Source organism: Mycobacterium sp. RTGN4 (assembly GCF_033804635.1).
GTDB lineage: Bacteria > Actinomycetota > Actinomycetes > Mycobacteriales > Mycobacteriaceae > Mycobacterium.
Genome location: NZ_JAPZLB010000018.1, coordinates 110,874 through 152,304, shown reverse-complemented (window position 1 = coordinate 152,304; position 41,431 = coordinate 110,874). Strand labels below are relative to the sequence as shown.

Sequence of the window (41,431 nt, the reverse complement as noted above, 5' to 3'; positions counted from 1 at the left end):
CTAGCGCGCCAGTAGACAACACCAAACCCACCCGGTAGACCTACACCGAGGCCCACCGGGTGGCGGAATTACGTGACGGACACCCCGGGGGAATTACGCGACGGTCGACACATATCGGCGGCTGCGCTAACGGCCAATGCGATTACTACTACTTCCACACCGTGAATTCGTACCGCTTCGGGCACTTCGATTCCTACGACACCAACCCAAGCCATCTGCTGTTCCACTCGCCGTATCAAGTCTGCGCTGAGTTTGAGGGCGATCTCGCGGAGAACGCGAAACCGAATGTGCCAGTGATCGTTACACAGACCGCTCGGAACCTTGGTAACCAACGTCTGGCCCAGTGCTTCGCGAATGCCGTCGGTTATCGGATTGGCGACCCACGGCCCTTTTATGACAGCTGAGCCGCGCTAGCGCAGCTCGATGGCATTCAGATGGCAGGACGCCAGTGGCTCCCACGACAACAACAGCTCGGTTGGGTTAAAGCCAAGCCGATCCGGTGTGAAAGCGGTTTGCTGAGAATCAATTTCGGTTCGCCGGCGGCCATGGCCAGTACCGGAGCCGGCTAACCGAATCGATTGATCAGCGGGATCTTGTCGAAGATCCGGTCGCGCAGCCGCGGCTTTGGCGGCGGGGCCGGCGGCACGTACACCGGTGCTGGGGGCGGGACGTAAGCGGGCGCGGCCGGCGGAGCCGCTTCGGGGACGTAGGCCGGCGCTGGCGGAGCCGCTTCGGGAACCGGCGGCGCGGCCGTCGCGAAGGGTTCCCGGGCCAGGCGAAGCGCGGGCGCGTCAGGGGCGCTCCGCGGCGGGGCGGCGGGCGGTCGGACGATGGGGCCCGCCGCGCTGCTGCGGGGCGGTTGCGCCGTCGAATCCGGTGTCGGAGGTAGCCCCACCAAGAGCGCCACCGAGACGACGAAGACCACGACCGCGGCAGCAAGCACCGACGACAGCACGCGCACCCGGGAGAAGCGCGGGCTCGCGACTGGCGCGTCGGCAACGTTGACGGGCCGTGCCGAAGCAAGCGCCGCGCCCCGAGACATCGCGAAGTCCGCGTCGCTTCCGGTGAGGACGGGCTGCGGCGTCAGATCGGTGAGCGCGGCGACGAGCTCGTCGGTGTCGGCGGACCCGAGCACGAAGATTGCGTCAGGGCTGGGCCGCGCGCTGCGCACCACGGCGCGCGCACGGTCGATCAGCGTGGCGGAATCAACGCCCTCGATGCGCTCCACCGCTACGCGAAACCCGTCGACCGACGCGATGACTGCGGTATCGGGTTCGACGATGCACACGATCAGGAAGTCGTATTCGGTGAGCCCTGCGATGCCGCGGGCGAGGGCCTCGGCGGCCTCGATGTCAGGTACCGCGACGACGGGCGCCCCGGCGCTTTGGACTTCGAGCGCTTCGCGCACCTTGATGGCAGCGGGTTCGGCGTCACGCGACCAGGTCAGGCCGACGCTGTGCAGATCCTCATCCAGTGGCAACGACTCCAGGAAGGCCTCGGCGTCGAACGCGTCATCGTCGACCAAGTTCAGGACACTGCGGTCGACCTGCGCACCTTCGCCAGTGACGCCGTCGACCAACACGCCCCGGATGTCCTTTGATGACATCGAAAGCCCCAGTACGAGGCCCATTTTTGACCTCCCGATCCATCGTCCTTCGCGTCTGAGGTTACCGCTACTGCGTGAAGTCAGTGCGACGCGGTATCGGCCGGTAGGAGTAGTTGGAGGACGTCGAGTTGCTAGCTATGTCGATTATCAACCGAGCGCGATCCGGCCAATCAGTGCGAGTAGCCGTTCGTTCCGCGTGGTGTAATCGGATCGATTGGGGGTTACATGGCGGACCAGTTGAGGGTCGACACAGGCCGGTTGAGATCTGGAGCGGCCGAAAGCGCCAGGATTGCGGGGGCTCTTACCCGGAGTTCGACGAACAGCGCGCCGCAAAGCGGCCAACCGAGTAGCTCAGGGATCACGGCGATGGACGACGCAATCTCAGCCACCCGCGGACGCCAAGCCGCCCGCGTGGCGTTCCATGTCGACAAAATGGCCGCCGCCGCCAGCAGCTACGACGAAGCCGATGGCCAGACGGCCGAAGCAGTAGCGCAGACGCTCTAATTCGGCAGTGTTAGTTGTGTCCCTTCCCACTAGGTCGCAGATCCAGCAGTGGCAGAGCGATCACTTGGCAGTCGCAGCGGATCGTTGGCAGGCGGCAGCCGTCGAGTCCGAAGATCACTTCAAGCAACACCGCAACAACATCGCGCCATCAGATGTAGCGGCATGGACTGGTCAGGCGCGGGACGCCGCCTGGAATCGCGTGACAGACGATCTCGGTGTGGTTCGTAAGCAAGGCGACGTACAGCGCGAGGCGGCATTGATCGCCGAACGGGGAGCCACCGATATCCGTGCCGCCCAACGCGCAGCGTTGGAGGCCATCTCCGACGCCGAATCAGATGGATTTCGAGTTCGTGACGACCTGTCGGTACGAGATGCCACTCGTTGGGTCGACCCGACCAGCGCCGCTGTTAGACAAGCCGCGGCGGTCGAGCATGCCAAGTACATCCAGTGGAACGCCGAACGACTCGTACAGACTGACACGCTGGTCGGCGAACGGCTTGGCGCGAAGGCCGCAGACCTTCACGCGATCAAATTCGACGGCGACAGCTCGCCCGGCACTGTCGTCCAAGCAGTCGACTTCAAGCAAGCGCCGCCGCCACCTCCATACCCGGTCAACGAGATCATCGCCGAGGCGACCGACCTCGACGGGAATCACGTGGTGCTGCGCCGCGGCTACTACGACGAAACTACTCAGCAGGGCTTCGGCTGGGATAAGGCTTATTGGCGACACCACGTCGTCAACCCGAACGTATTCAAGGACTTGATCTCACACAGCCGACCCGTCAAGAACGAAGGAGGAACTCTGATATACGAGGTTCCAATCAATCGCGTGCACTGCACACAAGGGTCTTTCGGCACGGTCGATTGCGAGGACACTGGAGAAAGCGTGACGATGAGGATCGTTGCAAACACCAACGAGGGAAACCCCTCAGTGCCCGACGGCGGGCAGAAAGGGGTCATCACGATGTACCCCCTAGCAGGCGGCAGTGGCGTCGTCGAGGTGACACCAGGCTGGACGTTGACGCCACCATGGGTAAACAACAATGTGCCCATCAACTGAGGTGACGGAAGTCGAGCGCCAATTCGCCATCGAGGTATTGCAAAAATTGTTGCAGCGCATCGAATCTGCGAACAAGGAGTCGGGGCGCGGTCAGTACGCGGTTACCCACGCTTGGACCGACGGCCCGATGATGTTCGTGGTCTACACGGCTCCGCCGTCAGATCGAACCTGGGGTTTGGCGCGCGACACCAGACAATCGCTCGTCGACCCGGGCCCGTGGCAGAAGCACGATGATCCGGCCCAGTATTACTACTTGATCGACTTCGAAGAAAACCAGCCCTCGTCATCGATGCGGCAGCCGGGCGAATCCGACACGATCTGGTGGTTCGGATTTCCGCGCGACGCTCTCTCAAAGGATCCTTCCGAAATTCCTGCGGCGCATCGGTACTCACCACCAGATGCATCGGACGCACCCCAGCGTGAAGACCCTATTGAGCCAAGCATCGAGCCACGTCGCTACGGGAATCCGCTCTAGCGGAGTTGGTGCTAGTGCGCTCGAATGTGCCCCGGAGTGCCGATGTCGACGTTGGGGATACTGCGGACATGATGCGTGCGGCGGTTCGGTCGGGCTCGGTGGCGATGCTCGTCGGCATTGCGGTGGCCTGTGCGAGCCCTCCGGCGCCGTCGCGCCGTCCATCGCGACGCGGCCCCGTGACGACGTCGTGAACTCTTCCGCCGACTCGTCGAGCACCGCGGTTTCACAGATACGGGTAGTCGCTGCCGAAAACCAGGTAGCCCTGGTCGTAGCAACCCTCAAACACAGGTAGGGCAGCACGGGGCACGGAAACCTTCGCTGCGCCGAAGATTGCACGGGAACGACCCGAGCTGCAGTTCACCTGAAAACGAGCATGGGGCTGGCCGTGATTGGTCGCAGATCACACGTCAAGCAAAGGAAAGATCATGTCATTCGTCGGCTTTCGAGCACCCCTCGCCATCTCCGCAGCGGGTATCGCCGCGGTGGGCGCCGCCATCGTCGCCCTGAGCACCCCCATCGCACACGCCGACGGTCCATGGGGGGCGTGTGCGGCGCCGGCCAGTACCGAAGAGTGGGGGCACCCGGTCTGCTTGGGCGCTGACACGTATCCCGACCGGGTGACGGCCGAAAAATTTGCGCGGGAAGCATGCAACGACCCGAAACCACGGTACTGGGGATGCACCGTGATCGTCAGCTTCACGGGCTGCGGCGCGATCGCTCAAAACGGGAACCAGTCGGTGGGAGGCACGGGCCCCACGCCGATGGACGCGGCACGAGACGCCCTAAGCCGGCTGTCCAACGGCACGATCGCCAACGGCACGATCGCCAAGTCCGCGTGCGTCCCGCCCCCTCCGATGCCGGCGCCGCCGCCGGGCTGATCGCCCTCGGATTCGGCCTTGTGCACAGAACTGCCCCGAACCCATGAGCGTGTCGGCCCGCGACACCGATCATCCACTCAGACAGGACTGTTCACAGGTGAAGTTCACCAGCCGGTCGACCCGTCGGAAGGCCCGCAACACAGTCGGCGTCGGGACGGTCGTGATCGCGCTGACCGTGGCGCTGCTCGGCGCCTCCGCCACCGCGTCGGCAGACCCAGACCCAACACTCCTCAAGCTGATCAACCAGCAACGGGCACAAGCGAACCCCAGTTGTGCGGCCCTCAACCCGAACCCGCAACTGCAGGCCGCCGCCGACAGGCATGCGAAGGACTTCGCCACCAACGGCTGGCGCAATGACGACGACGACAGCGATGGAACGACGATGACACAGCGCGTCGTCCAGGCGGGTTACGCCTATGGCTCTCTTGCCGAGAATCAGGCGCTGAATTCTTCGGCGCAGGCAGCCGTCAACGGGTGGATGAACAACACATTCAGCCAAACCAACATGCTCAACTGCACACTGACAGAAGCGGGGACGGCAAGTTCCGGTTCGATATATGTCGCCGTGTTCGCCCGCCCGCGCTGAACACTAAGCGAAGCCGGCTGGCTGGCAACGTGCGCTCGGGGCAGCGGCCCCTGGTCACCGATCACCTCGAACGCGAAGCTGTAACAGTTGACTGCGGTACCAATTAAGCACGCCGAAACGCATCCCCCTTAGCCGACCTGTCAACAACACGGTCGACAATTCGGCCGACCACTCTTTCAGCTTTAGTCCATCTCATCGCGAGTCCGTCGTTGTTCATACTGTGCTCGGCGATTATGTCGCGCAGCTGCTCGAGCTCGAGTCGGCTTAGCTGTTCCCTCAAGCCCGCCTCTCCGACTTTCGCGTACACGTCGTACGGATCCCAGGGTCCCGGTACTCGACGGCCTCTTTTCGACCGGGGTTTCGCGGCAGGGGCCCGAGGCGCTGGCGACACCGTTGTAGTCCGGGCTTCAGTTGGACCGGCTGCCTTCTTCCGTCCGCGATCGACGACGAGCGCCTCATTCAATCGGGCTCCAAAACCTGCGTTCTGAACGGCTTCCTCGGCGACTACGGCAAGCAAGTTGGCTAGGACGTCGGCAAGCGCGCGATGCGCGACGGCTAACTGCTGAAAGGCTGTCAGCACCCGAGCTTGCGACATCTGCGCTTCGCCCGCGCTGTTCGATGTCACAGCTGCGACTCCGCTCGTTCGGTCAACTCGACTGTCAAATCTTTGAGTTGGCCGAAAAGGCTCGCCGGCCCCCAGCGCTGCCGCAAAGTGCTAACCGAGGCGAACTCTGCGGCTTCCTCCACCCGGCTGCCATACGGAATAAAAGCGCGAAACAGCTTGGGCACCTTGCCTTCTTCCACGTTCCGATTTAGCGCGCGAATGGTGTTCTCATGAATATTCGTACCTAGGCGGTACATGTTGATGATCGTGCCGAGAGGCACCACTCGGTGATCCAGGGTCTCGGCGAAGCCGGCGACACGATTCATTATTTGAGGGATTCCATACGTGCTAAGGATGTCCGGTTTAGTTGGGATGACGTATCCGTGGGACATCCGGATACCGTTCAAGGTGATGATTCCGAGATTCGGCGGGCAGTCAATCAGCACGTAGTCGTATTCGGTTGCCAGCGTTGAGGTCGCCTTGTGGAGCACATCCACCGGTCGATCCGTGTGATAGCGACCGCCCCGGACCGCGGCCAAGTCATCTTGGACGTCAATCAGATCCAAGCTACTTGGCAACAGATCGAGTGTCCTCACGGCGCTGATCGGTGATGCCTCTCGGTGCAGAGTCTTCTCGAGATCAAACTGTGCAGCGTCGCCGTCGCGGCGAAGCGAATCCTTGAACAAAGCTTCCAATGTGTGCCCTGCCGAGTTCGCGTCTTTCCAGGCTTGTTCCCCGATCAGCATCGTCGTCGAATTCGTTTGCGGATCGAGGTCAATCACCAGAACGCGCTTGTCGAATTCACCCGCGAGGATCTCCGCCATCGCGACAGTCGTCGTTGTCTTACCAACGCCGCCTTTTAGATTGATGACGCTGATGATGTAGGTCACGGTGCGCTCCTTCTACGAGATCGACGGTGACCCGACGTCTTCAGTCACGCTCTCCTGCAAGGGGACAAGTGTCATCGCTCGCGCTAGTACTGCCATTGCGCTTTCCGTAAGACGCTCAAGCCCGAGCCTATGCAGGACTCCGTGAAAGAGTTCTTCTTCTGGGCGAGCCTGATCCCCGAGCGAAAGCTCGATGAGGTGGTGCGCCAACTCTGCTGACGGGACCAGACTAAGCGATCGAGGACCAAGTTCGCGCGCGATAACGTTTGGTTGAGTCGCCAGCCTGAAGGTCCTTGGCTTCACACCGGCTTCGTTTAGCGGATTGTCCGCGACGATCATTCCGCGGTATTCAGCGCTTGTGATCGCTTGGTTTAGGGTGCGCGCAATTTGCTTACCCACCGTTTGACCGCCGGCCGCCTTCGCATACGCCTGGTGCAGACGCTCCCCGAGTACCGGCCCCTCGACTGCGACGATTTTCGCAATGTTCGGCGACGAGGACACACGGCAGCTGTCGCTGTTCTAGTCCACCGAGCCGACGCGATGAGCGTCGACGTGCCGATCTGCAACGCAGATGCGCGAAAATGGGCTGCGCTCAACCGCAGTACTTCCTATCGTTGTTCAGTGCCGCTACCGCCCGATGCCAGACAGCGCCTTGTCGCGCCGCTGAGAACGGAGACGTTCGGGAACGTTAGCTTTCGCGCAGCTCATACGTTGCCGGTTACAGCGCAATCATGGGAACTCCACAGCACGGCCCTGAGCACGGCAGTAGCCGGCTTGGCGACGACGACCCCATCACTCGCGAACGGATACGAGGACTGTCGGCGATCTGTAGCGCGGACCAAAGAGCTTGCGTACGAGGCGTTGTCGCAGCTGCTCGCGATTCAACCCTTCGTCCCCTTTGATCACACTGCTGCGGAACGTCTCGTAACGCTCATCGTCCGCCGCCTAGAGGTCGTTGCAGATTACGTTGAGCTAGATGTAGACGTCGCGATTGATGAAGAATTGCTCGCGGAGAGCCAGGAATGGGCCGCGCACGCACGCCATCTAAACGCTCGAAGCGCTGTCGGTGATGCATTTGCGATGTCTGATCCACCGATCGACGACTCGGGTCGATTTCGCCCCGAGTGGGTCCTTCAGCATTATGCCTACCGAACCAATGATCTGCTGCATCATCTGCTTCCCCACCTCGCATCACTCGGAGTTCCAGGGCTGCCCGACGTCCTAGCTGCCGTGATAGTGGTGGGCGAGATTTTGGCCTGCGACGATTCCGTCGGTGCATACGTCCACATGGATGAGATGATTGCCAGCCTTCTCACTGCCGACCCTGCGACGGGGGCCGAGGTCCGCGAGCACCTCAGTCAAATGGAACCTGCAATCCGTCGTGCCCGAGACGCCGCCGCACGATCTTGGCGGACGGTCAGGGACGTTGCAGCCGATACCGAAACGAGGGCGAACGCACTTGCGGACTGTTATAAACGCCTCGTAGAGGGTCCTTTTCGCCAGTTGGCCTGGGTGCACCACTGCCTCAACCTCTGCGCCTGGGAACGTCCTCCGACGCTAGGCGTACTCAGGGACCGTATGGTGGCCGCTGGCGGAAGATCCTCGGTGTTGGCCGCACAGGTAATAATCCCCGATCTCAGGAACAGCGAAGCGCACGAGACCCTGGTTTGGGATGGCTTCGACGAACAGTTTTCGGCTGAGGGCGTACTGGTCCTTCCGCAGAAGGTCGTAGAGAGCGCACAAGTAGCGCTTTCCTTCGTCGCGGGGTGCGAGGCAGCGATAGCAGCGGTCAGATTTCTTGAGCTTCCCGCCGACATCGCTTCGCTGCCCCACTTCGGTGAGCAGGGAAGGATGCCTGGATGGAAGCGCGTCCAATCTTTCTTCGGCACCAACGATCTACGGCTTCTGGACGCGATTCTAAACACGCGACATGCTTCGCTACGGGTCGGCGAATTGTTGCAGAAGGACGTGAACCCTTGCTTTCAGGCCCTCGTGCTTTCGCATCGACTAATGCCGAATATCGAGAGCTTCGCGGTGCGGGTCAACGACAATGAGCCGCTCATTGTCGTAACCGCGGGTGCTCTCGCCGCGAGTATGCCGGCATGGGAGTTCGCAGTGTCAAACCTCGATCAGATCCCGTTGGCGACCTTCCTTCCGACTAATCTCGACGCACGAATGCGACACGAACAAGACAGCACCGCCATTCGCTCGGCCGCATGGATCGCGGTCGACGATGCCGTCGGGGTCATCGATGGGAGCTCAGCGACCTGGAGCGACGCAGACCGCCGCCTTATCGGCGTACGACTACGCGTCGTCGAAATCTCCGTACAGAACACGGTGAGATGGCTGACGTCTGGTGCCGTGCGACTTACCAGCGTGGCCGCATCAGTTGCGTCTCTCCGTCAGTGGATTAGCGATGAGTCACCGAAGGCCGCGTACCTGGCGGAGCGCAGGCACGAAATGGCGCGGCTGCGTTCGCAATGGGAAACGTGGGGCCCAATACCACGCCATCCGCTTGTAGCCGATGATCAGGGACGCGATGTGCGCGACGAGAATGAGCACCAGCCACGGTTGCGCGATGTTCCCGAATCGTCGGCATTTCGAACGCTGTAATGTCCGTGGCCACCAACCGCGCTCACCGTGCGTCGGCGAGGACACGCGGGTTAGTCGGTCAGCCCCGTTATCGTTACCGGCGTGACTAAGGCACAAGAAGTCCGGAAGGGTGTGGGCTACGGTGTGCGATTGGTCCGTGGCCCGTTCATCAACCTTGAACCCCACCCTGACCACACCGAGGACGTTCCCCACTTCCTCCGCTACGCCAAAGACCTACGCGCCCGGGGCGCCCGGCTGGCTGCTGATTTCTTCAGCGGTGCTGGAGGTCTCAGCTTGGGTCTAGAGAGTGCTGGCTTCAAGGTCGTCCTCGGCGCCGACCATGAGCCATTCGCTAATCGCACCCACGCGCATCATTTTGGCGGTATGTCCGTTGATTGGGATCTATCTGACGCGAAGATGGTCACCAAGGTCGCGAAGTTATGTCGATCAGCCGGAGTCGAGCTCATTGCCGGTGGTCCTCCTTGCCAGCCATTCTCAAAGGCTGGGCAGTCGATGATCCGACATCAGGTCGAGTCAGGCCTCCGCGAATCGCGTGACGCGCGTCGGGATCTGTGGCGCTCATTCCTCGACATAGTTCAAATCGTTCAGCCGCAGGCGGTCGTCATGGAAAACGTTCCCGACATGGCGCTTGATCGGAACATGTTCATCCTGAGAAGCATCGTCGAGGAGCTTGAGCAACTCGGTTACGGCGTCGAGGAACGGGTCGTCGACGCCTGGCGGTACGGCGTGCCCCAAGTCAGGCAGCGCCTCATCCTGGTCGCACTCAGGAACAACGTGAAGTTCCATTGGCCGGCCGAGTCCAAACGGAAAGTTACCGTCTGGAATGCCATTGGCGACCTTCCAGAGGTCGAGGGAGGTTGGCGACCCGCGGGTGGAGCGGACGGATGGACCGAGTACGCCGGTCCCTCGAGCGCCTTCCAACGTGAGATGCGGTCGCAGGTTGCACCCGAGGACTTGTGCAAGGTGTTCGATCACATCACACGCCCCGTGAGAGAGGACGATCGTCTCGCATTCGACGGCATGACTCATGCGACGAAGTACACGGACCTCGACGCTGCGCACCAGCGATACCGCGGCGACATTTTTGACGACAAGTACAAGCGCCTCAACGAGAACGATCTGTCGCGAACCATTACCGCACACATCGCCAAGGACGGTTACTGGTACATCCACCCTCGCCAGAGTCGGACGCTCACGGTCCGTGAGTCCGCTCGGATACAGACATTCCCTGACCATTTCCGGTTCGATGGGCCTCCGTCGGCAGCATTCCGCCAGATCGGGAACGCCGTACCTCCGAGGTTGGGATTCGTGATCGGGCAAGCGGTAATCGCTTCGCTTGATCTGGACGATGACGCAGAACTCCCGACCCGTGACACGGGCCAACTCCTAGCAGAGTGGTTCCGAAGCAGGTCTGATTCGTTGGCACTGCCATGGCTCAACGCTCGCTCGCGCTGGGAAGTGATCGCAGGAGAGTTACTCCTTGACCGTGCGACGAAGACTGCGGCTCAACGACTCTGGCCGGTTCTGCAGTTGCTTGCACGGGCCATCGAGCGCAATTCCGACCAATCCGATCTGCGTGAATGCCTGATCGACATGGCCAAAAATATCGGCCGCCAGAACCGAGCCATTGCAGCCCTGACACTGGCCGAGAATCCGGCATTGTTGGATGGTTCAGCAGACGAAATCAAGAAAGCCACCGGTCTGTCGGATGCGGTAACCGACCTAGCGACCCTGACCGTCCCAAAACTCGCCACCGATAGACTCGCCACCGAAGGTCCTGACGAACCAGTCTTGGTCACGAAAGGCGTACTCAGGGTGGCTAGGCGTTTTCAGGCAAACGCGGTCGACCGTAAGAATAAATTGACCGACGGACGGATGGCGATTGCACGCATGATCGGGTTCGGCGTCGATGCCAGAGATGCCCATCTTGGTTTGATCGAGCTCGCAAACAGCTTATGCAGCCCCGAAAAGCCACAGTGCCATGCGTGCCCACTCACCAAGCATTGCGCCCATGACGGTGTTCCCTCGAGAACGGCGACGACAGTAACTACCTGAGTCAGATGCCAAGCGCAGTAGCTATATTGGGATCGTTCTTAAGCATCACCGCAGCAATCTTCTTGAGCGCCTTGTACTCTCCGGCTTCGAGTGCTGCCGCCTGAAGCGCTAAACCAATCTCAGTCCCGACAGTGATGCTATCGCCGCCGTGCCCCTTCTGTTTTTCTTCGACGGGACCCGATCCGGGCGATTTCCGGTACACCTCGTCGGCGATCGAGCACATCTCGTTAATCGGTCGTTCGATCATCTGTCGCAGTTGAGCTGGGATCGACACCCGCATCTTGGCTACGTTGATGTTGAACGCTGCATCGAGGTCCGTGTCGAAATCGACGCTAGCCCGAGCGAGCTTTGTGTGTTCGTCGATGCCCCTGATCCCGAACCACCCACCCCACTGCACCAGTCGGTCCGCGCGGTACGTGTAAAGCCCCTGTTGACGGTTCCACTTGAGCGGACCCGAGAGCCGCTCGAACTCGGCGTGCGAGCTGAATTGATCCCGGCCGGGAAGGACGTACCGGCGCAGCGATACCGATCCGCTGTTATCCCCGTGCTGAATCTCGAAAATCTCTTCAGGCAATTCCTTCGTCGCTTGTTCCGAGCGCGCGAACGGATCCCAAGGCAGTAACTTCTTGCCGTTGACCGTGATCGCGACCCGCCCAGCCTTCGCCTCACCGGAAAGAAAACGATGGAAGACGATCGATAGATGCTCAGCGGCCTTCTCCGTGATGGTCTCAAATCGCCGGCGAGCCCATCCCCCGGCCGCATTCTTCGACGGCACCACTCGGTCGAGCTTTTCCCAAACAACAACGGTCCCAGCAGTATCCTCGAACAGATTGCGAGCGCGGTTGATCACGCTTGTCCGCTCTGGCTCGACTATCAGCCAGTCGTCGAACTCGATTACCAGATCGAGATCGAGTTGGCGCATCAGAATCACTCGACGGCCGGTCGCCCTCCTAGTGAGGACAGTGAGTGATCGACCTTGTGAGAGTGAGGCGGTCTTGAGCCCAAGTCCGTACCGGCCGAGGTCCCCGGGGCCGTAGGCACGACGACTCCCGAACCGCATTGCCTCTGTAAGCCCATTTATGGTCATCCCGTGGCCGTTGTCGGCAATCAGTACGCGAGATTGCTCAGCATCGAACTCGACAAGGACGTCAACCTGCGTCGCACCGGCAGTGATGCTGTTGTCCACGAGATCAGCAACAGCCGAGCTGAAGTCATACCCGATATCGCGAAGCGAATCGGTAAGTCGAGCAGCGGACGGAGTAACCGTCGTCATACGCGCCATCGGCACCTCCTACTTACTTTCGTCCAGGATCTCACAGATGTCCGACATCCTCGCTCTGCCCCGCCGCGGTGACAATTAGGCGGCTTTGCCACAGCTGTTCTATGGCGTCGGCGGCGATGACAGGGTCGTCATGCTCCCACACGTGGACAGCTAGCCAACAGAGCTCCTCGAGGCTGGCGTCTTTCCGCGCATCTCTCGCGACATTGGCGTCGAGTTTCGCCGCCCACCACTCTGCATTGTTCTTTGGAGCGGTCCCGTGGACAGGGCAACGATGCCAGAAACACCCATCGACGAATACGGCTATCCGCGCACGAGTGAAGGCGATGTCTGGTCTACCGGGAAGCGTTCGGACCTGCACCCGGAACCGCAGCCCGCGTCTGTGGAGTTCGCGCCGCAGAGCCATCTCAGCACCGGTATCTCTCGTAGGCATCGCGCTCATTTGCCGACGGACCGTCTCACTGAGAGGTTTGGGTGCTTGGCGGGGTCGTGCCGGACTGGTCACGGCGCTGAGATTGCCGTCCACCGTCATTGCCTCCGTAGCATTCGGCGCAATGCAGTTTCGCTGGTCTCGGGGCTGGCATCCATGTCGCTGAGTTCGGTTGTTTCCGTCGGTGTTTGTGGCGGCCACGCCGTGTCTATGTTGTCTGTGGATTCAGCGAGTACGTAGTAAGTGCCTCGCCGAACTCCACGCCGTGCGAGCAGTCCCTCTTTCACAAGTGATTGAAGAACTTCGCGGGCCTCCCCGGAAGTGATCGGCACAAGCTCCCGAAGGTTCGTGTTGGTGACTCTCCCGACCCGCCTAGCAATTCCAAGGGCAGTTTGGGCGACATTCTCAAAATCCGGAGTGACGGCAGTCGTTGACGGACCCACTAGCGACTCATCGTCGGACATCGTCATACGTTCTATTGAGACCACGCTGGGACTTACTTCGGCCGGAGCATCTGAAGCCGAGTCCGTTGGCATTGCTTCCGGGCCGCGGTGCCGCCCTCCGGAGTGTGGAGATTCGCCCGACAGCGCCGAAGCAGCGGAATTGAAGCAGTGCTCGACTACCTCATGGACCTCGTCGTCCCGCAGCGCCGCGAACGCGACGAAAGGTGTCAGGCGAAGAAGTCGCTTCATCGCATCGCGCATCAACAGCATGCGCGATTCTGCCTCTCCTCGGTCAACACGGGCGAGAAAGTCCAAGGCTACGGTGCGTGCCAGCCGACGATCGCTAGCGATGGTGGGGCGCTCAGTAATATTTACAAGCTCATCCTCGCCCAGCAGCGTGAGATCTACACCAGGACCGAGGATTTCGGCTCTCCACCAAAGCCGTCTAAATGTATTTCGGTTGACATCGCCAATGAATCTGCGCTTGTCAGCATCCCGGCCAAACCGCCATGCGGCGACGTCGAGCAGCCAGCAACACGTTAGATAGCTCCATACCTCCTCGTGGGAAGCCTCATTCGGCGACATCGGGAGGCGATCGTGCAGCAGGCGAGCAAGTTGCCCCTCAAACACCGAAAGATCTACGAGCCGTTCAGGCATCCCGTGCCTAGCAGAAAGATCTAAGACCTCCTTGCGGAGATCAACGAGTCGTTGGTCATCAATCCGCAGGCCGCCGACGGGCGTATATGTAGTGACCGGGTTCCGGTCAGGCATGCGACTACCGATGCTCGCGACGTCTTCGCCCAAGTGGTTGTTCAGGATCTCAGTTGCCGAGTGCTTATCGATGCGCGGGAGGACGATCATCCGACCACCCCGAACCTCGCCTGCAACTCAGCGTTGAATCGGGACGAATCTTCGACGATGCGCGACCGAAGCGACGAAAGTTGACTTCCTGGCCAGCACATCGTTATTAGTTCGAACAACATCCGTCCAACGGACCCATCCTCGAAGGCCTCCGGATCGTCGACAAAGCGATCGTTTCGCAGCGCCCCGAAGATCAAAGATCTTGCAACGTCGAAGGTAACGAAGGATTTCAGGAGTCCGGCCCGAGGGTCGGAGGTGCCCGAGCGCAGCATCGCCGGCATGGATTCGTGACTGGTGTTGACGAGCAGTCGCATACCTCCCAAGACCGGCGCATCGAGTTCATCGGAATCCCAGTCCAGCACCCACGCCGCATTGTCTGGATAGTGAGGAATCACTTTGAAGTCTGCGGCCGTTATTGGGAATCGTGCAGCGCCACCTTCAAGCGCGATCTGCGTCTCTTCGTTCCACAGGATGGCACCCGCCCGACGTGGCGAGATCGGCGTCGGTGTGCTCCCACGGTGGCGCAGAACAAGGCGAGTTCGCAGAGTCAGCCGCCCACCTGCCATTGCTCCCGGCACCCTCAGCGTCAACGCAGTGCGCGCCAACCCGGACAGCGTTCCGAGCTCGACTACCGGTCCGTCGCCCGCAATACGGGTCCTGTTCGATGACCAAGTCGCGGCGAACGCGAAGGCGGCATCTTGCGGTAGGCCACACGAACTACGCACATCGTCAAGGTCAACCTCGATTACGCGGACCAACTCAAGGTCCGTAAAGGGATCCCAATGCTCGAGCCGGTCGCCGACCTCCACACCGTCGGCAAAACACCACGCGTGTGCAGCTACCGCTGAGTCCGGTGGCAGAAGATATGGGATAGCCCGAGCGGTCTTCAACGCCGCTCCACCGTGAGGTCTACACGCATCATCTCGTCGCGGAGCTCGATCTCAACGAGCCATTTTCCGTCTACCCCTTCGGGTCCGACCACTACCTCAGATGTCAGATGTCGCGAGCCAAGAGGGTCGACCCAACAGTGCACAGCCGGAGGGACGTATCCAACTGGCGGCTCAGACTCTACGAAGGCGCCGTCGTTGGTCATCACCTCGACGGCCGCCGACAGGCAGACGCGATTCCCTTTCGTACGCAATTCAAATGGATACGCGATGACCGGCGATCCGTCGGCAGAAATCACGGGAACCGGGTCACCACCGGATCGCGTCTGAGGCGGCGGCAGAGGCCGAGGCGTGACAATACGATCGCGCTGGGGCGTGTCAGATTCCTCTTTCTCATTCGGTCGTATGACGTCGCCATCCGGCGGCGCATCCACCCAGACATCATCAGTGATGACATCAATGTCTCTTCGCGCTGGTGAACGACGCCGCGTCCGAGATTTGGCGACTCGCTGCGATGCTGGGCGTCTGGCCCCGGGACCGTCCTGGCCGGGCATAAGCGCTGCGAGCGCATCCGCAAACTCGCCAAGCGGAATTGCGTCTGACTCGGTGAGCTGACGTATTGAGGCGTCGTAGCCCGCTGCCAACCTGCATTGGCTCTGCACGCGTTCTAACGCGATCTTTACGAACGACCGCCACTGTTTGTCGTGGACAGACCGATATACCCATTCGTCATGGGTGGGAGGTTCGGCGGCTTTGAACATGTCGTCAGCATCGAGCCCGCACTTAAACACACCGGCGTAGCCCAATCTGCCCGTGACCGGTGTTGCACCTGCAAGGTAGGTCACGACGAGTTCGGGCGTCCGCATGAGCGCCACGTGGTGGACACCGGCTGACGTGATGCGCGCGCCTCGGGGAAGCGGTCGATCAGGGAGATCTGCCGGAGCCACCGGCCCCTTTTGAATAGTTAGCCGCCCAAGCCTCCGGACCGGACGGAGGCTGCGGATCTCGCAGTCCATCGACAAGTCGTCAAGGTCCTCGCCCGGTTCCTGGCGCAGACGATCCATCGCCTCAACAAACCCTCGAAGACGCTGGTGCGTACGAGGATTCGGGATCCGAACGCTCTTGCCGCAATCCGACAGCGAGAATTCCATCGTGCGGCGTGCTCCACCAGGGGTATCGATCATTCGTGGCCAGAAATTCCAGGCGATCGATTCTGCGATGAACTCCATCGTGGAATCAACGCCGTCGACCGTTTCGATCGACACAGACGGCGCGACAACAAGAACCGTGGTCCCTCTTCCGTCTGAACCAACTCTCGGTGGTAGGCCTAGGTGTCCCGCGATTCGATCTGCTTCATCACCGGTCACCGGCTCGGGTGTGCCGTCGCTTATGCGGCCCCACCAGTGCCGACCCGTATAGGGAACGCCGGCCAGATCGAATGTTCCCCCGAGGGCGCATCCGAGCAGCCTCCGTTCGTACTTCCTCGGCGCAACCTCGCAAAGGGTGTCGATTACGACTGTCTTGGCCGCGCTGGCAATGTAGAAGGCCGCCTTCCCGTAGCCAAACGATCCGCCACCAAAATCCTTATCTGGCGGTTGCCCAATGTTTCGCACAAAATCAACAAAGTCTCGCGGCTCGCCCGGCCGGTCGGCTCTGGTCGGTCCCGCCAGACCGTGCGTACCGAAGTCGGCGACATACAGCGTCTGCATCCCCCCGCGGACTTCGTCCGCGAGGGGGAGGGCCGGCGGAGGATCGACCAGCACAGTGTCTTTGAGCCTCGTTGCATTCTCAGCGTCGAGTGTGGAGCGGCCGATCTCAACGCGAATACCTGGCGAGTCGGGGCGTTTCGCATCCCAACAGTTCTGCACAGCCTCACGTACCAGCACCTCGAGCGCTTCCGCGTCCGGACGTCCGAGCTGATTTAGGACACCGATCGCGGCAAGACCGCCAGTTGCGCTGTAGGGCTCCGAGAAGCGTTGTAGAGCAGTCATTTTTTCACCGTCGTCGTAAACGAACTCATCAACGCGGCATACGCGGCATCACTGAGCGAGTCATGAACGGCACCCGTCAGGTCGATGACGTAGCTGATATCCAATACCCCAGTTGGGCGCCTTCCGCTTACAAATGATTCAGGCACAATACGCGGCGTCTTGTCATCAATAGGGAAGGTCACGCGCTCCCGCACCTCGAATGAAATTCCGTCGCTCGCCGGGATATCGCCAATCGGAACACCATTCGCCGCGAGAGCGGCGAAGAGCTTCTCGGCTGAGACTCCGGCGGCGAGCAGGTCGTCGACGACGGTCGATACTCGAACGCTGCCGTCGTGGACCTCCTCGAGCCGCACCAAGTGCATGTGCAAAGTGCCATTATCGGGGGAGAGCAGTTGGTCTTCCCCGTGAATTGTCACCCTGTAGCCGGTGTGCGAACGGGTCGTCTTCACCTCGACAGCTGTCGAGCCACTTCGCATGTCATGACGTTGCCCAAACGGACCCACCCAAAAGCCGATATCAGTCGTGCCTGACCGCACCACGTCGCGAACGACGAGCAGTTCTCCGAGAGTCGCAGCCAACTTGTCGCGACCTACTGGCCCCTTGGGCGCAACTAGAAAGTCACGCCACCCGCTGAGCACATTGTTCAACGCGACGTTCGGAGGCTCGCCACCGTCTGTTACGCGCCCAATCATCGCATCGGCGAAATGGTCGAAAACCTCTGAAAGCGATGTGAACAAGCACACGATATCGAGCAAGCGCGCGTTTCGCCCGTCGATGATGAGATTTCTGGTCGTGACCGTAAGAGTCGAAACATTCGGCGTAGCAACAACTTCAGCGTCAGCCTCCAAGAGAAGGTGTTGGCGTGACTGAGTATCCACCGCAACAAAAATGCCTTTGACCCCTCGGAGCGGCAACACAGTCAAACCATTTTCGGCCGGAGCTCCGTGAGTGGCCAACGCGGCGTACGCAAGCCTGACCTGATCGATCACGCCGTACCCGCCTCGAGTTCGACGGGCTCGTCTGAATCATCGGGCGATTCGACCTCAACGTCGGGCATGGAGGCAATGTCCGCTGTAACGTACTCAACATTGGCTCTAGCGGAAGCACTTTCGGGGAAAACCAAGCCGACGCCGAGCACATGGTCCACTGCCTTCAGTGGCTCACGCGTTTTTGCCGTTCCTCGAACTGGACGGCTGTCCTTCGAAACGGGGTACAGCAAGACGAGACCCGACCCGTCGCCGTAACCGCCATCTTCCTTAGGACTTCGGAATCGCGACAGCTCCGCCGGCTTCGTCTTAGCGGTGAGCAAGCCTTCCGCAAGTTTGAGGTCGATGACACGATCGTTACGGCTCATCAGCGCCTTGATGTCAGCGTAGGTTGCCCCGCCGATCTGTAGCATTTTGGCGCGATTAATGCAGCCAGATTCCATGCCGTCAACGCCCAGGTCCACCGCACCCAGGTAGTCCGAGTCAGAGCTGCGAGTCATCAAGGCAACGTTGAAGCGTAGTAACTCGCCCTCTTCTCGCCGATCGAGAATGTACCGATTGATCAACTGGCTATCGAGGTCGCGGCTGTTTTCATGAAAGTTGTACATCGATAGAAAGCTCACAATGTGCTGGGAATCGATCCCTTCGATGACAGTTATTCCTGCCCTCGGATACCACCTTTTGGCTGATGCCGCCGAAGCGATCAGGGATCGTGCAGCACGCAAGTTTTCGGCAAGCCACGCAGCGTCCTTGTGATTGAAGAGAATCGTCTGCAGCCTTCGACCGGCGTAGGAGGCTTCTGCAGTTCGCGCATGGCGCATCTTGGCTGCCGACGTAATCGCCAACGTCGGATGTGTGCGTATCCGGATCCCGAACTGCTCAGGTGTTAAGTGCTCGACCTCCAACCTCTCAACGTCGTAACGTATTTCCTGCTCGACTGTGGCTAGATGGTGGAACCACGCCCGCATTTCGTCCGTCATCCAGATCCGCGTTAGATCTGCGTATCCGTTGCGGTAACCAAACCAGCGCCCCATCTGAAGCAGCGTGTCGTAGGCGGAGGCAGTACGAACGAAGAAGGACACGGCGAGGCCTTCAAGCGTCAGACCTCGCGAAAGCGTATTGCCACCCACGGCAACGATTACACGCGGATTTGCGTCGTCAAACGACAACCTCTCGAGGCTGCGGGAGTTGTCAGTGATGACTTCAACGTCGTCGGCGACAGCCGATAGTGCATCCGCGATGCCATCCCAACCGATTGCTTCGAGCTGAAAATCGGATGCTGCGACCTTTGTACATTCCTCGGCCCATTGACGCTCCATGGCATCCAGCAGGACTGCATCGCGACGGCTCAGGCGTGCGCGCAAAGTCGACAAGTGATCAACGATCGCCTGGGCCGTCCGTTCATGGACATCGATGTGCTGCGACGTGTGAATGAGTGCCGTCGCATGACGATTCCCCTTGTTACGCAAACGCCTTGCGGCGGTACTCATTAAGAAGTAGCGCAGCGCAGCATCGAGGCTGTCCGTGACTCGCGGCTCGAATTCGTGCCGCTTAGCCGCTCCTTTCGGTCGGAGATCATCGATCTCGTCGTCAGGCACCGAACGCACGAAGTTGTTGCCATCGTCGCCGACGTCGGTATCGTCGAAATCCAGTGCCTCTCTTCCGAATATCGCCTCAGGACCGATGTATGGCAGTGGCCTTGGGAGATCGACAATGAAATCGCGCGGATAAAGGTCTTCATAGTCGCCGGGATCGATCAGGACGTTCGCGAACGGCGTAGCTGTGTAACCGACATATGCCGACTTCGGCACCTTGTTAACGATGTCCCGAATGAGGCCGTTGATCCGCGTTGGTTGTCGATCGGGTTTGGAGGTGTTGACCGTAGCTTGGTCGGCCTCGTCGTCGATGATCAGAATTGGGCAGGATGCAAGCACTTCCGGCCGAGCCGCGAAGAGCCAATCTCTCAGGAGACGAAGTCGAGAGCCGTTCTTCTTGACGACGGCAAGCACGCATTGCCGTTGCGTCGACAAAAGCGCGTCGACATTGGCCGTGGGGCGAAAATCCTGTTCATCTGTCAACCTGTGCCAGATGTCGCTGTGAGGCCCCCAGAGCTGCTCGTTGAGCCGATCCTGAGTTTGCAGCCGAAGCGCATCGTGGATTCCCGAAAGTATGATGAACAGGCGATAACCAGCGTCTGCTGCCTTCGCAATGACCGCCGTGAAGTTCGTTGTTTTGCCGCTTTGCACGTATCCGAGCACTAATCCGCGGCAGTGGTACTCCCCCTCTCCGGCAGGATTCGGCAGATTAGCCACCACCTTGGTCGACGAATCATTGAGGTCCTTCAACATCTCGTCGTCCCAACCGTCTGCCCGCAGGATCTCGACCAGGGCTGACCAGTTGCGATCCTCGGCTCGGGGTCCCGGGTACCAAGTCTCGATATTGCCGGCCACCACCGACGTTGGAACCTGGGCATTCTTGATCAGATCGTTGAGCTCGCGGATTCGCCCGGCGGCCTTTTGCACACGCGATATCTCCACGATCTGTGAGAGTTCGCCGACTGCGTCGTCAAGTGTCAACGACGGACTGTCGCGAATGATCCGAGCGAGTTGCCTTACTACCGGATCTTCAGCTGCCAGGGAATCAAGGTCAGAGACGGCCGCTGGTTCTGTCACGACCGCGCCTCCGCTGAATCCGACGACGCCCCATCTGCTAGCCCGGGAAACACCTCATTGAGGATCGCCAGGAGGTCGATCGCCCGATTCCTATTTATCTGTAGTACCTGGCTTGTCGTGCCGTCAGATGCGTAGGTCTCTAGCTGTAGCAACCTGGGCTGATTTTCGGAGCGGTCGTACGTCCAACCACATTCGCCCCTTGTTCTGTAGCTGATCACGCGGTCATTACGAAATCGAAAGCTTGTGATAAGCGCCAAGATCAAGCATCCCTCCGGAAGCCGAAACGTCCCCATGTCGCACAGCTTGCTCCCGCCTGCCGATCAGTTAGCTACCCGTGATGCGTAGCCGCAAATCGTGCGTTCGGAACAGTTGGCTACAGGCAACCTACCGCCGCAGGTAGTCATTCGTCGGTGATTCCGACCCCCATGGCTCGACCCACATCCACAGGAACTGAGTCCGATCGACCATGCGCTGCCGATACACCTTCCGCAGCGCAGTATTGAGTACGATCGGCCTCATTCTTCACAGTGGTACCAGTTCTTCGACGAGCCGCAGCAGACGAGCAATGGCTTAGGGCGGAGGCCCCCTTCCCGAAGCGGGGAAACCGCCGCCCATCCGGGGCAGGAAGTTCTCGCCATCTCCCCCAGCCGCTGCTGTCGTGCTGAATGTTTGCTAAATCTGCGGCGCGTCGCGGCCGACGATTCCGATCATGATGTCACCGTGGACGGGACTGTAATTCCGACACCAGTTAGAGCCACGATGAGTCAGCGCAATTCGTACACCGTTGTGTGCGCATGCTGCGACCTGGACGTGCCCGAACGGCAAGCCTCGGCGCTGGTCAACGCCGACGGGATAATTCGTGGGTGGCGATGCGGGGTCTGCGATGGCCATCAAGGCAACCCGTTGAAGACCGCCCGGGAGCACGAAGCCGAGTTGCGCGCCCGCTTAGGTCAGACGGTCGAGGAACTCCAGGACACGCTAGGCCTGGCCGAGGATTGCCGAAACAAGATGAAGGCCGCCTTCCGCTCACGCGACGCGGTGCTGCGTCAGTTCGACCAACTCGCCCGTCATCACCGCGCCATCGAGCACGGGTGCATCTGCGGCAAGCGCAACTGCGAAACCCTCGCCGTCGTCGACGCCGATTGGATCAACGATCGGATTGCCCTGATGCTCGAACAAGACCAGGCCGGCTAGCTCCACCGCCGCTCAACACTCCGGAACGTTCACCGCCAACCCACCAAGCGACGTCTCCTTGTACTTGGAGTGCATGTCCATCCCGGTCTGCCGCATGGTCTCGATCGCCTGATCCAGCGAAACCCGATGAATGCCATCGCCATACAGCGCCATCTTCGCCGCGTTGACCGCCTTCACAGAAGCGATCGCATTCCGCTCGATGCATGGAATCTGCACCAGTCCGCCGATCGGATCGCACGTCAGGCCAAGGTTGTGCTCGATGCCGATCTCCGCGGCGTTCTCGACTTGGCGCGGCGAACCTCCGAGCAATTCGGCCAGCCCCGCCGCTGCCATCGAGCACGCCGACCCGACTTCGCCCTGGCACCCGACCTCGGCGCCAGAGATCGACGCCCGCTCCTTGCACAGCACCGCGATCGCCGCCGCGGTCAGCAGATACCGCACCACCGCATCGTCCCTCGCGTCCGGCTCGTCCAGGACGGGCAGATAGCGCAACGCCCAAAACATCACGGCCGGAACGATTCCCGCTGCCCCGTTCGTCGGCGCTGTCACCACGCGTCCGCCGCCTGCGTTCTCCTCGTTGACCGCCATCGCCGCGACGTTCAGCCAGTCCATCGAGTCCGCGTGCGCGTCGGCCTCATGCCTCAACATCAATTGCCGATGCAGCCCGGGCGCACGGCGGCGCACCTCGAGCCCGCCCGGCAACACTCCCTCGCCGTGGAAACCCGCCTCGATACATGCAACCATCGCCGTCCAGATCTGCAGCAGCCCGGTCCGCACGTCGGACTCCGTGCGCACCGCACATTCGTTGCGCCACATGATCTCCCACATCCGCACGTTGTGGATCTCGCAGAGCTTCAGCAGTTCCTCACCGGCGGTGAACGGGAACGGGACCTCGGCGGGCGGGTCCGGTGGCTGGCCGTCGCGCACGACGAACCCACCACCGATCGAGTAGTACATCGCCTCATGTGAGCCACCGTCGGAGAAGTCGACGGCGAACCGGATCGCATTGGTGTGCCGGTTCTTGATCTCCGTCGGATGCATGCCGATGTCCGCCGTGATGAACGCGACCGGCGTAACGCCGCTAAGCAACAGCGGCTCGCCGCCGTCGATCGCCGCGACTCGCGCTCGTCCAGCTTCCGGGTCCACGGTCTCCGGCGTCTCCCCCGACAACCCGAGCAGCATCGCGCCGAGCGTGCCGTGCCCGCGACCGGTGGCCGCCAGCGACCCGTAGAGGTCGACGTGCACACCGACAACCGATGACACCCGCTCACCGAGCTCGTCGACGAAACTCTTCGCCGCGCGCATCGGCCCCACGGTGTGAGAGCTCGACGGGCCCACACCTATCGAGAAGAGGTCGAAGACACTGACAGCCATGGGGATTCGCTACCGCCCTACCATCGGCATGAAACCTCCGCACCGGCCGGAAAGAGTTCCAACCCGTCGTCCAACCAAGGTCTCCACGCTACTCGCTACCGGTCACGCGGGACACGAACCCGGGAATCCAGCCGCCGCCCGTCAAGGCGACCTCTGAGCATCGGCGCCGGGGTGGCGGAAACGGCATCCAGATGTCATCCGCCCGCTTACGCTGATCTTGACGTGATCACGACGGGTGGGGGCGCGCCGACTCTGGAATCCGAACCTGCCTGAACGCCCGAAGCGTCGTCGACAGGAGCAGGACATGACCGCTCGCACCGCCTGGATCGCACTGACCGGCGCCATGCTCACCGCAGCGACGGCCTGCAGCGGGTCTGGCTCCGCACCGTCTGAAAGCTCAAGCGCGGCAACGTCGTCCGAGTCATCCGGCTCCTCCACGTCGGCCAACGCGTCCACCCCGGCCGTGGCGCCCACCTCGTGCACCGACCTCGGCGGCACCGGCGGCCCCGACCGCTTTTGCACGGTGCACGCGCAGACTCCCACCTACACGATCGACATGCACTACCCCGTCGACTATCCCGACCAGCAGGCCATCACCGACGTGCTGAAGCGGCAGCGCGACGGGTTCGTCCAGGCCGCCGGGGAACCACATGCGCCCGAAGCTCAGCTGGCGCTCGACATCAAGGGCACCGCGTACCGATCGGGCACGCCCACCTCGGGCACCCAAAGCCTGGTGTTCGACGAGTACGCCGACCTCGGCGGCGCCCACCCCAACACCGAATACGACGCGGTCAGCTACGACCTGGGCAAGCAGGCCCCGATCACGTTCGACACGCTGTTCAAACCGGGCAGCGACCCCGTCGCGGTGCTCGACCCGATCGTCTCGGCCGACCTGACCAAGCAGTTCGCGGGCCTGGAAATCGACCACAACTCGATCGGCGCCCAGATGTATCAGGCGTTCGCGCTCACCGACGATGCGGTCATCTTCTTCATCGGCCGGGGCATGTGGACCAATGCGGCTGCCGGCGCCACGCACGTGTCGGTGCCCCGCAGCGACCTGGCCTCGATACTCGCGTAACCCGCCGTTCGGAGGCGGCCCACGGAGGACTGAGCCGAGCGCCGTGACCAAAGTCACCGCGCCGTCCGGCTCACACCGCGGGCCGCAGCAGCCGTTCGCTCTGAACATGTCGTAGCAGGTAAACGCTATCGATAGAGGTTGCTGATTCGCGGGATAAGCCTCGCCGCTGACAGCAGAGTCTCAGGAATACATAGGTTCCCTTATCTATTTTCATGAGTAGGGCACAAAGCGGTGTCCCACTAATCCTTAACTGAATTCTGATTGTCAGAGGAGACAACTCATGTCAACTCCCGCCAACGCTCGCGAAGCGCGGCTCCAATACCGCTTCCAGCAGTTGACCTCTGGCGACGCGCAACTCATTGCCGCCCAGCCCGATCCATCCATCACCGCCGCACTCCACGCCGACGGCCTCGTCCTCGCCGACGTCATCCGCACCGCGATGACCGGCTACGCCGACCGCCCGGCCCTCGGCCAGCGCGCCGTCGACTTCGCCAAGGACGCCACCGGCCGCACGGTCGCGCAGTTCGCGCCCCGCTTCGACACCCTGACCTACGCGCAGACCTGGGCCCGAGTGAAGGCCCTCGCCGATTCGCTGGCCGGCAACCCGGTCAAGCCTGGCGACCGCGTCGCGACGCTCGGATTCACCAGCGCCGACTACGCCGTCGTCGACATGGCGCTGTCCCTGACCGGAGCCGTCGCCGTCCCGCTGCAGACCAGCGCGCCCCAGTCGCAGCTGCACCCGATCCTCGTCGAGACCCAGCCCGTCGCGATCCTCTCCAGCGTCGACCACCTCGCCGACGCCGTCGAGCTCGCGCTTACCGCCCACGCGCCTCAGCGCGTGGTGGTGTTCGACTACCACCCGCAGGTCGACGACGAGCGCGAGGCCTTCGACTCCGCCGTCGCCCGGCTCAACGAATTGGCCATCCCCGTCGAATCCCTCGACGACGTCATCGCCCAGGGCGCCCGGCACACCGACGGACCCGAGCTCACCCGCGGCCATGCCGAGGACCTGCGCCTGCTGATCTACACCTCCGGCAGCACCGGCACCCCCAAGGGCGCCATGTACACCGACCGCCTGATGGCCAAGACCTTCGGCGGATGGTTCGGCCCCGACTGGGACACCGAGGGCAAGCTGCCGGCGATCACCCTGAACTTCATGCCGATCAGCCACATCATGGGCCGCGTCATCCTCTACGGCACGCTCGGCGCGGGCGGCACCGCGTACTTCTGTGCGAAGAGCGACCTGTCCACCCTGCTCGACGACCTCGCGCTGGTGCGGCCCACCAAGCTCGACCTGGTCCCCCGCATCTGGGAGATGCTGTACCAGGAGGTGCAGAGCGCAGTCGATCGCCGCGCGACCGTCGGCACCGACCGCGAGACCGTCGAGCGGCAGGTGATGGCCGAGCAGCGCGAGAATCTCATTGGCGGACGCCAGTTCTCGGCGATGACGGGCTCCGCGCCCATCTCCCCCGAATTGCGGGCCTGGACCGAAGAGTTCATCGACATCCACCTCACCAACGGCTACGGCTCCACCGAGGACGGCGTCGTCCTAGTCGACGGAAAGCTGCGTCGCCCACCGGTACTCGACTACAAGCTGGTCGACGTCCCCGACCTCGGCTACTTCGCCACCGACCGCCCCCATCCCCGCGGCGAGCTGTACATCAAGTCCACCGATGTCATCCCCGGCTACTACAAGCGCCCCGAGGTCACGACCGAACTGTTCGACGCCGACGGCTGGTACCACACCGGCGACGTGATGGCCGAGCTCGGACCGGATCAGCTGGAGTACGTCGACCGACGCAACAACGTGCTCAAGCTTTCGCAGGGCGAGTTCGTGACGGTCTCCAAGCTGGAGGCGGCCTACGGCGGGCACCCGTCGATCAGGCAGATCTTCGTGTACGGCAACAGCGCTCGCTCGTACGTGCTCGCGGTGATCGTGCCGACCGACGACGCGCTGGCCGGCGTCGACGGTGACGTGGCCGCGGTCAAGCTCGTGTTGAGCAACGCGCTGCAGAGCATCGCCCGCGAAGCCGGCCTGCAGTCCTTCGAGATCCCGCGCGACTTCCTCATCGAGACAAGGCCTTTCACGCTGGAGAACGGTCTGCTCACCGGCATTCGCAAGCTGGCCAGGCCGCAGCTCAAGGAGTACTACGGTCCCGAGCTCGAGCAGCTGTACATCGACCTCGCCGACGGCCAGGCCGACGTGCTGCGCGAACTGCGGGCCAACGGCGCCAACCGGCCCGTGGTCGAAACGGTCAGCCGCGCCGCCGGCGCACTGCTCGGTACGGCTTCGACCGACGTCGCACCCGACGCCCAATTCACCGACCTCGGTGGAGACTCGTTGTCGGCGTTGACCTTTGCCAACCTGCTGCACGACATCTTCTCCGTCGACGTGCCGGTCGGCGTGATCGTCAGCCCGGCCAGCGACCTGGCCTCCATCGCCGCGTACGTCGAGGAGCAGCGGGCCGGCGGGTCCAAGCGGCCCACCTACGACGCCGTGCACGGCCGTGACGCGGTTGAGGTGCACGCCAGCGACCTGACGTTGGGCAAGTTCCTCGACGCGGAGACGCTCGCAGCGGCTCCGTCGCTGCCCGGCCCGGCCCGCGAGGTGCGTACCGTGCTGCTGACCGGAGCCACCGGCTTCCTCGGCCGCTACCTGGCGCTGGAATGGCTGGAGCGCATGGACCTGGTCGACGGCAAGGTCATCGCCATCGTCCGCGCCAAGGACGACGCGTCCGCCCGGGCGCGCCTGGATGCGACGTTCGACAGCGGTGACCCCAAGCTGCTCGCGCACTACCGGGCGCTGGCAGCCGAGCACCTCGAGGTGCTGGCGGGCGACAAGGGCGAAGCGAATCTTGGCCTATCGGAGACTGATTGGCAGCGGCTGGCCGACACCGTCGACCTGATCGTCGACCCGGCCGCCCTGGTCAACCACGTGCTGCCCTACAGCCAGCTGTTCGGGCCCAACGCCGTCGGCACCGCGGAGCTCATCCGCATTGCGCTGACGACGCGCATCAAGCCGTACGTCTACGTCTCGACCATCGGCGTGGGCGACGGCATCACGCCGGGCACCTTTGTCGAGGAGCCCGACATCCGGCAGATGAGCGCCACCCGCAAGGTGGACGAGAGCTACGCCAACGGGTACGGCAACAGCAAGTGGGCGGGTGAGGTGTTGCTCCGCGAGGCCAACGACCTGGCCGGCCTGCCGGTGTCGGTGTTCCGCTGCGACATGATCATGGCGGACACCACCTACGCCGGGCAGCTGAACGTGCCGGACATGTTCACGCGCATGATGCTGTCCTTGGTGGCGACGGGCATCGCGCCGAGTTCGTTCTACGAACTGGACGCGGGCGGGTGTCGGCAGCGGTCCCACTTCGATGGGCTGCCAGTCGAATTCATCGCCGACGCGATCTCCACCCTAGGCGCCAACGTCACCGAGGGGTTCGAGACCTACCACGTGATGAACCCCTACGACGACGGCATCAGCATGGACACCTTCGTCGACTGGCTCGTCGAGGCGGGCTATGAGGTCGCCCGGGTGCCGGAGTACGCGGCCTGGCTGGAGCGGTTCGACACGACCCTGCGGGCGTTGCCGGAGAAGCAACGCAATGCGTCGCTGCTGCCGCTTCTGCACAACTACCAGAAGGCGCAGCCACCCATCAATGGCTCACTCGCACCGGCGGATCACTTCCGGGCCGCCGTGCAGGAAGCCAAGATCGGGCCGGACAAGGACATCCCGCACATCACTGCGCCGGTGATCGTCAAGTACATCACCGACCTGGAGTTGCTCGGGCTGCTCTGAGCTCCCTCTAACTCCCACCCTCGAGCGACGTCCCCCCTTCGCTTGGGGGTGGGCTTTTGGAGGCTGCTCTGATCGATAGTCGGAGTGCCCGCCTCTGAGCGACAACTCTCCACGCAGCGGGCTGCAGGGCCTGTTGGCGGCGGACTCGACGGCGCATAGGCGAGCGTAGCGGACCGGGGATTGACTAAGAGGAGTCTTGAAGCTTGCCGAATCGTTGGACCTGCTTCTGCTCGGCCAATCCATAGGAATCAGCGCGATAGTGGCCTTTCCGGAGGGCGCCCTTTGTGGTTAGTCCACTAACATGTTAGCGTAATAACATGTCGATGGAGTCAGGTTCTGCGGGTGTCGTCGTCGTCGGCGCGGGGCCCAGTGGCTTAGTGGCTTCATCGGCGCTCCGCGCGGCCGGCGTTGACGTTCGGACGCTCGATGCCGCACCGGCTCCGGCGACCACGTCACGAGCGCTGGGTTTGCAGCCGCGCGGTATCGAGGTGCTCGATCGAATCGGTGCCCTCGGAAGCCTAAGGGAAAGCGCTGTGCCGTTGTCGCGCTCGATATTTCGGATCAACGGTCGGTACCTCGTGGAGCTGTCGTGGGTCAACGCTGGTCGGTCGGGACCCGCCTTTCCGTTGATCATCTCGCAGGCCGACATCGAAGCGTCGCTGCGCAATCGCCTCACCGCAGCTGGTGGGACGGTGGAGTGGAACCAGCGTGTTGTGAGTGTCGACGACACCGGTGAGCGCGCCTCGGCGCGACTCGCCGACGGGACGGTCATACACGCCGATTGGGTGATAGGCGCCGATGGCGCGCACAGCATAGTGCGCAAAGCCGCCGGCATCGATTTCCCGGGTGTACCGCGCGTCGAACGGCTCCTCATCGCCGATGTTTGTGCCGACCTCGACAGCCCACGAGACGCTGTGGTGTTCTTCGCCGGTCCGACGGGTCTGCTGGGGGCCTTTCCTCTGCCGGGTGACAACGTGTGGCGGCTGATGGCTCCGGCGCCCGGAGCGGATCGCACCGATCTGCCGCCGGAGGCGATCCTCGGTGCACTCGAGGCTGGCTTGGCGCAGCACGCGGGCGGTGTCGTCCGATCGGTTGCGTGGGCATCGTCGTTTCGGGTGCATCGCCGGCTGGCCGACAGCTACCGGCGCGGCAGACTGCTGCTGGTTGGGGACGCCGCACACATCCACAGTCCCGTGGGCGCGCAGGGATTGAACACCGGAATCGGTGACGCCGAGAACCTCGCGTGGAAACTCACACTCGTCATGAACGGACGCGCACACGAAGACTTGCTCGATAGCTACGAGGCCGAGCGGCGGCCGATCGCGGCGGAAGTGCTGTCGAATACTGGCGACGTCACCGACATCCTGGCGGGCACCGGGCTCATGACGCGGCTGATTCGTGATCACGCCATGGTGCCGATTCTGCGCCGGCGATGGGTGCAGCGGCATATCGCGGACAAGGCCTCGCAGTTGTCCGTGACCTATCGCAAGGGGCCGCTCGGTAGCACGCGTCGACTACGCGCATGCGGTATCCGCTCACCAGGACTTCGTCCGGGTGACAGGGTGCCGGACGCCGAATTTACCTGTGAGAACGGGGATGTGGCGCGGCTGTTCACCTTGCTTGGGCCCGGCTGGGCCCTGCTTGGCCGAGATACGCTGGGTGCGGTGGCGAAGGCTCGACTCGGTGACGTTGCGGTCCTACCCGGCGATGACGATGCCCTTCTGGTGCGGCCAGATGGCCATCTCGCTTGGCGCGGGCGCGACCCCGGAAAGCTTGCAGAATGGCTTGACATCACGTTGGGTCAATCGTGTGTCGTCAGAGCGGTGTCGGCGCGGTGACGAACGACGACTGGCGCAGCCGTAAGAAAGCGGCCACCCGCAGGTCGATCCAGGAACACGCGCTACACCTGTTCGCCGAAAATGGATACGACAACACAACAGTCGAAGACATTGCCGCGGCTGCGGGCGTGTCGCACATGACGTTCTTCCGCTATTTCCCCCGCAAGGAAAACGTCGTCCAGACACGTGAGTACGACCCGATGATTGAGGAACTCATCGTCGACCGACCACCGCACGAGTCACCATTGGCGGCAATAGGCGCCGCGTTGTCCACCAGTATGGCGGCGATCCTGCCGACGGACCGCCATAGGATTCTCACGCGTGTTCGTCTCATGATGAGTACACCCCAGCTGCGAGCCCTTCAGTTGATCGCAATGGACGAGACTCGCGATCTGTTCGTGCGTTCCCTCGCACGACGCAACGGTCAAGCCCAAAGCGATTTTGCGCTGGCCGTCCACGCGAGGGTCGCCGTTGCCGTGTTGGTCGCTGCATTGGAAGCCTGGGCACAGACAGACTGCGAGGATCTCGTAGCGATCGTGGAATCGGCGTTCAGCGCCGCCGAAACTGCCACGGCGTCTCGACCTCCGGATCCTATGTCCAGCCGCACCATTCGTTCCCCGAGATCTGCACGCATTGCCGAGCCTCGGCGGAGGAGTATGTGATGACATCGACCGCCGCGTTCGAAATGGCGATGGTGCATCGCGCCTTCCGCAACGAGTTACACGGTGTTCCGGCACTGATCAATAGCGTCCGTGCCGAGGATGCGAAACGCGCTGCGGTCGTCAACGCGCATCTGAGCTTCATTGGTGTCCTGCTGCATCACCATCATGCAGCCGAAGACGACCTGATCTGGCCGAAGCTCCATGCCCGGGCGCCGGTGGGTGACCACAACATCTGCCGCATGGAGGCCGAACACCGCGCCATCGCGGCAGGCATCGACACGGCAAAAGCCACAGGCTGGGTATGGGCGAAAACGGGTGCGCCGTCGGCGGCGGAGCGGCTGCGGACCGCAGTCGATGAATTGATCGGACTTGTCGACGTGCACCTTGACGACGAGGAACGCGACGTCGTTCCGTTGATCGAGGAGTACATCACCGCCCCCGAATGGAAGAAGGCAACCGCGCGTGGTTCGTCGATTCTGCGCACTCATCCCAGGTTGGGACTGGTCTTCGCGGGTTGCATGCTCGAAGGGGTGTCCGACGAAGACAAGCACCGCTTCCTTGCCGGTGTCCCGTCGGCCGCGAAGATCATGTGGCAACTGGCCGGCACGCGTACCTATGAAGGTTACCGCGCAAGGCTCAACGGCCCAGCGCTATAAAACCGTCCAACTAAGCGACTCACATGACGAGGTGCCGTCCGCAAACTCGCCAGGAGCCGGACCCGTAACTGGCCCACGGCAATCGAAATGCCCGCCTCTGAGCGACAATGGCTCGGAGGCGGATGATGAAGGACGAGACACGGTGACACAGGCATCCGACTCACCCCACCGCAACAACACCCCAAGGAAGGGCGCCGACGACCTGTTGCGAGACCAATTGCTTCGTGACCTGGTGGGCGAATGCTTGTCGCTCAGCCATATCGATTCCGTGGTCGCAAATAGTTACGCAGCCGACTCTGCCACCACGCGCCAAGTGCGACTCATGGCCACCATAGGGTCGTTGCTCACCGAAAGGCTGCTGGTGGTTGGCGACATCGTCGGCGGCAGCAACGAACGAGTGGAACCATGGAAAGTCCCAATTGTGCAGGCGGTGGCACGCCTGCACGAACGTTACGTCACTAACTACGATGACTGGGAAAAATGGGGCTGGACAACGTGGTTCGCCCTCACTGAATTGGGCGAGCGCGCAGCGGAGGCCCTGTAGACGCAGCGGGAGAGCGTCGTCCAACCCGACTCCCTTCGCCCGCCTTCTGCTCCCGTTTTAGTAGCGGGTACGTAAAGCCCCCGGTCTCACTTGCACCCGCCATTTTCATGATCGAAACGGACCAACCTTCGGCCGCGAAGCTTCTAGCCTCATGGTGTTTCTACTTCACTGGGTCAAATTGTTGGGATCGGTAGCGAACCCGACGCTCTGTACTTGCCACACCAGCCACCATCTAGTCGCACCGAAAGGAATCCACCATGAAGGCAGCTCAGACCGTGAGGCGGATCGTTGTCGCGGCACTGCTGTCGGGCGGCGTCGTGGTCGCCGGCCTGGTTCTGTCAACGGGTACCGCAAACGCCGGTTACTCGGGGCCGTACACGTGGTGCCCTCCTGGCCAGGGTCCGTCCCACGCATTGCCGGCCGACGACAACGAAGTCCATTGGAACCAGCACGTCTGCCACACCTTTTACAGCGTCGACTGGGGCCAGGGCAACGTGTATCCGAACATCTACGAGGGTGACAACCCGCCGGGACCACCGACCCGGCCGCCCTTCAATTGCGGACTGTTCTATTGCCAGGACCCCGGAAGCTGATTCGTCTCAACGACTTTCGTCTTCGGAAAGTGCGGACGCAGACCGACGGCAAGCACGCGGTCAAGTACCCGGTCGGGCAGGAAGCGCGCCATGCGGGTGATTACTGCGGCGTCGCGACCGACGGCGTAGCGCGTACGCGGCTTGCGCGCCGTGACCGCCTTGGCGATCACCTTGGCCGCGGCGTCAGCGGGCAAGCCCGAGTCTGTGGACGACGCGGCCTGCGCGTTGACGGCATGCACTAGCCCGCCGTAGCGCTGGGCTTGCTCGGCCGTCATCGCCGACGTCGAATCTTGGGCGGAGGCCACCGCCCGGCCGAGCATCTCCGTACGCACGGCGCCCGGTTCGACGACGACCACCCGGACGCCGGACGGGGCGAGTTCGCGCCGCAGGGAATCGCTGACCGCCTCGAGCGCGAACTTCGTGCCCGCATACGGACCATAGGCGGCCATCGCGATCTTGCCGCCCACGGAGCTGATGTTCACCACCCGACCCCTGCTGCGGATCAGCGCCGGCAGCAGCGCCTGGGTGACGGCGATCTGGCCGAAGAGGTTGACCTCGAACATGTTTCGCCACTCGTCGATCGCATACGTCTCGACCGGCACGTTAACCTGGATAGCGGCGTTGTTCACCAGCGCCCGCAACGCCCGGCCCTGCGGGTCGCCCTGCACGCGAGCCGCCAGCGCCGCGATGTGCTCCGGGTTAGTGACGTCGATGATCACCGGCTCGATACCCGGTCCGCGGATCGCGTCGGCGTCCCGGTCGCGCCGGACACCCGCGAGCACGTGGAACCCGCGCCGGGCCAATTCGCGTGCCGTGGCCGCACCGATGCCGGTGGACGCTCCGGTTACAACCACGATTTCAGGTGACGCTGTCATCTTAATGAAACTACCCGTTCAGATGACATTGTCAACTAAAGTGGGTGAACCATGAGCCGCACCGAGTCCGCCGCCGCCACGCGCCGCGCCCTACTCGACGAGGCCGCCGCACTGCTCGACAGCGGAGGTCCCGACGCCGTCACGCTGCGCGAGGTGGGCGCCCGGGCAGGGGTGAGCCGCGGTGCGCCCTACCGGCACTTCGCCGAGAAGGAAAGCCTGCTGACCGCGATCGCCGCCGAAAGTTGGGAACGCATAGGCGATCTCATGCACGCGCTGCAGACCGACCCGCGACTACTACCCGCCGACAGGCTGCGCGCCGCGCTCACCGACGTCATCACCGTCAGCCGCCAGCAGCCGTACCTCTACCAGTTGATGTTCACCGCACCGGCAGGCGACCCGGCCGCGGTGGTCCGGGCCGCGCAACGCATGTGCGACGAATTCCTCGCCATCGTCGTCGAAGTCGTCGGCGACCAGCACGCCCAGCGCTATGCGGCCATCTTGCTCACCGGCGTGCACGGGGCCGCCGGTCTGGAGTCGAGTGGGCTGCTGCACACCGACAAGTGGCACACCACCGCCGACGAACTCGTCGACGCCCTACTCGTCATGGTCGCCGAGGCCGAGCGCCGCGACTAGCCCCGCGACTTGTCGGATGGCCGCGGCATGATGCCTGCCCATGAGTCGGAAGACGAACAGTGGCGGCGGACTGGGCGCCGTCATCGGGGTGCTGTTCGTGATCGGACTGATCATCAAGTTCATCTGGTGGATCGTCGGCGCACTGGCGGTGGTGGCGGCCTGCTACGTGATCAGAGCCGTGGTGCGGCAAGGAAACGCCGCCGCGGCCGCACGGAATCAGCGGATGGCCGAAATCGCCGCCCGGGCCGACCAACAACACAACTGGGTCATGCAGGGCGACGACCGAGGTACCTACGGACCCGATGGTGCGCCATTCATGCGGTTCATCCGCGGCACGGCGAGTTAGCCACGGGCGTCCCCGCGCTGTCAGCATTTGCAGGCAAGATGGCTAACGGTGGACATCTCGGATCTGACGACACACTTCGCCCATGCACCGGCATCCGCGACCGCTGCAGTCGTCGCGGCGTGGTTGGTCTGGCGGTTGTGGAGGCGACTGTTACGTGCCGTCGTCGCATGCGTCGTCGTCGGTGCCGTTGTCTACCTGGCATTCCCTCAGGTGATGCCGCACCTCGTTCAAGAGGTTCACGGCATCACCACCAGCGATCGGTGAGCACTTACCCGTCGCGCACCTTCAACGAATGGGAATAGACGGCGCGACCACGTAGCTCTGCTTATCGTGGCTGAGAAACCCGATCCCGAGACGCTAAAGACACTGAACGGCAACATCACCGACGAGTTTCGCGCCAACGCCGGCAAGGTCGGCGGGCGATTCGAAGGCAATGACCTGTTGCTACTGACTACGACGGGTGCGAAGTCCGGCGAGCCGCGGGTCTCGCCGCTGGTGGCGTTTCGCATCGACGGCAAGCTACTGATCGTCGCTGGTTACGGCGGGGCCGACGTCAACCCGGGGTGGGTGCACAACCTGCGAGCCAACCCGCGTGCGCACGTTGAGGTCGACACCGACTCGTTCGACGTGGTCACGCGCGAGCTCGACCCATCCGAACGTGAGGTTGTCATCGCCAAGATCAACGTGACCACGCCTGCATTCGCGTACTCGAACTATCAATCGAAAACCACGCGCACCATCCCGATATTCGAGCTTGAGAAGGAAGCCTGATCGGCGTCACCGACCTACTTGCCGAAGCCGGCGTCCCGCAGCGCCTGCCCCAATGATCCCATCGGCTGGGCTGACTCCCGTCGACCAGAGTCGTTGCCGCGCGCCGGGTTTGGCCGCTTCTGTCGACTCTGGTCGTTGCGATTGCCTTGCCCGCGTTTCGGCTCGTCCTTGAGCCGCATGGTCAGTCCGATCCGCTGACGATCCACGTCCACCTCGACGACCTTGACCCGCACCACCTGCCCCGACCTCACCACCTCGTGCGGATCGGACACGAACCGATCGGCCATCGCGGAGACGTGCACGAGCCCGTCCTGATGAACGCCGACGTCCACGAACGCGCCGAAGGCAGCGACGTTGGTCACGACGCCTTCGAGCACCATGCCCGCCTTGAGATCGCCCACCTTCTCCACGCCAGCCGCGAACGTGGCCGTCGAGAACGCCGGCCGCGGGTCACGTCCGGGCTTCTCCAGTTCGGCCAAAATATCGGTGACGGTGGGGATGCCGAACCGGTCGTCGGCGAAGTCCGCGGGCTTCAGGGAGCGTAACGAGCGCTCGTTGCCGATGAGCTCGGCGAGCTTGAGCCCCGACCGGTCCAGGATCTTGCGGACCACGGGGTACGCCTCGGGGTGTACGCCGGACGAGTCCAGCGGGTCGTCGCCGTCGGTGATCCGCAGGAAGCCCGCACACTGCTCGAATGCCTTGGGCCCCAACCGCGGAACCTTCAGCAGCGCCTTGCGGTTGCGGAAGGGTCCGGTCTGCTCGCGGTGAGCGACGATGCCCTCTGCCAACGATTCGGTGACCCCGGAAACCCGCGCGAGCAGCGGGACGGATGCGGTGTTCAGGTCGACGCCGACCGCGTTCACGGCGTCTTCGACGACGGCGTCCAGGCTGCGCGCGAGCGTCCCCGGCGTCACGTCGTGCTGGTACTGCCCAACGCCGATCGACTTCGGCTCGATCTTCACCAGTTCGGCCAGCGGATCCTGCAGTCGCCGCGCGATCGACACCGCGCCCCGCAGCGTGACGTCGAGTTCGGGTAGCTCGCGCGCGGCGTACTCCGAGGCCGAGTAGACCGAGGCGCCCGCCTCGCTCACCATGGCCTTCGTGGGCGGTACGACACCCGCGGCCTTGATGTCGGCGATGAGTTCGGCTGCCAGCGCATCGGTTTCGCGCGACGCGGTGCCGTTTCCGACGGCGATCAACTCGACGTCGTGGCGCGCGACCAGCGCCGCCAGGATCGCCTTGGCCGCGTCCCACTTCTGCTGCGGCTGATGCGGAAATATCGCGCAGGTGTCGACGACCTTGCCGGTGTCGTCGACGACGGCCACCTTGACTCCGGTGCGGAAGCCCGGGTCCAGCCCGAGCGTCGTGCGCGTGCCTGCCGGCGCCGCGAGCAAGAGGTCCCCGAGGTTCCTGGCGAACACGTCCACCGCATCCAACTCGGCGCGCTGACGTAGCCGCATGCGGGCATCAACGGATGCCGAGATCATCAGCTTGACCCGCCACGCCAACCGCACGGTGGTGGCCAGCCACGGCGTCGCCGCCGCCTTCGACGTCAGGTTGACGCCAAGCGACTGGGCGACCATCACCTGGTAGACCTCGTCCTCGCCACCGTTGAGACTGACCGCCAGCACCTGCTCCTTCTCACCGCGCATGACGGCGAGCACCCGGTGGCTTGGCATGGCCTCCAGCGGTTCGGAGTATTCGAAGTAGTCGCGGAACTTCTGTCCCGCAGGGCTTTTAGCCACGTCTTCCGACAACGGGGCGGTGCGCAGCGCGCCGTCCTTCCAGAACTTTTCCCGGACGGTGCCGACGAGTTCGGCGTCCTCGGCCACCCGCTCGATGATGATGTGGCGGGCCCCGTCGAGCGCCGCGTCGGCGTCGGCCACGTCCGCGCCGAGGAATCCCGCGGCGGCATCCTCGGGAACCAGCGTCGGATCGGCGAGCAGCTGGTCGGCAAGCGGCTCGAGGCCGGCTTCGCGCGCGATCTGCGCCTTGGTACGCCGCTTGGTTTTGTACGGCAGGTAGATGTCCTCGACCCGTGACTTGGTGTCGGCCGTCAGCAGCGCGGTGCGCAGTTCGTCGGTGAGCTTGCCCTGCTCTTCGATGGAGGCGAGCACCGCGTCCCGGCGTTGGTCGAGTTCGCGCAGATACACCAGGCGCTCCGCGAGCGTGCGCAGCTGGCCGTCGTCCAGGCTGCCGGTGACCTCCTTGCGGTATCGCGCGATGAAGGGCACGGTCGAACCCTCGTCGAGCAGCCGGACGGTAGCTGCTACCTGGGCCTCGCGTACTGCGAGTTCCTCAGCGAGACGGGCGTTTACGGATTTCACGGTCGGGCTCGGGGTCACCCGAAGACCCTACCCAATGCCTCGGACGAGTCCGGTGCTCATGTCGCGAGTTGCGTGGCGAACGCTCGTGCTGCTGCGAGGTCGCTGTCGTTGGGACGGCCCTTGCCGACGCCGCCAAGCAATTTGAATGGCCCCCACGTGTCGACGCCCCGGCACGTGAAAATGCCGGCGAGACGGAATCCGTTGGCTTCGAGGACCCGCCCAAGCGTTCGGGTATAGCGCCGAAACGGCGGCTCCGGCAGACCGCTCGTTGCGAACACGAATGCGTCGCGTCCTGTCATGTCCGGCAGGCTGCGAATGCACTCTGCGAGGCGCTGGTCGAAGTTCAGCCAATAGATTCCCGAGCCAAACCCGATCCGGTCGGCTTGAGCGAGGACGTCAGGCGTGGCCTGCTCAGGACTCAACACGCGAGCATCGAGCACCTCGCCAAGAGCGTCGGCAACCCGTCGGGTGTTGCCGTGCGGAGACTTGGATGACGTCACGATGATTGTCGTCATGGTGCACCTCTCTGATTCGATGCGGCGGAGGAACCACACCCGTCGCATGAGCACCGCCAACGCGATATCACTGGTGATACTGCATTCGGGGACCGACTACGGCATTGATGCTCTTCTCGGACTGCGAGCGGGATTAGAGCTGACCCAGCGGTCGGCAGACATTGGATAGCCCGTTCCAGTACTCACCGGGCGCACAGTTGTCCGCCGGACGCGGCGACTGGCAGGTGTTGGTGATCGGATCCCAGAATTGCCCGTTCACGCAGTTGAGCGGCTCTGCCGAACCGATGCCGGCGCTGAACAGCGACACGGCGGCGATGGGAGCGGCCGCAACCGCGGCGATGGTCGTACGGCGTAGAAAATTTCGCATGTAATTGATCTTGCCCTAAAACGCGAATTCTCAAACGCGGCCCAGGACAGAACCATTCGTCGTGCGTATGTGAGTCAGCCGGCGGCAGGCGGGCCGCCGTGTGCGGGGGTGGCCGTCGGCGCCGGCGTGGCCTTCACTGGCGGCGTGAAGAGGTTGCCGCCGGTGGGGTTGATGCTCTTCTCGGTGGCCGACGGACTCGTCGACGTGGTGGGCGTCGTGGTGCTCGAGGGACCGCTGGGTCCGTTACCGCCGCAGGCGGTCAACGCTCCCATCGAGACAACGGCAGCGATGCCAAGGCTCGCGGCGACGCGGCGAGTAAGCCGACCTTTCCTCATAGCCAGTCCAATCTGTGCTGCAGGAATGCTGAGAATGACGTGGACTGAATGTAGCGTCCGAAACCGCCAAGTCAATGGTTGTTCCGCCATTGAAGCCACCCGCTAGTCCGCGCCGCCGTACTCCAGCGCCGGCTCCGACGAATCCACATGCCCGTTGCTCGAGATGGTCAGCTCGTCGGGCCGCACTTGGTAGTGCGCACCGTCGGCCGGGTTGACGACGTCGAATCCACCGCCGCTGGGAGTCGCATTGGCCAATTGCAGGTTGGCCCCGTCGGCCAAGCGTTCACCGTGGTAGTAGTAGCTGCCCGGCGTCGACTCGCATACCACCGCCAACGACGACGCGGTTCTGATCGCCGCCGCGACGGTGCTGCCCGAATCGCAGCGCGCCGCATGACCGACGAACCCCTGCGCGTCGGTATCCGCCATACCGGCAAGGGGCGCCCCGCTCGTCGACGGCGAGGTGGTCGTCGACGTCGTGGATGGCGTGGTCGTCACCGTCGTCGTGACGGTTGACGGCGTCGTCGACTCGGTGGGCGCTGCTGACGGTGTCGGCGCGGCCAGCGTGCTTGGCGGCGTGGAGAAGCCGTTGCCCCCAGTGAAGACCAACGTTGCGGCCAATATCCCCGCGAGTGCGAACATGGCGATAGTCCCGAGCAGCAACGCCCACTGCGTCTTGCTGAACCGTGACTTGCGGACCTCGACGGCCTCTGCCGGAGAGACGGGCGGCGGCTGGTACGGCGTGTACGGGCTCGGCCGCGCCGCCGCGAACTCCCGCGTACTCGGCGGCGGAGTCGGGCGTACCGGTTGAGCCATCGGCGCGGGGCTGCCACGCAGGGCGACGGCGGCGGCCTTGGCCAGCTCGCCCGCCGAGCCGTATCGGTCGGCGGGGTTCTTGGCCATGCCCTTGGCGACAACGTCGTCGAATGCGCTGACTCCGGGCCGGTAGGCGCTCGGCCGCGGCGGCGCGGCGAACATGTGCGCACTCATCACCTGGCGTAGATCCCCCGCCTCGAACGGCGCGCGACCGGTCAGGCACTCGAACAACAGGCACGTCAGCGAGTACACGTCCGACGGCGGGCCGCCGGTCTTGCCGCTCAGTCGCTCGGTGGCCATGTAGGCGCACGAGCCGATGACGAGCCCCGTCTTGGTCACCGTCGCCTCACCGCCGCCGTACGCGATGCCGAAGTCGACCAGGTAGGCGAAGTCGTCCGGCGTCAGCAGCACGTTCTCGGGCTTGATGTCGCGGTGCACCAGGTCGTTGGCGTGCGCGGCGTCGAGTGCGGCGGCAACCTGGGTGATGATCGCGACCGTGCGGGCCGGCGGCAGCGCGCCGTGCGCCCGCAGTTCGTCCTTCACGCTGGGCCCCTCGACCAGCCGCATGTCGATGTAGAGCACGCCGTCGATGTCGCCGAAGTCGTGCACCGGGATGACGTGCGGCTCCTGCAGCCGGGCCGCAATGCGCGATTCACGCCGGAAGCGGGCCTGGTAACTCGGATCGGCTGCGACGTCGGTCCTCAGCAGCTTGAGCGCCACCAAACGCTCACGCACCGTGTCGTAGGCGCGGTAGACCTCGCCCATTCCGCCGATGCCGATCACCGACTGCAACTCGTAGGGCCCGAATTGCGTGCCCAAACGCGAGCCGACACCCGGGGAACCCATATGCGTTCTTCCACCCTTCGCGACGAGATTTGTTGGCGACCACGCTGGTCAGCCCGTCAGCACTGACGGAGTGTTCCCGCATACTGTCCCGCTCAACCCGCGCCCCGCGACGGGTGACGTGCGACGACACCGAAGTCGTAGCAGCACAAGCCAATTGCCCAGTGATCAGCGTACACGTGATGCGAGGACCCGTCCGAACGACGAGCCCAGCTACCGCCGCGACCGCAGTGCAGCACGGGTGCTACCGGTGCTCGCAAAGTCACTGTGTCGCGCGTGGGCAGACACTGTGAAGCCGCTGTCCGAGCGCGAGCAGATCAATAACGAACTCTGAAGTCGATATCGCCGGTGATACTGAGTCCAGAACACGTGTGGCGAGCGGGGGGACGCTGATGCTGGAAGTCATCGACAAGGGTCACGTCACGGAGGCGCACCCGTCGCCGTTGCTGTTCGTCCACGGCGGATGTCACGCCGCGTGGTGCTGGGACGAACACTTCCTCGACTACTTCGCGAGTCACGGCTTCCGCGCCGTCGCGGTGAGCTTCCGAGCCCACGGCGGCAGTGGCTCCAACAAGCCGCTCACGAAACTCTCGGTGGCCGACTACGTCGACGACGTACGCACCGCTGCCGACGAACTCGACAGTGAACCGATTGTGATCGGCCATTCGCTTGGCGGCTTCACCCTGCAGCATTACCTCGCGCGGTATGACGCGCCCGCGGGAGTGCTGATGGCCTCGCTTCCCCCGAGGGGCGTGCTCGCGTGCGCGCTCCGGGTGTGGCTCAAACACCCTTGGATCTCGATGCGCGCCAACACGTTCGGCGAGATGAAGGAAGTCTTCACGCGGCTCCCCCGCGAATCATTGTTCTGCCAGCACACGCCGCAGGCGATCGTCGATGCCACCGCCGCACGCTGCGAGAACGAGAGCCTGCGCGCGTCGTTCGTCGACTCGGGCTTCCGGCTGCCCAAACCCGCGCGAGTGCGAGCACCGATGCTGGTGCTCGGCGGCGAGGACGACGGGACCATCACCAACGCCGAGGTACGAGCCAC

General features: G+C 63.1%; 36 protein-coding genes (1 of these 36 running past the window's edge). 20 read left to right on the top strand and 16 right to left on the bottom strand.

All coding sequences use genetic code 11. The features are described from left to right. Positions 1–565 precede the first annotated feature (565 nt). Complete coding sequence (locus SLQ30_RS29325) at positions 566–1,630, bottom strand: hypothetical protein (protein ID WP_319450307.1); 1,065 nt, start codon at positions 1,628–1,630, stop codon at positions 566–568. A 342-nt stretch (positions 1,631–1,972) separates the two neighbouring features. Here SLQ30_RS29325 and SLQ30_RS29320 point away from each other — a divergent pair, with 342 nt between their 5' ends. The 5 genes from SLQ30_RS29320 to SLQ30_RS29300 all read left to right on the top strand — a co-directional run bounded on the left by SLQ30_RS29320 (position 1,973) and on the right by SLQ30_RS29300 (position 5,109). Further along, positions 1,973–2,110 (top strand): hypothetical protein, encoded by a 138-nt coding sequence (locus tag SLQ30_RS29320; protein ID WP_319450308.1) that lies wholly within the window; start codon positions 1,973–1,975, stop codon positions 2,108–2,110. 199 nt (positions 2,111–2,309) lie between these two features. Next, complete coding sequence (locus SLQ30_RS29315; RefSeq protein ID WP_319450309.1) at positions 2,310–3,170, top strand: hypothetical protein; 861 nt, start codon at positions 2,310–2,312, stop codon at positions 3,168–3,170. A 1-nt stretch (position 3,171) separates the two neighbouring features. Then, positions 3,172–3,645, top strand: coding sequence for a hypothetical protein (locus SLQ30_RS29310; RefSeq protein WP_319450310.1), 474 nt, complete (start codon positions 3,172–3,174; stop codon positions 3,643–3,645). A 425-nt stretch (positions 3,646–4,070) separates the two neighbouring features. Further along, on the top strand, positions 4,071–4,523 hold the full coding sequence (locus SLQ30_RS29305) for a DUF4189 domain-containing protein (RefSeq protein ID WP_319450311.1): 453 nt from the start codon (positions 4,071–4,073) through the stop codon (positions 4,521–4,523). 160 nt (positions 4,524–4,683) lie between these two features. Then, positions 4,684–5,109 carry a CAP domain-containing protein gene (locus SLQ30_RS29300; protein WP_319450312.1) on the top strand — a complete coding sequence of 142 codons (426 nt, stop codon included), beginning with the start codon at positions 4,684–4,686 and terminating at the stop codon, positions 5,107–5,109. Between the two features lie 621 nt (positions 5,110–5,730). Here the strand turns inward: SLQ30_RS29300 and SLQ30_RS29295 are convergent. Then, the gene (locus tag SLQ30_RS29295) at positions 5,731–6,603 is read right to left on the bottom strand and encodes a ParA family protein (RefSeq protein ID WP_319450313.1); all 873 of its coding nucleotides are present in this window, start codon (positions 6,601–6,603) and stop codon (positions 5,731–5,733) included. A gap of 537 nt (positions 6,604–7,140) precedes the next feature. Between SLQ30_RS29295 and SLQ30_RS29290 the strand changes: the two genes are divergently transcribed. Together SLQ30_RS29290 and dcm are read left to right on the top strand one after the other, a co-directional pair. Beyond that, a complete protein-coding gene (locus SLQ30_RS29290; protein ID WP_319450314.1) occupies positions 7,141–9,213 on the top strand; it encodes a hypothetical protein in 2,073 nt (690 codons plus the stop codon). 81 nt (positions 9,214–9,294) lie between these two features. Next, positions 9,295–11,268, top strand: a complete 1,974-nt coding sequence (dcm, locus tag SLQ30_RS29285) for a DNA (cytosine-5-)-methyltransferase (RefSeq protein ID WP_319450315.1) — start codon at positions 9,295–9,297, stop codon at positions 11,266–11,268. Position 11,269: 1 nt separating this feature from the next. Here dcm and SLQ30_RS29280 read toward each other — a convergent pair whose 3' ends face one another. The 7 genes from SLQ30_RS29280 to SLQ30_RS29250 form a co-directional block, all read right to left on the bottom strand. Beyond that, entirely contained in the window at positions 11,270–12,550 is a 1,281-nt protein-coding gene (locus SLQ30_RS29280) for an ATP-binding protein (RefSeq protein ID WP_319450316.1), read from the bottom strand. 31 nt (positions 12,551–12,581) lie between these two features. Next, positions 12,582–12,953 (bottom strand): very short patch repair endonuclease, encoded by a 372-nt coding sequence (locus SLQ30_RS29275; protein WP_413468212.1) that lies wholly within the window; start codon positions 12,951–12,953, stop codon positions 12,582–12,584. A gap of 122 nt (positions 12,954–13,075) precedes the next feature. After that, positions 13,076–14,281 (bottom strand): DUF6339 family protein, encoded by a 1,206-nt coding sequence (locus SLQ30_RS29270; protein ID WP_319450318.1) that lies wholly within the window; start codon positions 14,279–14,281, stop codon positions 13,076–13,078. After that, entirely contained in the window at positions 14,278–15,006 is a 729-nt protein-coding gene (locus SLQ30_RS29265) for a hypothetical protein (RefSeq protein WP_319450319.1), read from the bottom strand. The genes SLQ30_RS29270 and SLQ30_RS29265 overlap by 4 nt, the downstream gene beginning before the upstream one ends. A gap of 161 nt (positions 15,007–15,167) precedes the next feature. Then, positions 15,168–17,159: a hypothetical protein gene (locus SLQ30_RS29260; protein ID WP_319450320.1), complete on the bottom strand. Its 1,992-nt coding sequence runs from the start codon at positions 17,157–17,159 to the stop codon at positions 15,168–15,170. Then, positions 17,156–18,148: a PD-(D/E)XK motif protein gene (locus SLQ30_RS29255; protein ID WP_319450321.1), complete on the bottom strand. Its 993-nt coding sequence runs from the start codon at positions 18,146–18,148 to the stop codon at positions 17,156–17,158. The genes SLQ30_RS29260 and SLQ30_RS29255 overlap by 4 nt, the downstream gene beginning before the upstream one ends. Further along, complete coding sequence (locus tag SLQ30_RS29250) at positions 18,145–20,817, bottom strand: Z1 domain-containing protein (RefSeq protein ID WP_319450322.1); 2,673 nt, start codon at positions 20,815–20,817, stop codon at positions 18,145–18,147. Before SLQ30_RS29250 ends, SLQ30_RS29255 begins: the two co-directional genes overlap by 4 nt. 759 nt (positions 20,818–21,576) lie before the next feature. Between SLQ30_RS29250 and SLQ30_RS29245 the strand changes: the two genes are divergently transcribed. Continuing rightward, positions 21,577–22,011, top strand: coding sequence for a hypothetical protein (locus SLQ30_RS29245; protein WP_319450323.1), 435 nt, complete (start codon positions 21,577–21,579; stop codon positions 22,009–22,011). A 12-nt stretch (positions 22,012–22,023) separates the two neighbouring features. Here the strand turns inward: SLQ30_RS29245 and SLQ30_RS29240 are convergent, their stop codons facing one another. Continuing rightward, on the bottom strand, positions 22,024–23,385 hold the full coding sequence (locus tag SLQ30_RS29240) for an L-serine ammonia-lyase (RefSeq protein WP_319450324.1): 1,362 nt from the start codon (positions 23,383–23,385) through the stop codon (positions 22,024–22,026). A 304-nt stretch (positions 23,386–23,689) separates the two neighbouring features. Between SLQ30_RS29240 and SLQ30_RS29235 the strand changes: the two genes are divergently transcribed. The 7 genes from SLQ30_RS29235 (at position 23,690) to SLQ30_RS29205 (ending at position 32,558) form a co-directional block, all read left to right on the top strand. Next, positions 23,690–24,463 (top strand): esterase, encoded by a 774-nt coding sequence (locus SLQ30_RS29235; RefSeq protein ID WP_319450325.1) that lies wholly within the window; start codon positions 23,690–23,692, stop codon positions 24,461–24,463. 280 nt (positions 24,464–24,743) lie between these two features. Further along, complete coding sequence (gene car / locus SLQ30_RS29230) at positions 24,744–28,265, top strand: carboxylic acid reductase (RefSeq protein ID WP_319450326.1); 3,522 nt, start codon at positions 24,744–24,746, stop codon at positions 28,263–28,265. Positions 28,266–28,582: 317 nt separating this feature from the next. Beyond that, a complete protein-coding gene (locus SLQ30_RS29225; protein WP_319450327.1) occupies positions 28,583–30,103 on the top strand; it encodes an FAD-dependent monooxygenase in 1,521 nt (506 codons plus the stop codon). Next, positions 30,100–30,765, top strand: a complete 666-nt coding sequence (locus SLQ30_RS29220) for a TetR family transcriptional regulator (protein ID WP_319450328.1) — start codon at positions 30,100–30,102, stop codon at positions 30,763–30,765. The genes SLQ30_RS29225 and SLQ30_RS29220 overlap by 4 nt, the downstream gene beginning before the upstream one ends. Continuing rightward, positions 30,765–31,421, top strand: a complete 657-nt coding sequence (locus SLQ30_RS29215) for a hemerythrin domain-containing protein (protein WP_319450329.1) — start codon at positions 30,765–30,767, stop codon at positions 31,419–31,421. Before SLQ30_RS29220 ends, SLQ30_RS29215 begins: the two co-directional genes overlap by 1 nt. A gap of 142 nt (positions 31,422–31,563) precedes the next feature. Next, complete coding sequence (locus SLQ30_RS29210) at positions 31,564–31,965, top strand: hypothetical protein (protein WP_319450330.1); 402 nt, start codon at positions 31,564–31,566, stop codon at positions 31,963–31,965. A gap of 257 nt (positions 31,966–32,222) precedes the next feature. Next, on the top strand, positions 32,223–32,558 hold the full coding sequence (locus SLQ30_RS29205) for a hypothetical protein (protein WP_319450331.1): 336 nt from the start codon (positions 32,223–32,225) through the stop codon (positions 32,556–32,558). On the opposite strand, the gene SLQ30_RS29200 is transcribed toward SLQ30_RS29205, so the two are convergent. Next, on the bottom strand, positions 32,534–33,433 hold the full coding sequence (locus SLQ30_RS29200) for an SDR family NAD(P)-dependent oxidoreductase (protein WP_319450332.1): 900 nt from the start codon (positions 33,431–33,433) through the stop codon (positions 32,534–32,536). The two genes, SLQ30_RS29205 and SLQ30_RS29200, sit on opposite strands and share 25 nt — an antisense overlap. Positions 33,434–33,484: 51 nt before the next feature. Between SLQ30_RS29200 and SLQ30_RS29195 the strand changes: the two genes are divergently transcribed. From SLQ30_RS29195 to SLQ30_RS29180, 4 genes are all read left to right on the top strand, one after another. After that, positions 33,485–34,066 (top strand): TetR/AcrR family transcriptional regulator, encoded by a 582-nt coding sequence (locus tag SLQ30_RS29195; protein WP_319450333.1) that lies wholly within the window; start codon positions 33,485–33,487, stop codon positions 34,064–34,066. Between the two features lie 40 nt (positions 34,067–34,106). Further along, complete coding sequence (locus tag SLQ30_RS29190; RefSeq protein ID WP_319450334.1) at positions 34,107–34,412, top strand: hypothetical protein; 306 nt, start codon at positions 34,107–34,109, stop codon at positions 34,410–34,412. A 48-nt stretch (positions 34,413–34,460) separates the two neighbouring features. Then, a complete protein-coding gene (locus tag SLQ30_RS29185; RefSeq protein ID WP_319450335.1) occupies positions 34,461–34,676 on the top strand; it encodes a hypothetical protein in 216 nt (71 codons plus the stop codon). 66 nt (positions 34,677–34,742) lie between these two features. Then, the gene (locus tag SLQ30_RS29180; RefSeq protein WP_319450336.1) at positions 34,743–35,183 is read left to right on the top strand and encodes a nitroreductase family deazaflavin-dependent oxidoreductase; all 441 of its coding nucleotides are present in this window, start codon (positions 34,743–34,745) and stop codon (positions 35,181–35,183) included. Between the two features lie 14 nt (positions 35,184–35,197). Here the strand turns inward: SLQ30_RS29180 and SLQ30_RS29175 are convergent, their stop codons facing one another. The 5 genes from SLQ30_RS29175 to SLQ30_RS29155 form a co-directional block, all read right to left on the bottom strand. Then, the gene (locus SLQ30_RS29175) at positions 35,198–37,528 is read right to left on the bottom strand and encodes a Tex family protein (RefSeq protein ID WP_319450337.1); all 2,331 of its coding nucleotides are present in this window, start codon (positions 37,526–37,528) and stop codon (positions 35,198–35,200) included. Positions 37,529–37,566: 38 nt separating this feature from the next. Then, a complete protein-coding gene (locus tag SLQ30_RS29170; RefSeq protein WP_319450338.1) occupies positions 37,567–38,025 on the bottom strand; it encodes a flavodoxin family protein in 459 nt (152 codons plus the stop codon). Positions 38,026–38,158: 133 nt separating this feature from the next. After that, positions 38,159–38,392, bottom strand: coding sequence for a hypothetical protein (locus tag SLQ30_RS29165; protein ID WP_319450339.1), 234 nt, complete (start codon positions 38,390–38,392; stop codon positions 38,159–38,161). A 74-nt stretch (positions 38,393–38,466) separates the two neighbouring features. Beyond that, a complete protein-coding gene (locus SLQ30_RS29160) occupies positions 38,467–38,727 on the bottom strand; it encodes a hypothetical protein (RefSeq protein ID WP_319450340.1) in 261 nt (86 codons plus the stop codon). A 102-nt stretch (positions 38,728–38,829) separates the two neighbouring features. After that, positions 38,830–40,386 (bottom strand): protein kinase domain-containing protein, encoded by a 1,557-nt coding sequence (locus SLQ30_RS29155; protein WP_319450341.1) that lies wholly within the window; start codon positions 40,384–40,386, stop codon positions 38,830–38,832. A gap of 389 nt (positions 40,387–40,775) precedes the next feature. Here SLQ30_RS29155 and SLQ30_RS29150 point away from each other — a divergent pair, with 389 nt between their 5' ends. After that, positions 40,776–41,431 carry the 5' portion of an alpha/beta hydrolase gene (locus SLQ30_RS29150; protein WP_319450342.1) on the top strand. Its footprint extends 124 nt past the window's final position, so the window shows 656 of its 780 coding nt (coding positions 1–656); the start codon lies at positions 40,776–40,778; the stop codon falls past the right edge of the window.

Coding starts and splice junctions, on each gene's coding strand:
- SLQ30_RS29275 (WP_413468212.1), bottom strand. CDS start 12,953: ATGGCTCTGCGGCGCGAACTCCACAGACGCGGGCTGCGGTTCCGGGTG.
- SLQ30_RS29200 (WP_319450332.1), bottom strand. CDS start 33,433: ATGACAGCGTCACCTGAAATCGTGGTTGTAACCGGAGCGTCCACCGGC.
- SLQ30_RS29215 (WP_319450329.1), top strand. CDS start 30,765: ATGACATCGACCGCCGCGTTCGAAATGGCGATGGTGCATCGCGCCTTC.
- SLQ30_RS29195 (WP_319450333.1), top strand. CDS start 33,485: ATGAGCCGCACCGAGTCCGCCGCCGCCACGCGCCGCGCCCTACTCGAC.
- SLQ30_RS29270 (WP_319450318.1), bottom strand. CDS start 14,281: ATGATCGTCCTCCCGCGCATCGATAAGCACTCGGCAACTGAGATCCTG.
- SLQ30_RS29225 (WP_319450327.1), top strand. CDS start 28,583: ATGTCGATGGAGTCAGGTTCTGCGGGTGTCGTCGTCGTCGGCGCGGGG.
- SLQ30_RS29155 (WP_319450341.1), bottom strand. CDS start 40,386: ATGGGTTCCCCGGGTGTCGGCTCGCGTTTGGGCACGCAATTCGGGCCC.
- SLQ30_RS29160 (WP_319450340.1), bottom strand. CDS start 38,727: ATGAGGAAAGGTCGGCTTACTCGCCGCGTCGCCGCGAGCCTTGGCATC.
- SLQ30_RS29205 (WP_319450331.1), top strand. CDS start 32,223: ATGAAGGCAGCTCAGACCGTGAGGCGGATCGTTGTCGCGGCACTGCTG.
- SLQ30_RS29280 (WP_319450316.1), bottom strand. CDS start 12,550: ATGGCGCGTATGACGACGGTTACTCCGTCCGCTGCTCGACTTACCGAT.
- SLQ30_RS29170 (WP_319450338.1), bottom strand. CDS start 38,025: ATGACGACAATCATCGTGACGTCATCCAAGTCTCCGCACGGCAACACC.
- SLQ30_RS29165 (WP_319450339.1), bottom strand. CDS start 38,392: ATGCGAAATTTTCTACGCCGTACGACCATCGCCGCGGTTGCGGCCGCT.
- SLQ30_RS29290 (WP_319450314.1), top strand. CDS start 7,141: ATGAGCGTCGACGTGCCGATCTGCAACGCAGATGCGCGAAAATGGGCT.
- SLQ30_RS29320 (WP_319450308.1), top strand. CDS start 1,973: ATGGACGACGCAATCTCAGCCACCCGCGGACGCCAAGCCGCCCGCGTG.
- SLQ30_RS29325 (WP_319450307.1), bottom strand. CDS start 1,630: ATGGGCCTCGTACTGGGGCTTTCGATGTCATCAAAGGACATCCGGGGC.
- SLQ30_RS29190 (WP_319450334.1), top strand. CDS start 34,107: ATGAGTCGGAAGACGAACAGTGGCGGCGGACTGGGCGCCGTCATCGGG.
- SLQ30_RS29240 (WP_319450324.1), bottom strand. CDS start 23,385: ATGGCTGTCAGTGTCTTCGACCTCTTCTCGATAGGTGTGGGCCCGTCG.
- SLQ30_RS29260 (WP_319450320.1), bottom strand. CDS start 17,159: ATGACTGCTCTACAACGCTTCTCGGAGCCCTACAGCGCAACTGGCGGT.
- SLQ30_RS29235 (WP_319450325.1), top strand. CDS start 23,690: ATGACCGCTCGCACCGCCTGGATCGCACTGACCGGCGCCATGCTCACC.
- SLQ30_RS29245 (WP_319450323.1), top strand. CDS start 21,577: ATGAGTCAGCGCAATTCGTACACCGTTGTGTGCGCATGCTGCGACCTG.
- car (WP_319450326.1), top strand. CDS start 24,744: ATGTCAACTCCCGCCAACGCTCGCGAAGCGCGGCTCCAATACCGCTTC.
- SLQ30_RS29305 (WP_319450311.1), top strand. CDS start 4,071: ATGTCATTCGTCGGCTTTCGAGCACCCCTCGCCATCTCCGCAGCGGGT.